Source organism: Streptomyces sp. GQ60, assembly GCF_059758875.1.
In genome coordinates this window covers 1-54,759 of sequence record NZ_JCAXEG010000009.1, presented here as the reverse complement: position 1 = coordinate 54,759, position 54,759 = coordinate 1, and the positions used below count along the sequence as shown (strand labels likewise).

Here is a 54,759-nt window from a genome sequence, read left to right as displayed (position 1 = left end):
CGGTCGGCTTACGCGCACCAGATCACCCAGGTGTTCGGCACCCGGCAGTGCCTGGCCGACGGGCGGGACGCCGGCTTCAGCCTGTACGAGCACTCCTTCGTCCTCCTGGACGGGAGCGAGGTCAGCCTGTGGGAGGTCGAGCACACGGTGACGCCGGACGGGCGGCACATGTGCGAGGTCTACGAGACCGAAACGGCCGCGCGCGGAGCCATGGAGCTCCGCGCGCGGGTGAGGTGACGGGTACGGGTACGAGGGCGGAGGTCAGGCGGCGGCGGTGACCTTCGCCGGGTCCGGCAGGGGCGCCGCTTCGGCGGCCCCGGCCTGCGGCCGCGGGGTCTCCTCCTGCTTGCGCATCCCCTTGAGGAGGATGACCAGGCCGGCGCTGGTGACCGTACCGGCGGCGATGGCGATCAGGTAGAGCAGCGGGTTGCCGATCAGCGGGATCACGAAAATGCCGCCGTGCGGGGCCCGCAGGGTGCACTCGAAGGCCATCGAGAGCGCTCCGGTGACCGCGCCGCCCACCATGGAGGCCGGGATCACGCGCAGCGGGTCGGCCGCGGCGAACGGGATGGCGCCCTCGCTGATGAAGGAGGCGCCGAGGAACCAGGCGGCCTTGCCGTTCTCCCGCTCGGTCTTGGAGAAGAGCCGGCCGCGGACCGTGGTGGCCAGCGCCATCGCCAGCGGCGGCACCATGCCGGCGGCCATCACGGCGGCCATGACCTTGAGGCTGCCCTCGTTGGGGGTGGCGAGGCCGCCGATGGCGAAGGCGTAGGCCACCTTGTTGAGCGGGCCGCCGAGGTCGAAGCACATCATCAGGCCGAGCACGACGCCGAGGATGACGGCGTTGGCGCCGGAGAGGCCCGACAGCCAGTCGGTGAGGGCCTGCTGGAGCGAGGCGACGGGCTTGCCGACGACCAGGAACATCAGGAACGCGGTGACGGCGGAGCCGATGAGCGGCAGGACGACCACCGGCATGATCCCGCGCAGGGCGGTGGGGATCTTCAGCTGCTGGACGGCGAGGACGGTGCCGCCCGCGATGAGGCCGGCGATCAGGCCGCCGAGGAAACCGGCGTTGATGGTGAGGGCCACGGCGCCGCCGACGAAGCCGGGTACGAGACCGGGCCGGTCGGCCATCCCGTAGGCGATGTAGCCGGCGAGGACGGGGACCAGGAAGCCGAAGGCGAGCCCGCCGGTCTGGAAGAGCAGCGCGGCCCAGCTCGCGGCCTCGGTCCAGACGAAGTGCTCGGCGACCGAGGGGGCGGTGTTGATCTCGTACCCGCCGATGGCGAAGGCGAGGGCGATGAGGAGGCCGCCGGCGGCGACGAACGGGACCATGTAGCTGACGCCGGACATCAGCCACGTGCGGAGCTTGGCGCCGTAGCCGTCCTGTTCTTCCCCGGCCCCTTCGACCGGCGTCGGGGCGCTGGTGGAGGTCTCGCCGCGTTCCGCCTTGGCGCGGGCCTCCCGGAGGAGTTCCGCCGGGCGGTTGATGCCCGCCTTGACGCCTACGTCGACGGTGGGCTTGCCGGTGAAGCGGGCCCTGTCCCTGACCGGGACGTCGTGGGCGAAGACGACCGCGTCGGCGGCGGCGATGGCTTCGGGGGTCAGCTTCGTGAAGCCGGCCGAGCCCTGGGTTTCCACCGTGAGCTCGATGCCCTCCGCTTGTGCGGCCTGGGTGAGTGCCTCGGCGGCCATGTAGGTGTGGGCGATGCCCGTGGGGCAGGAGGTGACGGCCACGATGCGGAAGGGCTGCCCTGCGGGGCTTTCTCCCACCCCGCCCCCTCCCGAAACCGGGGCTTCGCCCCGGACCCCTTCGGGGGCTCCGCCCCCGGACCCCCGCTCCTCAAACGCCGGAGGGGCCGGGTCAGCGGCCGGAGCGGACGGGTTGGCGGCCGGCGGGGTTGGGCCGACCAGGGCGGCGACCTCCTCCGGAGTCGTGGCCGCGCGGAGGGCGGCCACGAAGTCGGGGCGCATCAGGCTGCGGGCCAGGGTGGAGAGGATCGTCAGGTGGGCGTCGTCCGCGCCGGCGGGGGCCGCGATCAGGAAGATCAGGTCCGCCGGGCCGTCCGGGGCGCCGAAGTCCACGCCGGAGGCCGAGCGGCCGAAGGCCAGGGTGGGGGCCGTCACGTGGGCCGACCGGCAGTGGGGGATGCCTATGCCGCCCTCCAAGCCGGTGGGCATCTGGGCCTCGCGCGCCGCCACGTCGGCCAGGAAGCCGTCCAGGTCGGTGACCCGGCCCAGCGCGACCATCCGTTCGGCGAGGGCACGTGCCGCCCCCTCCTTGGACTCGGCGGACAGGTCGAGGTCGACCAGTTCGGCCCGCAGGGGGCACTGCGTCATCTCGCTCATCGCTCGTCGCTCATTTCGGACAGAGGGAGGTCCAGGGGCAGGTCCTGGGTGACACGGACCGCGTCGGGCCGCAGGTCCGAGGGGGCCGGCATGGCGCTGCCGGGAAGCTGGACCGCGGCCGCGCCGTGGGCCAGGGCGGAGGCCAGGGCCGCAGGCCCCGTACCCCCCGCGATCAGGAAGCCGGCGAGGGAGGCGTCGCCCGCGCCGACGTTGCTGCGGACCGAGGAGACGGCCGCCGTGCCGTAGTAGGAGCCCTCCTCGGAGACCAGGAGCTGGCCGTCCGCGCCGAGGGAGGCGAGGACCGCGCCCGCGCCCAGCGAGCGCAGCTCCTCCGCGGCCTTGAGCACGTCGCCGAGGGTGGCCAGGGGCCGCCCGACCGCCGCCGCGAGCTCCGAGGCGTTCGGCTTGATCACGTCGGGGCGGGCCGACAGCGCCGCGAGCAGCGCCGGGCCGGAGGTGTCCAGGGCGATGCGGGTGCCCGCCGCGTGGGCCCGGGTCACGATGTCGGCGTACCACTCGGGGCTCAGGCCGCGCGGGAGGCTGCCGCAGCAGGCGATCCAGGCGGCGCCGCCCGAGCACGTGCGGACCGTTTCCAGGAGGAGCGCCGATTCCGCCGCGGTCAGGGCCGGGCCGGTGGCGTTGATCTTGGTGAGGGTGCCGTCCGGTTCGGCGAGGGAGATGTTGGAGCGGGTCTGGCCGGCGATGGACACCGCCGTGACGTCCACGCCCTGGGCGCCGAGGAGTTCGGCGATCATCGCGCCCGGCGTGCCGCCGAGCGGCAGGACCGCCGTCGTACGGACGCCCGCGGCGGCCACCGCGCGGGAGACGTTCACGCCCTTGCCCCCGGGGTCGACCCGGTCGCCGCTCGCGCGGAGCACCTCGCCGCGGTCCAGCGAGGGGACCTCGTAGGTCCGGTCGAGGGAGGGATTGGGGGTGACGGTGAGGATCATACGAGCACAACTTCCGTACCGGCGGCCTCGATCGCCGCCTTCTGAGCGGGGTCCAGCCCCAGGTCCGTGATGAGGAGGTCGACGTCCGAGAAGGAGCCGAAGCGGGCGAAGTGCTCCTGGCCCGCCTTCGCGGAGTCCGCGAGAAGGACGACGCGGCGGGCGGCGGACAGCACGGCCCTCTTGACGGCCGCCTCGGCGAGGTCGGGGGTGGTCAGACCGCCGTCCGCCGTGAAGCCGTTGGTGGCGACGAAGGCGACGTCGGCGCGGATCTCGGAATACGCGCGCAGCGCCCACGCGTCCACTGCGGCCCGGGTGCGGTGGCGGACGCGGCCTCCGACGAGGTGGAGGTCGATGCCGGTGTGGTCGGCGAGCCGGGCCGCGACGGGCAGCGCGTGCGTGACCACGGTCAGCGCCGTGTCCACCGGGATGCCGGCCGCGAGGCGGGCCACCGTGCTGCCCGCGTCGAGGATGACGCTGCCGCCGTCGGGGAGTTCGGCGAGGGCGGCGGCCGCGATGCGGCCCTTCTCGTCTGCTGCGGTGGCCTCGCGCTCGGTGAGGTCCGGCTCGAAGTCGAGGCGGCCGGCCGGTATGGCACCGCCGTGCACCCGGCGTACGAGCCCGGCCCGGTCCAGGGCCTTGAGGTCACGGCGCACGGTCTCGGCCGTGACCTGGAACTGGTCGGCCAGGGACAGGACGTCGACCCGGCCCGCCTCGCGGGCGAGGCGGAGGATCTCCTGCTGGCGCTCCGGTGCGTACATGTGGTTTCAGATCCGTTCGATGCCCGACTCTGTGGGTTCTCTTGGATCGTACGCCCGCTTGCGTCCGAAAACAAAACAAACGGGCATGCCCGCCAACAGAAGCGGACATGCCCGTCGTCAATGAGGTGCGTCGCGGGTGCGCGGCACCGGCCGTTCTAGCCGGCGTACTCCGTGCCGCCCTCGCGCTCGGCCACGGGGACCGCCTTGCGCGGCAGCATGAACATCACGGAGAAGATCACGACCAGGACGGCCACGACCCACCACATGGCGTTGTGGAACGCGTCGACGTAGGGCGGCCCGAAGACCCGGTCGTCCTCGATGAAGCCGAAGTAGACGACGGAGGTCAGGCCGAGGCCCAGTGCGTTGCCCATCTGGCCGGTGGTGTTGATCAGCCCGGACGCCGAGCCGGCGTGCTCGCGCGGCACTTCGGAGAGCACGGTGTCGGTCAGCGGCGCGATGATCAGGCCCATGCCGGCGCCCATGACGATCAGCGGGGCGGCCATCTGCCAGGAGGTGATGGCCATGCCGTAGCGGTCCGACTCCCAGATGTAGAGCAGTACGCCCGCGGCCATGACCAGTGCGCCGGCCTGGAGCACCTTGCGGCCGAAGCGCGGTACGAGCTTCTGTACGGACACGCCCGCGGCGGCCGAGACGGCGATCGAGAACGGGATGCCGGTGGAGCCCGCCTTCAGGGCGCTCCAGCCGAGGCCCATCTGCATGTAGAGCGTCCAGACCAGGAAGAAGATGCCGGTCGCGAGGCCGAAGGTCAGCTGGACGGCGATGCCGCCCGCGAAGCTCTTGACCTTGAAGAGGGAGAGCTCCACGAGCGGGGAGCCGTCCTTGCGGATCTTGTGCTTCTCGTAGGCGATGAAGGCGCCGAAGACCAGCGGCGAGGCGATCATGCAGACGAAGCCCCACACGGGCCAGTCGTTCTCGCGGCCGTGGGTGAGCGGGAAGATCAGCATGACCAGGGCGAGGGTGGCGAGCACGACGCCCACCAGGTCCAGGCGCAGCGCCTTGGGGGCCTTGGACTCCGAGATGAACTTGCGGCCCAGGATCACGCCGGCGATGCCGACGGGCAGGTTGATCAGGAAGATCGGGCGCCATTCGAGACCGAGGATGTTCCACTCGGTGAGCAGTGCGCCGAGCATCGGGCCCGAGACGGCGCCGAGGCCGATGATCGCGCCGAACAGGCCGAAGACCTTGCCGCGCTCGTGCGGCGGGAAGGTGACGTGGATGATCGCGAGCACCTGCGGGACCATCATGGCCGCCATGCCGCCCTGGAGGATGCGGGCGGCGACGAGCACGTCGGGGTTGGGGGCCAGCCCGCAGAGCAGCGAGGCCGCGGTGAAGCCGGATATGCCGAGGAGGAAGAGGCGCTTGCGGCCGTAGATGTCACCGAGACGGCCGCCGGTGATCAGGCCGGCGGCGAACGCGAGGGCGTAGCCGGCGGTGATCCACTGGATGGCGCTGGTGGAGGCGCCGAGGTCCTCGCGCATCCGGGGTATCGCGATGTTGACGATCGTGACGTCGACCAGGTCCATGAAGGCGGCGGTCATCACGATGGCGAGAGCGATCCAGCGGCGGCGGTCGGCGGGGGCCTGGGGCTCGCTGTTCGCGTCTGCGTCGGCGCCTGCGCTTGCGCCTGCTCCTGCTCCTGCTCCTGCGCCGAGGGGATCGCCGATCGCTACGGCGCCGCCGGTCTTGCTGGTCGAGATGGTCTTTGCGGGAAGGTCGTTCCGCTCTTCTTGTACGGGCCCGTTCTTTCCTTCGGGCGATGACTGGGTCGTCTCGGTGCTCATGAAGAGAAACCTAGACGGCATGTAGGTCAGTTGGTGTCCTATTTGACTGGCACCTTTGAACCATGACCGACACCCCGGCCCGCCTCCTCTCCCTGCTCTCCCTGCTCCAGACCCCGCGCGAGTGGCCGGGGAGCGAGCTGGCCGAGCGGCTGCGGGTGAGCGCCCGCACGATCCGGCGCGACATCGACCGGTTGCGGGAGCTGGGGTATCCGGTGGAGGCCACGCTGGGTGCGGAGGGCGGCTACCGGCTCGTGGCGGGCGCCGCGATGCCGCCGCTCGTCCTGGACGACGAGGAGGCCGTCGCGATCGCGGTGGGGCTGCGGGCGGGAGCCGGGCATGCCATCGAGGGCGTGGAGGAGGCCTCCGTACGGGCCCTCGCGAAGCTGGAACAGGTCCTGCCGGGGCGGCTGCGGCGGCGGGTGGGGGCGCTGCAGTCGGCGACGGTCGCGGTGACCCGGGGCGACGGGGCGAGCGTGGATCCGCGGACGCTGACGGCGATCGCCTCGGCGGTGGCGGGTCCGGAACGGCTGCGGTTCGCGTACCGGGCGCGGGACGGGGTCGCCTCACGGCGGCTGGTGGAGCCGTACCGGCTGGTCAGCACCGGGAGCCGGTGGTACCTCGTGGCCTACGACATGGAGCGCGGGGACTGGCGGACCTTCAGGGTGGACCGGATGAGCGAGCCGTACGCGACGGGGTCGAGGTTCGTGGCGCGGGAGCTGCCGATGGACGCGGTGGACTTCGTGCGGCGGGGGTTGCGGGGCGGGGAGTCCGCGTCGTCCACGTACCGGGTCGACGTCACCTTCGCGGAGGCGGCGGGGCTGCCGGAGTGGGTGCGGGAGTTCGCGGTTCCCCTGGCCGGGGAGGGGGCCGGGGATTCCGGGGATGGCGCCGGGGATGGCGCTGGCGTGCGGGTGCGGTTCGAGTCGGCGGACTCGCCGGAGTGGCTGGTGGCGCGGCTGGCGCTGGCGGGGGTGCGGTTCACCGTGCACGGGCCGGAGGTTCTGGTGGAGGCCGCGCGGGCGCTGGGTGCGCGGCTCGCGGAGGCGGCGGGGGCGTAGCGGAGGCGCTGCCCTGCGGGGCTGGTCCCCTGCCCACCCTTCCGCCGTTCCCTGGGGCTCCGCCCCAGACCCCGCTCCTCAAACGCCGGAGGGGCTGGGATGGGGCGGGGCCGTCGGAGGGGCGGGGCGGGGGTGGATCGGGCGAAGGGGAGCCCCCGGCGCCTGGGGGGGATAGGCGCCGGGGGCTCGTATGCGGGGCTTCGTCTGGGGCCGGTCAGGCCACCGCGTCGAAGCCGGTGTCGCGGGCCATCTTCTTCAGTTCGAGCAGCGCGTGCTTCTCGATCTGGCGGATCCGCTCGCGGGTCAGGCCGTGCTGCTTGCCCACTTCGGTCAGCGTACGCTCTCGACCGTCGTCGATGCCGTAACGCATCTTGATGATCGACGCGGTTCGCTGGTCCAGCTTGCCCAGCAGGTCCTCCAGCTCCTCGCTGCGCAGCAGGGAGAGGACGGACTGCTCCGGGGAAATCGCCGAGGTGTCTTCCAGCAGGTCGCCGAACTGCGTGTCGCCGTCCTCGTCCACACCCATGTTGAGGCTGACCGGGTCGCGCGCCCAGTCCAGGACGTCGCCGACGCGCTTCTCCGTCGTGTCCAGCTCGGCGGCGATCTCCGCGTGCTCCGGGTCCCGGCCGTTCTCGCGGTTGAACTCGCGCTGGACCCGGCGGATCCGGCCGAGCTCCTCCACCAGGTGGACGGGCAGGCGGATGGTGCGGGACTGGTCGGCGATGGAGCGGGTGATCGCCTGGCGGATCCACCACGTGGCGTACGTGGAGAACTTGAAGCCCTTGGCGTAGTCGAACTTCTCCACCGCGCGGACCAGGCCGGCATTGCCCTCCTGGATGAGGTCGAGGAGCGGCAGCCCGCTGCGCGGGTAGCGGCGGGCCACGGCGACGACCAGGCGGAGGTTGGACCGGATGAAGACTTCCTTGGCACGCTCGCCCTCGGCGGCCAGGAATTCGAGCTCCTCCCGGGAGGGCTTCTTGCCCTTGCGCTCTATCGCGCCGTCGAGGATCTGCTGGGCGTACACGCCCGCCTCGATGATCTGCGAGAGCTCCACTTCCTTGGCGGCGTCGAGCAGCGGGGTACGCGCGATCTCATCCAAGTACATGCCGACCAGGTCGCGGTCTGCGATCTCCCCGCTCCCGGCACGAGCGCTGCTCGTGGACTGACGACGGGCGACGGCGCGGGTTGCCATGCGTGCTCCCTTGCGATGAGTTCGGTCGCTGTGGTGCGGTGGTTCGGCTGCGGTGGTTCGGCGGCCCGGACACTCTCCCGAGTGACCGCTTCCGAAGGAAACAACGACTGGAATCGGGACAGAATTCCCACGTCGCTCCCTGTTTTTCGAGATCTTGCAGTATCCTGCCCCGCCATCCCTCGGTTCGAGGGGAGGGGTGATGCCGCCGGACTCGAAGATCCGCAGGTCAGGGCGGGAATTACGGCCGCCCCCAGAGGGCCGGCGCACCCGTGCGGGCGGGGCGACGTGAGACCACCGTCACACTTGACAGGGCCGCATTCGCCCCGCCGCGGTACCGCCACCCACTGCGCTCCTACCCCAAGAGACGGCCGTCACCGGCTTCTGGTTGCCTCGGCCGGCGGTGGCCTACCCGTCCGAGTGAAGCTGCGGCATATTCCTCCGGCATGACCGGGGCGCTCCCCGAGCATCGGAGAGTCGCTTGTGCCGTCCGGCCTGCGACGCCCACACTCAGAGGAGGTGCTGCACATGACCGCTCTCGCCCACGAGACGCTGGAGGCCGTAATGCCGAAGGTCGCGACTCCCCCGTCGGACCTTGACGACGTCCTGTGGCACGCATGGAAGGCCATGGAACTCCCCGAGGGCTACCACGCCGAGATCGTCGAGGGGTTCATCGAGGTGTCACCCACGGATCGCTTGTCGCACAGCCAGATCGCCAACCGGCTTCGCCGCGCCTTGGACAAGTTCCTGGACCGGAGCGAGTTCGCGGCCTTCCAGGACACCAACGTCATTCAAGCGCGGAAGGCCTGGATCCCCGATGTCCTGGTGGCGCCCGAGGACGCCGAAGAGCACGGCAGCGAGGACGGGATCGGCATCAAGGCCTCCGCCGTCCAATTGATCGCAGAAGTCGTCTCCCCCGGCAGCGACGGCATTTCGCGCGACCGCACCCGCAAGCGGCGCGAATACGCGCGGGCGGGCATTCCCGTCTACGTCCTCATCGACGACCACGACGAGCACGGCATCGTGACCGTGCTGACCGCCCCCGATCCCGACCAAGCCATCTACGGCGACGAGGTCCGGGCGGGCTACGGCGCCACGGCCACCATCCCGAGCGGGCCCGCCAAGGGGTTCACCATCGGCGAGGACATCACCGGGCCACCCCGCGTCCCCTAACCAGGGCGGGTGGAGACCTGGGGGCAGGCGCGGCAGGCTCGAGGACCCGACTGGGTCCACCACGTGCAGCGCGGGCGGAGGTGACAGGCCGGGAGGGGGGATCCGGACTGCGAGGTGACCGTCAGGCGGGCGGCCAGGGTGCAGGTGTCGCCCGCGCGGTTGAGGCAGTGCGGGACGCAGTGCGAGGCCAGGCGCAGCAGGCGGCGCGGTTCCACGCCGGGTGGGAGTCCGGCCAGGGCCTCTGCCGCCGGGCGGGGTTCGGGGAGGTAGGCCGGGGGCCCGTCCGGGCCCGCGCGGACGGCGAGGACCACCGACTCCGGCGCGTACGCCGAGCCGCTGGGGCACCAGAGCTGCTCGTGGTCAGCCAAATTGCAGGGACCGCTTCGAGAGGCCCATCCAGAAGCCCGAGACCGGGGTGGTGGCGGTGGCGAGGTCGGATTCCGCGGCGCCCAGGGTGACGAAGAGGGGGGCGAAGTGTTCGGTGCGCGGGTGGGCCAGACGGCCGGCCGGGGACTTGGCTTCGAAGTCCAGCAGGGCGTCGACGTCGGAGGCGGCCAGCGCCTCGTGGCCCCAGGCGTCGAATTCGGCGGACCACGACGGGACGCCGGGGCCGGTGTGGCGCAGGGCGGCCAGGTTGTGGGTGAAGAAGCCGCTGCCGACGATGAGGACGCCCTCGTCGCGGAGCGGGGCCAGCTTGCGGCCGATCTCCATCAGGCGGCGCGGGTCCAGCGTCGGCATTGATATCTGGAGCACCGGTATGTCGGCCTCGGGGAACATCTCCACGAGCGGGACGTACGCGCCGTGATCCAGCCCGCGGTCGGGGATGTCCTGGACGGGGGTGCCCGGGGCCTTCAGGAGTTTGCGGACCGCCGCGGCCAGCTCGGGGGCGCCCGGGGCGTCGTAGCGGACCTGGTAGTAGTGCTCGGGGAAGCCCCAGAAGTCGTACACCAGCGGGACCGGCTCGGTGGCTCCGAGGGCGAGCGGGGCCTCCTCCCAGTGGGCGGAGACCATCAGGATCGCGCGGGGGCGGGGGAGGCCCGCGGACCAGGCGGCCAGTTCGCCGGGCCAGAGCGGGTCGTCCGCGAGGGGCGGGGCTCCGTGGCTCAGGTACAGCGCAGGCATCCGGGTCCGGGCGGGGGTGGGGGCCATGGTTTCGGGCGTCGGCATCGGAACTCCAGGAATCGTCGCGGCGGGGCCGCCACACAAAGACTAACCCCGCATCGTTCAAATTTGAACGATGCGGGGTCATCAGTCATTCCCGTACCCGGAAGCGGGGCCCGGCCCCTCGTGCGAAGAGGGGGTCAGTGGGCGATCACCGGGATCTTCATGTCGGCGTCCGCGCCCTCGGCGACCGGGTCGCCCGCCCCCGGCTTGCCGGTGGTGATGAGGGTCAGGGCGATGAGCGAGCTGGCGACCAGGATGCCGACCGCCCACCAGATCGCGGAGGAGTAGCCCTCCACCATGGCCTGGGCCTGGATCAGCTTCGCGGCCGGGCCGCCCGCCGCGGCCTCGGCGGCGTGGTCGGCCAGGTACGCGGTCGTCGCGGAGGCGGCGATCGTGTTCAGCAGGGCGGTGCCGATCGCGCCGCCCACCTGCTGCGAGGTGTTGACCATCGCGGAGGCCACACCGGCGTCGGCCGGGTTCACCCCGTACGTGGCCAGGGACATGGCGGGCATGAACGCCGTACCCATGCCGAGGCCCAGCAGCAGCTGCGCCGGCAGGATCAGCGCCGGGTAGGAGGAGCCGACCTCCAGCTGCGTCAGCAGCAGCATGCCGCTGGCGGCGACCATGAAGCCGGGGCCCATCAGCAGGCGCGGGGGGACCCGCGTCATGAGGCGGGCGCCGATCTGCGTGGAGCCGGCGATCATGCCCACGATCATCGGGAGGAAGGCGAAGCCGGTCGTGACGGGCGAGAAGCCCTTGACGACCTGGAGGTAGTAGGTGAGGAAGAGGAACAGGCCGAACATCGAGATGACGGCGAGGCCCAGCGAGAGGTAGACGCCGCCGCGGTTGCGCTCCAGCAGGACGCGCAGCGGGAGCAGCGGGTGGGCCGTACGGGACTCGACGAAGACGAACGCCCCGAGCAGCACGACGGAGGCGATGAACATGCCCACGGTGAGGCCGTCCGACCAGCCGGCCGACTCGGCGCGGGTGAAGCCGTAGACGAGGGCGACCAGACCGGTCGTGGACAGCAGGACGCCGGGGATGTCGAGCGGTGCGCGGTTGCGGCCGCCGGCCGGCTCGCGGATGATCATCCAGGCGCCGACGGCGGCGATGATCGCGAACGGGATGTTGACGAAGAACGTCCAGCGCCAGTTCAGGTACTCGGTGAGGACGCCGCCGAGGATCAGGCCCACGGCGCCACCGCCACCGGCGATCGCACCGTAGATGCCGAAGGCCTTGGCGCGCTCCTTGGCGTCGGTGAACATGACGGCCAGCAGCGAGAGCGCGGCGGGCGCGAGCAGTGCGCCGAAGGCTCCCTGGAGGGCACGGGCGCCCAGCATCATGGCCTCACCCTGTGCGGCGCCGCCCAGCGCGGAGGCCAGGGCGAAGCCGATGAGGCCGACTATGAAGGCGTTCTTGCGGCCCCACTTGTCGGCGATGCGGCCGCCGAAGAGGAGCAGTCCGCCGAAGGCCAGCGCGTACGCGGTGATGACCCACTGGCGGTTGCCGTCCGAGATGCCGAGGTCGGTCTGGGCGGACGGCAGCGCGATGTTCACGATGGTGGCGTCGAGGACGACCATCAGCTGCGCCAGGGCGATGAAGACCAGGGCCTTCCAGCGACTGGGATCGGCGGCGGCAACGGACAGCGGCGGATTCGCGGCTGTTTTTGACATGGGGGTACCCACTTCGTGGTGCGAGATGACTGAAAAGGGAGAATCAGGACTGTGGTGGTGCGGCGCTCACGGGCGCGACCCGGGGCATCACATGGTTTGCCGCCTCAGATCCGCCAGCGTGGTCGCCGAGCCCGGCAGTGCGGAGCGGGCGGGGGCGCTCAAACCGTCGAGGAAGAGCTGGAGATGACGGTGGACGAGGACGTCCGCGTCGAAGCAGGCGGTGCCCGGGAGGGGGCGGCTGAGCTGCGACAGCGCGATCAGCAGGTCGCCGAGGCCGATGTCCGTGCGCAGCAGCCCGGAGGCGCGGCCGGCGGCCAGCAGGGCCTCGACCGCCTCCTCCAAGGCCTCGCGGGAGGCGACCAGTTCGGGGTGGTCGTGGTCGAACTCGCTGGAGAGCACGGGGCACAGGGCGCCGATCCGCTCGTCGGCCGCCGCGTGCGTGAACCGGCACAGGGCGGCGAAGGCGTCCGGCTCTTCGGCGAGCGAGTCGACGGCCAGCCCGGTCACCCGGTTCAGGCCGAAGAGCACGACGTGGTGGATCAGGGCCGGGCGGTCGGGGAAGTGCCGGTAGAGCGTGGCGTTGCCCACCCCGGCCCGGCGGGCGATCTCGTCGAGGGGGGCGGCCGGGCCGAACTCCACGAGCACGTCGCGGGCGGCGGTCAGGATGCGCTCCCGGTTGCGGACGGCGTCGGCGCGCGGACGCGGGACGGAGTCCGCGCCGGTACGGGCCCGCTTGCCCGCCGCCTTGACCGCCGCCTTGACCTTGCCCGCAGCCGCTCCCACGGCCGCGCACGCACCCGCCGGAGCCGCGGCCGGAGCCGTGAGGCCGAGGTCGGCCTCCGGGCCCGGTACGGGCAGGGCCGCCGGATCGGTGGTGGCGGGGCTCTTCATGGACGGCTCTCCTGGCGGGGTGACGAGTAGGTCCGCTCACCCTTTCGAAACGGGGAGCAGTTCCCCGGTTCGCGGGGACTCTGGTTCAAACGGGGAGAGGGTCCCCGCTTATTTCACTCTCCCGTGTGACCTGGGTCACACGACTCCGGGCCTTTTGATCTCGTTTGGCCTCTTCCGGCGCGCGAGCCCGCCCCAGCCGTCGGAGGGTGAGCCCACAGAGCGCAGTCCGGACCCGGCCGGCTGCCGCGGACCCGAAGGCCGGTCTCCATGCCGCAGACGCGCCACCGGATACGCAAGACGAGCCGCACCAGCGCCTACATCGGCATCACCGCGCTGGCCCTCGGCGTCACGGCGACGGCGAGCGCGGGCATATCCGGCCGCAGCCATTCGGCGGCCGGGCCGGTGGCCGCGACCAGCGCCGAGTCGATGCTCGCGCCCTGCCGAATCTCCGGCGCGATGGGCGTGCAGATGTCCGAGGGGCTGCCGACGGCGCCGGGGTACTCGCGCTCGACCGGCGAGGTCCGGGCGCTGAACCTGATGATCGACTTCCCCGACGCCAAGGGCGAGGGCACGGCGGCCGACCGGCTGGCGGAGTTCTTCCCGCAGACGTCCGACTGGTTCCGCGTCAGCTCCTACGGGCGGCTGACCTACCGGGCCGAAGCGCCGATGAACAAGTGGCTGCGGATGCCGATGCCGTTCGCGGCGTACGGGATCGAGCGGGGTTCCGCGTACGAGCCCGGCTACCGCCAGCTCGTCGAGCACATCATCAAAACCTCCGACGACGAGGTCGATTTCTCCCGGTACGACCTGATAAATATCCTGGTCACCCCGAACGCCGGACCCTCCGCGCTCGACACCGTCCTCTCCGTCACCTTCTCCGGAAACGGCGAGGCCCCGATGGCCGACGGCGTCCCGCTCTCCAACACGTCCTTCGTCTACAGCCGGCAGGACGACGGCTCCGGCTCCTACCGGGAGACCGGCTACCGCGTGCTCCCCCACGAGAACGGGCACGTCTTCGGCCTGCCCGACCTCTACACCGCCGACGGCGGCGGCACGGTGGGGCACTGGGACATCATGAGCGAGGACTGGGGCGCCAACAACGACCTGCTGGGCTGGCACAAGTGGAAGCTGGGCTGGCTCGACAGCAGCCAGATCAGCTGCGCCGGGAAGTCCGGGGTCAGCGACCACGTGCTGTCCCCGCTGGCCGTGGAGGGCGGCACCAAGCTGGCCTTCATCCCCATCTCCGAGAGCGCCGGGTACGCGGTGGAGGTGCGCACCCGCGCCGGGAACGACGAGGCCGTCTGCAAGCCCGGAGTGCTCATCTACAAGGTGGACTCCGACGTGGACACCGGCCGCGGGCCCGTCACGGTCTCCGACAGTTCCGACGCGAGCGGCGGCTGCACCCGGCGGTCCAACGTGCACGCCGAGCTCTCGGACGCGCCGTTCCGGCCGGGCGAAACCTTCACCGACGAGAAGTCGGGCATCAGCGTCTCGGTGGTGGGCGAGCTGCGCACCGGCAGCTACCAGGTCCGGGTCACCCGTCCGTGAGGGCGGGCTCCGCGGACGGGACGGGACGAGCAGCGGCTCCACGTGCTGACGCTCGGCCCGCCCGATAGCGACCTACGGCCCCCCGCCGGACCGGATCCGTACCCGCATGGTGGGAAACCGAGCCGTGTAACGACGTAGTAGGGAGACGCATGAAGGCCTTCGCGCTGCGCCGTACCGGTGAGCCGCCCGCCGTACTGGAACGGCCCCTCCCCCACCCGCGGGCGGGCGAGGTCCTCGTACGCACCACGGCCGCGCTCCTCTGCGCCTGGGACGGGCACACCGCCGCCGGGGCGCCCGCCGGGCTCGGCCACGAGGCCGTCGGCGTGGTCGACGCCGTCGGCCCCGGGGTCTGCCCCTCCTACGTCGGCCGACGCGTGGGCGTCGAGGGCCACGGGCGGCTCGCCGAGTTCTTCCGCGCCCCGGCGGCCGGGGCCGGGCTGGTCCCGCTCCCCGACACGATCTCCGACCACCAGGCCCTCTACGCGGCGGGCGCGCTCCCCACCGGCTTCGCCGCCGCCGAGGAGTCCGGCCCGCCCCCGGGCGCGAGCGTCGTCGTCTTCGGCCAGGGCGCGGTCGGGCTCAGCGCGACCGTCGCCGCCGGCCGGCTGCGCGGGGCCCGCGTCATCGCCGTCGAGCCGGAGATGAAGCGCCAGCGCCTCGCCCTGCGGTTCGGGGCCGACGTGGTGATCGACCCGGCCTACGAGGACACCGCCGAGCGGATCCTGGAGCTGACCGGCGGCGCCGGCGCCGACCGCGCGATCATGGCGACGGCCGCGCCCGCCGCCGCGAGGGCCGCCCGCGAGGGGCTCTCGGGGAGCGGCAGGATCACGTACGCCCGCTGCCGGCCGCCGCGGAGCAGCGGGGCGCGGCTCGCGCGGGCGCTGCACCTGATCGGGGACGGGCTGGTGGACCCGACGGTGATCACCACGCACGAGTTCCCGTTCCACCGGGTCGGGGAGGCCTTCGGGCGGCTCGCCGCCAAGGAGCCGGGCATGATCAAGCCGGTCATCCTCTTCCCTCGGCCTGCCCCCTCCTCCTCCCCCCGTGACCAGAAGGAGATCCGAGCATGACCAGCACCCCCGAAGAGCGGCTCGCCGCGGCCGGACTGAAGCTCCCGCCGACCCCCTCGCCGGTCGCCGTCTACGTCCCCGCCGTACAGAGCGGGCACTACGTGTACACCTCCGGCCAGCTCCCGATGGTCGACGGCGCCCTCCCCCTCACCGGGAAGGTCGGCGCCGAGGTCACCCCGGAGCAGGCCAGGGAGCTGGCGCAGCAGTGCGCGCTGAACGCGCTGGCCGCCATCACCTCCGTCGCCGGGGACCTCTCCGCCGTGAAGCGCGTGGTCAAGGTGGTCGGCTTCGTGGCGAGCGAGCCGCACTTCACGGGGCAGCCCGGCGTGCTCAACGGCGCGAGCGAGCTGCTGGGCACCGCCTTCGGCGACGCGGGCATCCACGCCCGCAGCGCGGTCGGCGTGAGCGTGCTGCCGCTGGACTCGCCCGTCGAGGTGGAACTCCTCGTGGAACTGCACGCTCCGATGGGCCTCTAGGGCCTGTCGGCCCGACCCGTCGTCAGGGGCGGCCGGACTGCCCGCGGGTGCGGCGCTCGTGTCCGGTGGGTCCGCCCCGGATCCCGGAGTCCTCGAGGGCCGATCGGCACCAGCGGGCAGTGCCGAACGGCCCCCGGCCGTCACCGATCCCATGAACCGGGGTCATCGAACTCACCCCGATTTCCGTGGAATTACCTCAACGTAAAGGCCTGACCTGCGGTTCAGCGGGGAGAGGTCGCGAACGCGGCCGTACCGGCGCATGGCAGGCTGGAGCCATGAGGCTGCGTGATCTGCTGTCGTCCGAAGAGGCCCAGTCGCCTGCGGACCCGTGTCTGCTGCGCCTGCTGCGCCTGCCCGACGGCGAGCGGGACCTCGACCGGCCCGTGCTGGGCACGGTGACCATCGACCTGCCCGACCCGGGGCGGTTCGTGTCCCCGGGCGACCTGGTGCTGTCCGGACTGGCCTGGCACCGCCAGGACGCGGGGGCCGACCGGTCCGACGCGTTCGTCCGGGTCCTCGTGGAGGCGGGCGCCGTGGCGCTGGGCGCGGGCGAGGCGCGGTTCGGCCACGTCCCCGACGATCTGGTGGCGGCCTGTGCCCGGTACGGGCTGCCGCTCCTCGCGGTGGGCGTGGAGGTGCCGTTCACCTCGGTCACCGAGTACGTGGCGCGCGGCCGCACCGAAGAGCGGATCGGCGGCCTCGCCGCGCTCGTGGACCGCCACCGGCGCTTCAGCGCCGACCGGCAGGCCGGGGCGGGGGCCGACGCCCTGCTCGAACTGCTGCTGGCCGAGCTGGACCTGCGCGCGCACATCCTCTCCCCGACCGGCCGCCAGATCGCGGGCGCACGGCCGCCGCTGCCGGAGAAGACGGCCTCGGCGCTGGCCGGGCGGTTCCTGGCCGCCGAACGGGCCGGCGAGCGGGCCCCGCACCGCACGGTCGCGCGCGGGACGGCCTTCTCCCTGTTCCCGGTCCGCGCCGGTACCGGGGACGGGGACTCCGCTCCCGGCGCGGCGCTGACCGACTGGCTGATCGCCGTCGAGGCCGACAGCGCCGACTGGAACGACGAACGCGTCGACCTGCTGGACCAGCTCGCGCGGCTGGTCTCGGTGGAGCGCGGCGGCCGCGACACCGACCGCACGATGCGGCGGCGCGCCGCCGAACGGCTGCTGGCGCTGGTCGGCTCGGCCGCCGGAGGGGAGAGCGGGCAGTCGCTCTTCGACGAAGAGGAGGCGGCGGCCCGGCTCACGGCGGGGGCCGCCGGCCGGGAAGGACAGGAAGGCCCGGGAGGCCCGGGAGGCCCGGGAGGCCCGGGAGGCCCTCTTCGCTGGCAGGCCGTGTCGGCCCGGCTGGAGGCGAGGGGGGCGCACGGGTTCCCCGTAGCGGCGTCCGTACGCGACCTGCTGGAGGAGGTCCTGCTGCATCCGCGCTGCCTGGGGCCGGAGGCCGGACCGCGGATGGCCGTCACGGCGGCCGGGGACGGGGCCGAGGCCGTCGCCTTCGTGCTCGTCGGGGCGGACACGGCGCTGACCCCCGATGCCGTCGTACGGGTCGCGGGCGGCTCGCTGCCCCGCGGGCTGCGGGCCGGAGAGCGGCTGGCCTTCGGCGTCAGCGATCCGGTGGGCGGGGCAGCGGAGTTGCGGCACGCGCTCGCGCAGGCCCGTAACGCCCGGCAGGTCGCGGCCCCTTCGGAACCGGTCGCCGCCTGCGGGCCGGACGATCTCGCCGCACACGTCATGTCGCTGCTGCCGCTGATCCCGGCCGAGGTCCGGAGGGAGTTCAGCCGCCGGCTGCTGGCCCCGCTGACCGACTACGACCGGCGCTACCGCTCCGACCTGGTGCCCACCCTGCGGTCCTTCCTGGAGCACGACGGCTCCTGGGCGCGCTGCGGCGAGGCACTGCACCTGCACGTGAACTCGCTGCGCTACCGGATCAGCCGCATCGAGGCGCTGACCGGGCGCAACCTGAGCCGGCTGGAGGACAAGATGGACTTCGCGGCGGCCCTGCGGATGCGGTGAGCCGCGAGGAGTAGCCTCTCGGTCCGCAGGAAGATCATCGGCACGCCATCGAGGGGGATCCGCCGCATGACCCGCCACATCGAGTTCGAGCGACTGCACAACTTCCGTGATCTGGGCGGCTATCGCTCGGAGGACGGCTCCACCGTCGTGTGGGGCGCCCTCTACCGGGCGGACTCGCTCGGCAAGCTCGCGGGCGCCGACTGGGAGCGGTTCCTGGCCCTCGGCGTGCGGACGGTCATCGACCTGCGCTACCCCTGGGAGATCGAGGCCAAGGGGCGGATACCGGAGCCCGAGCGGTTCACGTACGCCAACCTCAGCATCGAGCACCGGCCGTACGACCAGGCCGAGATCGACCCGGACACCGACCCGTGGCGGTTCCTCGCGGACCGGTTCGCCGAGGTCGCCGAGGACGGGGTCGCCGAGATCCGCGCCGCGATCGAGCTGCTCGCCGAGGGCCCCGGGCCGGCGGTCTTCCACTGCACCTCGGGCAAGGACCGCACCGGCCTGATCGCCGCACTCGCCCTGACCCTGCTCGGCGTCGACGAGGAGCAGATCCTCGCGGACTTCGCCCTGACCGAGCTGGCGACCGCCCGGCTGGCGGCCGACTGGCACACCGCCCACCCTGGCCGAACCATGCGCTGGCCCTCCTACGGGCGCGCGCCCGCCGAGATCCTGCGTCTGACCCTGGCCGATCTCGCCATCCGTCACGGCTCGGTCCACGCCTACCTCGCCGACGAGGTCGGCATCACCCCGGCCACGACGGAGCGGCTGCGGGCCCGGTTCCTGACACGGTGACGCCGGGGCGCCTGGAGGGCGGGGAGCCCCGGGGCCGGGACGGCACGCGTCAGCGGCGCAGCGCCTCGGCCGGCTGGACCCGACCGGCCCGCCAGGCGGGGTAGATGCCGGCCAGCAGGCCCGTCACCAGGCCGAGCGCGGGAGCGGCCGCGACGATTCCGGGGTGCAGTACGGGCGTCCAGTCGCGGACCAGGGCCACCGCGACGACGGTGACCGTGCCGAGGGCGGTGCCGATCAGGCCCCCGAGACTGCCGAGGGCCGCGGATTCCGCGAGGAACTGTGCGGTGACGTGCCGGGTACGTGCGCCCAGGGCCCGGCGCAGCCCGATCTCGCCGGTGCGTTCCATGACGGCGACGAGGGTGGTGTTGGCGATGCCGATCGTGCCGATGAACAGGCAGAGGGAGGCGAGGAGGAGGAACAGCTCGTCGAGATCGGCGGTGACGTGCGCGCGCAGGGTCCTGGGGTCGGGCGGCGGGACGGCCTTGAAGTACTCGGGGTGCGAGGGCGAGAGGGCGGTCGGCGCCTCGGCGGCTACCTGCGCGGCCGCCCCCAGCCGGGTGGAGACGAGCATCCTGGCATCGCCCTTCGGGACGCCCCAGAGCTCCTGGGCCGTGGAGCGCGGGACCACCACGGACAGCAGCAGGTCGGCCTTGCGCTCGACGTCCTCGACGATCCCGATGACGGTGAACCCGTGGTCGCCGATGAAGACGGCCGGCCGGGTCTCCAGGGTGGTGATGCCGAGACGGGACGCCGTACCGCTGCCGATCACGGCCACGCGCTGCTCGGTGGCTTCGTGCCAGGCGTCGTGGACCCGGCCCTGGGCGAGGGTGGGGCCCGCCGCAGCGAGCGCTCCGGCAGACGCGGCGACGACCGGGAGGTCTCCGGCCCCCGCGCCGGCCGCCGGACCGCCGACCGGGGTGGACCGTACGGCCTGGCCCGCGCCGAGGCGGACGGTCCAGTAGACGCCCGCGTGCCGTACGCCGTTGAGGCGGGACACCCGCGCGTCGGCGTCGGGCGGGAAGGCCGTGTCCAGGAACTCGTTCGTCTGCGCCGAGACGTCCTCGACGGTCACCTCGGTCGCCGTCAGCGTGTTGAACCGCTCGTCGATCTGCGAGGAGGCCGTGGCCGTCAGCCCGAGGACGGCCACGAAGGTACCCACGCCGAGGACGGTGCCCACCGCGGTGAGTGCCGAGCGGCCCGGGCGTTGCAGGACGCCGGCCAGGCACTCCGAGAGCAGTTCCCGCCAGGCGAACCGGGAGCGCGGGACGGGGCGTACGGGGCGGGCGGGGAGGCGGAGCGGGAGCCGGGGGCGGTTCACCGGCGGACCAGTTCGCTCAGTACGCCGTCGCGGACGGCCACGGTGCGGTCGCCGCGGGCCGCCACCGCGGGGTCGTGGGTGATGACCACCACCGTCATGCCGTCCCGGTGCAGCTCGCCGACCAGCTCCAGGATCGAACCGGCCGTGGTGGTGTCGAGGTTGCCGGTCGGCTCGTCGCACAGCAGCAGCGAAGGGGCACCCACCAGCGCCCTGGCGATGGCCACGCGCTGGCGCTCGCCGCCGGAGAGGGTGGTCGGCAGCGCGTCCGCCCGGTGGCCGAGGCCGACCCGGTCGAGCGCTTCCCGGGCCCTGGCCCGCCGCTCCCCCCGGCCGCTCCCCCGGTAGACCAGGGCCAGGGCGACGTTCTCCCAGGCGGTGCGGTGCGGGAGCAGGTGGAACGCCTGGAAGACGAAGCCGATGCGCCGGGCGCGCAGGGCCGTACGGTCGGCGTCCCGCAGCGTTCCGGTGTCGACCCCGTCCAGCAGGTAGCTGCCGCTGGTGGGGGCGTCGAGCAGCCCGACGATGTTGAGGAACGTGGACTTGCCCGCTCCGGAGGGCCCCACGACGGTCAGGAACTCTCCCCGTTCCACGACGAGGTCGCAGGGGGCCAGGGCCGCCACTGGCGGGGGGCCGGGGTAGGTCAGACCCGCCTGCCGGAGTTCGACGACGGCGGCGGGGGCGGGGAGGGGGACCGACAGAGCCACGGGGGCCGAGGCTCGCGGCGTCATCGCCCCTTCTCCGGCCCGGAGGTCCGGGTGCCGGTCGCCCCGCCGCGCACGCCCACGACGGCGCGCTCGCCCTCGGTCAGGCGGTCGCCCTCGGTGGGCCTGACCTCGACGTGGCCGTCGCCGGTCGTTCCGGTGGCCACCCGCACCCGGCGGCGTACGCCGTCCGCCTCCAGCACGGTCACGTACGTCCTGCCGTCCACCGCGGCCGAAACCGCCGAAACCGGCACCACCAGGACCGCGCCGCCCGTCGATGCCGCCTTGATCGTCAGGCGCACGTCCTGGCCGGCCAGCCTGGGGTCCAGCGGCTCCTTGGGCTGGACGACCATCAAGTAGCCCTTGGGGCCGGCCTGTTGCTGACCCGGGGGCTGTCCCGGGCCGGTGGCCGGCTGCTCCTGGCCCAGAGTGTCGGCGACCGAGGTGACCGAGGCCGACGCGGTCACGCCGATGACCTCGGACACGATCTCCACCTGCCGCCCCGGCTGCACCAAACCCCTCTGGTACTCCTGGAGGTGGCCGTTGACCACGAGGGCTCCGGCCGACACGGTGAGCACCTTGCCGGACACCTGCGCCCCGACCTTGGCGGCGATCGAGTCCACCCGGGCGGGGAAGCTCGACAGGAAGACCACCTCCGCGACGGGCAGTACGGGGCCGGCCGCCGCGAGCACCTCCGCCAGTTGGTCCCGCGCGGTGCTCAGGTCCTCCTCGGCACGCTCGACCTGCTTGCGCAGTTCGCCCAGGTCGGCCTCGGGGGCGGGGGCGGGACCGGAGCCCTTGCCGTCCACCGCGCGCGGATCGGCTCCGCGAGCGCCCGGCGAAGCTCCCGGGGCGACGGACGGAGCTGCGGACGGGGCGGCGGACGGGGCTGCGGACGGGGCGGCGGACGGGGCGGCCGGCGGTGCAGTCGAGGCCGCCTTCCCGGCCCGGGCCGCGGCGTCCCGGGCGTCCTCCACGGCGCGCTGCGCCGAGGTCAGGGCCTTGCGCGCGTCGGCCACCGAGGCGTTCCCGTCGGTCAGCGCGGGCAGCGGGTCGTAGCCGGCGGAGGCGTAGAGCGCCGCCAGGGCCGCCTTCGTACCCTCCCCGAACCGGCCGGCCCGGTCGGCGCCCGTGCCGTGGCCCAGCCGGGCGAGCGCCTGCTGCAGTTGGGCGACGTCGCCGCCCTCGGAGCCGGGCTTGAGGTCCCGGTACGCCGGCAGGGTGCCCCGTAGCGCGATGACCGGGCGCCCGGAGACCTCCAGGAGCACCTGGCCCTCCTCGGCCCGGCCCCCCACGGCGACCGGCAGCTTCGTGACGACGGCGCCGGCCGCGCCGGGGGCTCCGCCGACCGGGGTGACGTCCACGGACTGCTGGGCGGTGACCGTCCCGCGCACGACCACCGAGGCCACGAGCACCCGTTGTTCCACGGGGGCCGTCAGCACGCTCGGCGGCGGGGCCGCGGAGTCCGCGGCGGCCTGGGCCGGCGACTTGATCACCTGCGCGACCGCCACCCCGATTCCGGAGAGCAGCACGGACCCGGCCGCCACCCCGACGACCCATCTGCGCCGGCGCGGGAGCCCCGTGGGCGGCGGCTGCTGCTGGTCATTCATCCGGAAGGCCCCCCGCGCGCTGCCAATTCCTGTTCCGCCGACGGGTTTTGGAGCCCGTCGGCGGCAAGGCGATCATTAGATCACCACGACTCACCGGCAAAAGAGACAGTCCGGGACATGCGAGCGATCACAGTTGGATAAAAGCGCAAGAGCCCGGCCGCCGGCGCGTGAGGCGCCCCTACCGCCCCCGCTCACGCGCGGCCGGCCGGATCCTGGGCCTGGTCCTTGAGCTCCTCCGGGGATCCCGGCAGCGTGGGCACCGCGGCCGGGGAGTCCGCGGGCGCCGGGGTGCGGCGGCTGCCGGCCCAGAGGGCCACGGGTTCGGTGTAGCGGGCGGTCAGGGGCCCGATCACGACGAGGATCAGCACGTACGCGGTGGCGAGCGGCCCCATGGCGGGCTCGATGCCGGCGGTGACGGCGAGGCCCGCGATGACGATGGAGAACTCGCCGCGGGCCACGAGGGTGCCGCCGGCCCGCCAGCGCCCCTTGACCCCGATCCCCGCGCGCTTCGCCGCCCAGTACCCGGTCGCGATCTTCGTGCCGGACGTGACCACGGCGAGTGCCAGCGCGGGCAGCAGCACGGGCGGGATGCTCGCGGGGTCGGTGTGCAGGCCGAAGAAGACGAAGAACACGGCTGCGAACAGGTCCCGCAGGGGGCTGAGCAGTGCGTGGGTGCCCTCGGCGACCTCGCCGGAGAGGGCGATGCCGACGAGGAACGCGCCGACCGCGGCGGACACCTGGAGCTGCTGGGCGATGCCCGCGACGAGCAGGGTCAGGCCGAGGACCACGAGGAGGAGCTTCTCGGGGTCGTCGCTGGAGACGAAGCGGGAGATGTGGCGTCCGTAGCGGACCGCGATGAACAGGACCGTGCCGGCGACGCCGAGGGCGATGGCCAGGGTGGCACTGCCAACCGCACCCGCAGCGGACACCGCGATACGCGCCGACGCGCCCCAGCCCGTACCCGGCGCCACGCCGCCCGCCACCCCGCTGGTGGCCCGCGCCGCCGCCGAACTCGTCGGAACGGCCGCACTGGTCGCGATCGTCGTCGGGTCCGGCATCCAGGCGACGAAGCTCACCCAGGACGTGGCCCTGCAACTGCTGGCCAACTCCACCGCCACGGTCTTCGGCCTCGGCGTCCTGATCGCCCTCCTCGGCCCGGTCTCCGGAGCCCATTTCAACCCGGTGGTCAGCCTCGCCGAGTGGTGGACCGGCCGCCGCCGCGGCGAGGGCGTCACAGCCCGCGAGCTGGCCGTCTACGTTCCCGTGCAGGTCGTCGGCGCCGTCGCGGGCGCGATCCTCGCCGACGCCATGTTCGGCGAGCCCCTGGTGAAGTGGTCCACGCACGACCGCTCCGACGGGAACCTGCTGCTCGGCGAGGTCGTGGCCACCGCCGGCCTGATCCTGCTGATCTTCGGCCTGGCGCGGACGGACCGCCTGCGCTTCGCACCGGTCGCGGTGGCCTCGTACATCGGTGCCGCGTACTGGTTCACCTCCTCCACCTCCTTCGCCAACCCCGCGGTGACCATCGGCCGCGCCTTCACCGACACCTTCGCGGGCATCGCCCCCGCCTCGGTCCCGGCGTTCGTCGGCGTGCAGCTCGTCGGTGCGGTCGTGGGCCTGGCCCTGGTCGCGGTCATCTTCATGCGCGGCAAGACGGACGGCGGGTCGCCCTCCGCATGACACGGCAGACGGACGTGCTGGTGATCGGCGGCGGCCAGGCCGGGCTCGCCGCCGGCTACCACCTGCGCGGCCTGGGCATCGAGCACGTCATCCTCGACGCCCAGACGACTCCCGGTGGGGCCTGGCAGCACACCTGGGACTCGCTGCGGCTGTTCTCGCCGGCCGCGTACTCCTCGCTGCCGGGCCGCTTCATGCCCGTCCAGGAGGGGGAGGTCCATCCCGACGCGGCGCACGTCGTCTCGTACCTCGCGGACTACGAGAAGCGGTACGAGCTTCCCCTCCAGCGGGGCGCGTGGGTCTCGGCCGTCCACCGCGACGGCGACCGCCTGCGCGTGGAGACCGACTCCGGCGACTGGCGCGCCCGCGCGGTCATCAGTGCCACCGGGACCTGGACCCGCCCCTTCCTGCCGGCCATCGCGGGCCGGCTCGAGTTCCGGGGCCGCCAGTTCCACACCGTGCAGTACCGCAGCCCGGCCGAGTTCGCCGGGCAGCGGGTCATCGTGGTGGGCGGAGGCAACTCCGGAGCCCAGATCGCCGCCGACCTCGCGCCCGGTACGCAGCTGACCTGGGTCACCCAGCGCCCGCCCCGCTACCTCGCCGACGACATCGACGGCCGGGCCCTCTTCTATGCCGCCACCGCCCGCCGCACGGCGCTGGACGCGGGCAGCACCGACACCGGCGGGGTCGCCACCCTCGGCGACATCGTGGCCGTGCCTCCCGTACGCGCTGCCCGCGATACCGGACTCCTGCACGCGAAGCCGATGTTCGCCCGGCTCACCGCCACCGGCGCCGAGTGGGCCGACGGCACCTTCGCCGAAGCGGACGCGGTCATCTGGTGCACCGGCTTCCGCCCCGCGCTCGCCCACTTCGCGGCGATGCGCCTGCGTGGCGCCGACGGTCACATCACCACCGTCGGCACCCGGGCCGTCGACGAGCCGCGGCTGCACCTGCTCGGCTACGGCGACTGGACCGGCCCGGCCTCCGCCACCCTCATCGGAGTGGGCCGCCCGGCCCGCGACGCGGCCCGCGAGATCGCCGATCTGTTGGGCCGCTGACGCGCGGCAGCGGAGCGGGGTCAGCCGATCGCGGGGCTGCGGCGCTCCAGCAGGACGACGTCGCGCCACACCCCGCGGTGCCGGCCGATGCGCTGCCGGGTGCCGATGACCCGGAAGCCGGCGCGCTGGTGCAGGGCCAGGCTGGCGCTGTTCTCGGGGAAGATGCCGGACTGGATCGTCCAGATGCCCGCCGCCTCGGTCGAGGCGATCAGCGCGTCCAGCAGGGCCCGGGCGACGCCGCGGCCGCGGGCGCCCGGGTGGACGTAGACGGAGTGCTCGACGACACCGGCGTACGCACACCGGTCGGATACCGCACTCGCGGCAACCCAGCCGAGCACCGTGCCACCCCCGTCCACGGCGACGAACCGGTGCTCCGGCAGCTTCGCCGCGTCGAACTCGGTCCAGGTGGGGGGCTCGGTCTCGAAGGTGGCGTTGCCCTCGTCGATCCCCGCCCGGTAGATCGCGAGGACCTCGGCCGCGTGCTCGGCGGTCATGGGGACGATGTTCACGACTGCCGTCCCAGGATCGCGTCCACCGCTGCGGGAAAGCACTCCAGGCACGCGGCGTTGACCTCGTAGCGCACCGAGGTGCCGTGCCGCTCGGGGAGCACGAACCGGACCTCGGCCAGCACCTTGAGGTGGTGGGAGACCGTGGACTGGCCGATCGGGAGCCGGTCGGTGATGTCCCCGACGGCCATGGGCCGGCGCTCGCGGGCGAGCAGGTTGAGCAGCTGGACCCGCATCGGGTCGGCCAGCGCCTTGAACCACCCGGCGTACGTCTGGGCGTCGGCGGGGTCCAGCCCTGGTCCGGAGTCCCGTTTCTCGTCCATCTTCCTGTCCGTCTTCTTGTCCGTCTTCTCATCCATCGACAATCGACGATAGTCGATGGACGGGCGCCGGACCAGGAACGAGTGCCGGGCAAGCGAGCGCCGGGCCAGGCATCCGCTCAGGCGGCGGAGCGGCTCAGGAGCTGCCCCATGGCGGCGAGCACGGAGGGCTCGACGCGATAGAACACCCACGTCCCCCTGCGCTCGGAGGACAGCAGCCCCGCCTCCTTCAGCTTCTTGAGGTGATGGGAGACCGTCGGCTGGGAGACGCCCACATCCGAGATGTCGCACACGCAGGCCTCGCCACCCTCGTGCGAGGCGACGAGCGAAAACAGCCGGAGCCGGACCGGATCGCCGAGCGCCTTGAACATCACGGCGCTGCGCTCGGCCTCCTCGGCCGTCAGCGGGCGTTCGGTCACGGGCGGGCAGCACGGCGCCACGGCGGCTACGGGCTCCAGCAGCGGCAGCACGGTCTTCACGGTGGACATGCCCTCATCATCCGAGAAAATTCGATGAATGTCTATGTTGACGAACGTCGATCCAGGGTCCACTCTGGGGGTAGAACGCATCGACAGTCATCGAATCAACGGGGAGCCTGCCATGACCGCACCCATCGAGACCCTGCCCATCGTCGTCATCGGAGCCGGACCGGCCGGACTCGCGGCTGCGGCCCACCTCCTCGACCGGGGCCTGGAACCACTGGTCCTGGAGTCCGGACCGGCCGCGGGTGCCGCCGTCCGCGAGTGGTCGCACGTACGGCTCTTCTCCACCTGGGGCGAGGTCGTCGACCCGGCGGCGGAGAAGCTCCTCGCCCCCACGGGCTGGGTCAAGCCCGACCCCGACACGTACCCCTCCGGCGGGGACTGGGCCGAGCGCTACCTCCAGCCCCTGGCCGACGCCCTGGGCGAGCGGGTCCGCTACCACGCGACCGTCACCGGCGTATCGCGCACCGGCCGGGACCGCATCGTCGACGCCGACCGCGAGGCCCAGCCCTTCGTCGTCCACCACACGGCCGCCGACGGCACCGAGGCCCGCGTCTTCGCCCGCGCCGTCATCGACGCCTCCGGTACGTGGTCCACCCCGAGCCCGGCCGGCGGCAGCGGACTGCCCGCCCTCGGCGAGCGCGCCGCGGCCGACCGCGTCACCTACCGCGTCCCCGACCTCAAGGACTCCGCCGTCCGAGCCCGCTACGCGGGCAAGCGCACTGCCGTCATCGGCTCCGGGGCCTCCGCCTTCACCGCGCTCGCCTACCTCTCCGACCTCACCAAGGAGGAGGCCGGAACCCACGCCGCGTGGATCCTGCGCCGCGGCATCTCCGGCTCCACCTTCGGCGGCGGCACCGCCGACCAGCTCCCCGCCCGCGGCGCCCTCGGCCTCGCCGCGAAGGCCGCCGTCGACAGCGGCCACGCCGACGCGGTCACCGGCTTCCGCACCGAAGCCGTCGAACGCGACACCGACGGCCGCCTGATCCTCGTCGGCGAGGACGGCCGCCGCCTGGACCCGGTCGACGAGGTCATCGTCCTCACCGGTCTCCGCCCCGACCTCGGCTTCCTCGACGAACTCCGCCTCGGCCTCGACGAACGCCTCCAGGCCCCCACCGCCCTCGCCCCGCTGATCGACCCCAACCAGCACTCCTGCGGCACCGTCTACCCGCACGGGGTCAACGAGCTCTCCCACCCCGAGAAGGACGTCTACCTCGTCGGAATGAAGTCCTACGGCCGCGCCCCGACCTTCCTCGCCATGACCGGCTACGAGCAGGTCCGCTCCATCGCCGCCCACCTCGCCGGCGACCAGGAAGCCGCCGAGCGCGTCGAGTTGACCCTCCCCGAAACCGGAGTATGCGGCGGAGCCGGCCTCTTCGAACAGCCCGTGTCGGCCTCCGCCGAGGAAACCGGCGGCGGCTGCTGCTCCACCCCCGCCACCCTCACCATCGGCGCCCCGGCCCGCACCGGCGGCTGCTGACCCCGGTGACGGACCTCCGAAGCAGCGGGGCCGCGACCGGCACAGGGGACCGGTCGCGGCCCCGCGCCGCGCTGCCCGCGCTCTGCGTCACGCAGATCACCAGCTGGGGCATCGTCTACTACGCCTTCCCCGTCCTCCTCCCCCGCCTGACCGCCGACACCGGCTGGTCCGTCACCGCCGCCACCGCCGCCTTCTCCCTCGCCCTCCTCGTCTCGGCCCTCGCGGGCATACCCATCGGCCGGATCCTCGACCATCGGGGTCCGCGCGCCGTGATGACCTTCGGCTCGGTGATCGGCACCCTGGCCCTCCTCCTCATCGCGGCGGCCCCCAACCTGCCGGTCTTCACCTGCGGCTGGATCCTCGCGGGCATCGCCATGGCCGCCACCTTCTACCCACCGGCCTTCGCCGCCCTCACCCGCTGGTGGGGCCCCGACCGCGTCCGAGCCCTCACGATCGTCACCCTCGCCGGCGGGCTGGCCTCCACCGTCTTCGCGCCGCTGACCGCCGCCCTCGCGGAACACCTCAGCTGGCGAGCGACCTACGCCGTTCTGGCCGTGGTCCTCGCCGCCGTCACCATCCCCGCCCACGCCCTCGCCCTGCGCGCCCCCTGGCCCCCGGCCCCGCCCTCCCCGCCGTCGACCGACCGCACCCCGATCGCCCGCAGCCGCCCCTTCCTCCTCCTGGCCGTCGCCTTCACCTTCTCCGGCTTCGCCATGTACGCCGTCGTCATGGGCCTCATCCCGCTCCTCACCGAACGCGGCGCGAGCGCGACAACGGCCGCCTGGGCCCTCGGACTCGGCGGGGCGGGGCAGACCCTCGGCCGCACCCTCTACGCCACCCTGGCAACCCGTACGTCCGTCACGACCCGGACCGTCACGCTCATCGCCTTCGGCGGCGCGACCACCGCATCACTGGCCTTCGTTCCCGGCCCCCTGCCGCTGCTGGTCGTTTTCGCGACGCTCGCGGGAGTCGTACGCGGCAACCTCACCCTCCTCCAGGCCACCGCCGTCACCGATCGCTGGGGCACCACCCACTACGGCCGCCTCTCCGCCCTCCTCGGCGCCCCGGCCCACATCGCGGGAGCACTGGCCCCATGGGCCGGCGCCGCCCTCGCGGGCCCGCTCGGCGGCTACCCCCACCTCTTCGCGGCCCTGGCCTCGCTCTCGGTCGTGTCCGCCTGCCTCGCACTGGGCACCTCCGGGAAGAACCGCGGCCGGCCGCAGACTCCGGCGCCGCTCACGAGGAGACCGGCCTCACCGTGAAGCCCGAGTCCCTCGAAGCCGCCCCCATCATTCACGGCGCCTGGGGTGCCGAGCCCCCAACGGCTTCCTCGCGGTCGTCTTCTCGGCCCGCGAATGGACTGGCGAACCGGTAAACCGCGAACCCCACAAGCACTCCCAGGTCCGCTGGGTGGACGCCACCGACCTGCCGGACGAATTCGTCCCGACGACCCGCAGCGCCCTGCTCGCCTTCCTCAACGACGGTCCGCAGGTTTCACTCCGAGGATGGCTTTAGCCCGGGATCAGGAGCGCCATGTCCGATTCACCGTGGGATTCGGCTCTGCCGCCGATCAAGTCGTTCCACCCCTTCAACGACGTTGGCGAACCGATCGGTCTGCACCAGGGAGAGATCGGTGGAGTACAGGATGCCGAAGTGCCTGGTGAGGTCCATCTGCAGTGTTCGCCAGCACTCAGCCTCGACTGGAGCGTCACACCCGGCCCGGTCTCGCATCCCTATACCCAGGACACGGCCATACTGCGGCTCCAACGGCCCCAAGGAGCGGCTGAAGTGGACGCCTGGGTGCGGTCTTTCGACGAGGGATGGATCAATGGAGCCACTCTCGGCGACAGCAGGGCACCCCTGGCCCGCATCGTGGCGCACTGGTTCAACCTCCCGCGGTTCGGCGGCCAGCATCACCTGAAGGAACGCGGCGAGGGCGGGGAACGGTACTGGAGCGGCGGCCGCTGGTCTCACGAGGTAGCCGGCTGGAAGATCCTGCTGGATGTGCGCCCTGATCACGGCCTGATCTGGGAAGAGCTCCTCAAGACCCGGCTCTATGCGATGACGCACGCGTTGGAGATCAGCCGTGCGGACGGAGGGCAGTTCACCGCCGCGGAGGCAACCCACCTCCTGACCGCCCTGCACTTCGGGATGTCCTTCTCTCTCGGCCGCTGGACCGCTCCCCTTCTCCCGGTTGGCCTCGGGGCTGACGAGAAGGTCCTCTGGGAGTCCTGGGGAGTCCTGCATTGTGATCCGGCGCGGAAGCAGTCTTCCGGTTGGTGGGACCTGTGGGACCTCGAAGCCCTCGGCAGGTTCCTGGACGGACTCGTCCCGGAGATCGCCGACCCCGTGAAGGGCGAGCCACTGAAACTGCAGCTCGGCTACGCGATCACCGCCATCCGCGACCAGGGCTTTGTGGAACAACGCGTGATGATCGGGGCTGCGGGACTCGAGCACGCCATGTGGCAGAGGCTCTATCTGCGCGGCATTCTCACCCGGGCGGAGTACGAGAACACCCGCAAGTGGCCGGCCCGGAAGAAGCTGCGGAAGGTCCTCCAGGACATCGGTGTTCCCGTCTCCATAGACCGCAATACGCTGCCGGCCATGGCAGCCTTCGCCGACGAAATGCATCGGCGGAACGGCGACGTCTGGGACGGCCCGGCCGTAGTGACGAAGGTCCGCAACTACCTGGTCCACCCCGAAGAGGACCAGAAGGAGCTCTACAGGATTCCAGGACTCGTCCCAGAAGTCTGGCTGCTCACCCGGCACTACCTGTCCCTGCTGGTCCTCGAGTCGCTGAGCTACCGAGGGCCACACCAGAACCTGTCGAGGACGCACGGTATGGCCGGCGAGGTCGAAGTCACTCCCTGGGCTTGAGTCCGGGCCTACGCGTCGCCCACGGCGAGTCCCTCCACGAAGTCCGCCAGGCGGGTAAGTGCTTCGTCCAGGCGGTCCGGGGGGACCGTGTAGGAGATGCGGACGTGGTGCGGGGCCGCGAAGTCGGCGCCGGGGATCACCGCGACGTTGGCCTCCGCCAGGAGGAGTTCCGCGAAGTCCGCTGCCGAGGTGATGGTGCGGCCCGCCAGGGTGTGGCCGTAGGTGGCCGAGACGTCGGCGAACAGGAAGAAGGCTCCGGTCGGGTTGCCGCCGACCTCGACGCCCGGGATGCCCGCGAGGGCCTTGATGGTGGTCAGGCGGCGGTCGTCGAGTTCACGGCGGCGCCGTTCCAGCTCCGGGCCGAGGTCTGCGGTGAGTGCGCCGAGGGCGGCCTTCTGGGAGATGGAGGACGGGGCCGAGGCGGTGTGGCTCTGGATCGCCGTGATGGCCTGGGCGACGGGCGTGGGGGCGGCGACCCAGCCGATGCGCCAGCCCGTCATGGCGAAGGTCTTGGACACTCCGCCGATCGTGAGCGTGCGCTCCGCGGCCTCGGGGCTGAGGGCGGCGACCGAGACGTGCTCGGCGTCGCCGGAGATCCAGTGGTCGCAGATCTCGTCGCTGATGATGGCCAGGTCGTGGTCGATCGCGACCTGCACGAGGGCGGCCAGTTCGGTCCGGTCGTAGACGACGCCGGAAGGGTTGGCCGGGTTGTTCAGCAGCAGGACCCTGGTCCGGTCGGTGACCGCGGCGCGCAGCTGGTCGGCGGTCACCTTCAGCCCCGAGCCCTGGGCGGGCTGGACGGGTACGAGGGTTCCTCCGGCCAGGGCGGCGAGGTGGGGGTAGCTGACCCAGTAGGGCGCCGGGATGAGGATCTCGTCGCCGGGCTCCACCAGGGTGGTGAAGGCGTAGTGCAGGGCCTGTTTGGCGCCTGCCGTGATGACCACCTGCCCGGCTTCGTACGCCGTCCCGTGCCGGTTGAGGAACTTCGCCGTGGCCGCACGGAGTTCCGGGATTCCGGCGGCCGGCGTGTAGCGGGAGAAGTCCGTGGCGATGGCGTCGAGGGCGGCCTGCGCTGCCGGTTCGACCGTCGGGAAGGCAGGTTCGCCGCTCGTGAGGTTGATGACGTCCACCCCCTGGGCGATCAGCGCCTTCGCCTTGGCGTCCAGGGCCGCGGTCGCGGACGGCGGGACGCGTGCCGCACGCCAGGTCAGGCGGATTCGGCTGATCGCCTCGGGGGTGGACTGTGCAGTGCTCACGGCGTTCCTCTGGGTCTGGTTCGGTGCGGTGGCGCTGGGCTTCAGCCGCGCGGGCCGTAGAGCGAGAGTGTGGTGGCCTGGGTGCGGCGGATCTCGGCATTTCGGCTTGCGGAGTGGCTGACTTCGGCGCAGCCGTCGCAGAAGCGGACTCCGGCGGTGAACGCGTCGTTGCGGGCGCGGCGGAAGTTCTGGATGGAGCGGCGGATGGACGACATGACATCCTCGATTCATAGGCGGGTGTCTATGGATTGAGCATGACAGAACACATAGATGACCGTCAATACATTGGAGGGTGCCGTCCCGCCTCACGGGCGCACCTGGACGGCAGGGGCCGGATCCGTCAGATTGGGCGCATGATCAAGCCTTCGCCCGCCGGGATACCCGCCGACTGCTGCCCTGCGCCCATGACTGCCGCAGAGGCAACCGATATAGCGGCCGTGTTCAAGGCGCTGGCCGACCCCGTGCGGCTGCGGATCGCGAGCATCGTCGCTTGCTGCCCGACCGGCGAGGTGTGCGTGGGAGAGATCGCCGCCGAGTTCTCGGTTTCGGGTCCGACCATCAGCCACCACCTGAAGAAGTTGCGCGAGGCGGGGGTACTGTCCGCCGAGCGGCGGGCGAACGAGGTGTATTACCAAGTGCGTTCGGACCGGCTGGACGGCCTGATCGGCCAGTTGGCGGCAATGAAGCCGGCGGTCGGCCAAGGGGCGCTCTGAGCGAGGCCGTCCCGCATTCGCCCGTAGAAACGGCTGCAGCCCGCCCCGGAGCAGGGGGCGGGCCGTTGCCGTCTGTGCGCTGGCGCTCAGGCCAGGAATATCAGAGCCACATGGGGGCCGTGTAGCCGAGGACGATCGCACCGGTGAAGAGGATGCCGACGACCAGGCCGACCACGCGCCAGCGGGCGATGAGGAGCATGCCGCTGATGGCGCCGACGCTGGTACCCGCGCCGGTCACCAGGAAGGCGAGCGCCGGGCCGGGGCCCATGCCGCCCTGCATCAGGGTGGCCACCAGGGGGAGCGAGCCGTCGGTGTTGAGGTAGACCGGGATGCCGATCAGGGCGGCCAGCGGGACGGCGAAGAGGCTGCCCCCGCCGAGGTAGTCCGTGAGGAAGGCGGTCGGGATCGAGTTGATGAGCAGGTAGCCCAGCGTCGCGAAGGCCAGGAAGTAGATCGCGAGGCGCTTGCTGGTGATCCGCAGTTCCTTGCCGAACTCGTCGAGCTTCCAGCGCTTGACCAGGCTCGTCTCGACCGGCGCGGGGGCCGGGGCGATGGGCCGGGTGAGCAGGGCGGTGCGGGCCAGACCGCCACCACTGCCGCCGCCGGCCGGGGCGCTCACGCCGCCACCCGAAAGGTCATCCTCGGCGGCGTCGCTGGTGCAGCAGCTCTCCTCGGCCTTCCGCTCGGCCTCCGTGGAGGTCAGGCGGGCCTGGCCCTCGAGCCAGCCCGTCTTCTCGATCAGCCAGGTCACCAGGCCGGCGAAGAGGCCGATGACGATCGCCGCCACGAAGAAGGTCAGGGCGAAGTCGGCGCCGAACAGGCCGATGGAGAGGACGAGTTCCTCCGGGCTCGTCAGAGGCGAGGCGACCATGAAGGTGACGACCGGCGCCCAGGGAACCGATGAGGCCAGAGCGCCCAGGACCACTGCCGTCGTTCCGCAGGAGCAGAAGGGAGTGAGCGTAGCCAGGACGACCGCCCCGAGGACCGCGTAGAGCGTCTTGCGGCGCAGCCAGGAGGAGAGTCGCTCCGCTCCGATGTACACCGGGATGGCCGACGCCACGATGACGCTGATCAGCAGGAACGGCCAGTTCGTGCCCAGGGTGCGCAGGACGTCTTGGGCCGTCTGGCCCAGGATGCCGAGGACGGTGTCAAGCATGGGGGAGCTCCAACTCATAGACGGCTGTCGATGGGTTGAACTCTGCCGGACTCATAGATGACTGTCAATGCGTTTGGGGAACAATCCATAGATGGCCATCGTTGAATCGGGTATGCCCACTCCCATCTCGGAGCTCTGCTGCTCCCCCGTGCTCGCCGGCCCCCTCACCCCCGAGGCGGCCGATGACCTCGCGTCCGCGTTGAAGGTCGTCGCGGACTCCACCCGACTGCGCCTGCTCGGGCTGATCCGCACCCAGCCGGGAGGCGAGGCGTGCACGTGCGATCTCACCGAGCCGCTGGGGCTGACCCAGCCGACGGTCTCGCATCACTTGAAGGTCCTCTTCGAGGCGGGCTTTCTCGAGCGGGAGCGGCGTGGGCGCCAGACGTACTACCGGATCGCGGTCGGCAGTCTGACCGTGCTGTGCCAGGCGCTGGACCCCTCACCGGAGTCACTCCCCGGTTGAGGCGCGCCATCCCCGCACGCTCCAGCTGCGGTTCAACCCCTTTCAGCCAAGGGCTGGTTGTCTTCGCGCCACGCGCGGATATACCGGCCCTCCGGCTTGTTTTGGCATGAGGGTGCCGGGCGCGCTTCCTGCCAGTAGTGATCTCTTCCACACCCTGGGTGAGCTCGGACAGACTCATGAACACCGGGAGGGCAACCACCCCGGGGGACACCGGAAACGGCCGTAAGGCCGCCGGTCACCAAAAAGCCGAAGTCACTTCCTGGGGAGAGCCATGTCTGTTTCGCGTACCTCGATGAGCCTTGCCGCCGCCGTCCTGGTCACCGTCATCGGACTCGGCTCTGCCTCCGCCCTCGAGGCTCCCGCCCGCAACACCGTGGCCGGAGCCGGCTGGGACGTCACCCCGACGGGCACCGACGGTGCCGGCTGGGACGTCGCCCCGACCGACTCTTCGACGGACGGCGCCGGCTGGGACGTCGCTCCCGCCACCGCGACCGCCACGGGCACCGACGGTGCGGGCTGGGACGCCGCCCCGACCGACCCTTCCACCGACGGCGCCGGCTGGGACTGATCCACAACCCTCCGCCTCACCCTCACCCCCTCATCCGATACGCACCGCAACTGCGATCCAAGGAGTACCCGAGAGATGAGCACCACCTGCTGCAGCGCCACCACTGAGGAGCCGGCCCCGGCGCTCGTGGTGCTTGAAGACTCCTGCTGCGGAACGCCCGAAAAGGTGGAGGCCGAAGTGTCCTCCTCCTGCGGGACCACCAAGGCCGAGGCCGAACCGGAGCCCGCTCAGGAATCGGGGTGCTGCGGCCCCGCGCAGCCCGAGCCGGTCTCCTGCTGCGCCAGCACCGCGCAGGAAGACCCGGCCGACGTACGGACCGGTCTCTCGCTCGAGGACGCGGTCGCAGCGCTCGGCGGCAGTGTCCCGCAGGCCACCGATCCCGCGCCCTACGTACTGCCCGACTGGCTCCGGGCGACCGAGGCGAGCCTGACCGGGGCCAAGCCCTGGCACACGGTCGCCGACCGCGGCGAAGGCGAACTCGCCTTCCTGCCCGGCTTCCTCTTCGACGCCGACCCCATCGTGGAAGCCGACCCGCGCACCTACCTCGGCTGGCTGCCCAAGTCCGGCGCGGTGGCCTGCTGCTCCGCCACCGCTACCTCCTGCTGCGACGCCACCGGCACGGTCGAGGCCATGGGTGAGGCGACGTTCTTCCCGACCCTGCTCCTCGGCTCCCCGCTCGGCTATCGATCCGAGGCTTCCGCCTCCGTCGAGGACCCGCTGCTGGTGGCGGACCTGATCGACCGCATCGTGCCCGCCGCGATCGAGGCAGGGGTCCGCTCGATCACCGCGCCGTGGCTGCATGACAGTCCGCACAGCGAGGTCCTCGCGCTCGCCCTCCAGGCGTACGGCGGCGACATCGCCTTCCACGGCGAGAACAACCTGCTCAGCCTCCAGCACGACGGCTACGACGCCTACCTCGCCTCCCTCCCGGCCCGTAAGCGGCGCCGCGTCAAGGAGGACAGCGACCGAGCCGCCACGTCCGGCACCCGTATCGAGCGCAAGGACCGTCAGGAACTGCGTCCGCTGGTCGGCCGGATCTCCGAGCTGATCACCGAGAACCGGCAGAAGTACAGCGGCGGGGAGGACGTGACGCACATCCACGCCCTGATCAGCGCTCTCGTCGAGGGCGGCGCCGACGTCCGCGCCTACCTCGCCTACAAGAACGACCAGGTCGCCGCCGTCTCGGTGACCGTCCGCCAGGGCAAGCGGCTGTTCGTGAAGTGGGCCGGCTTCGACTACGAGGCGCTCGGTGAGCGCAGCGGCATCTACTTCGAGCTCGTCATGGACCGCCCGCTGCGCGACGCGTACGCCGAGGGCATCACCGCCATCGAGGCCGGTCCTGGTGCGGACGAGGCCAAGCGGCTGCGCGGCTTCAAGCCGCATCAGCTCCGCTCGGCGGTCCTCGTCACGGACACCGCTCTTCGTCCCAAGGTCGCCGAACTCCACGCCGCGTACGGCGCGGCCCGCCGTGAGGCGCTGGGACTCAGCACGGAAGAGGAGCCGACCACAGCGATCGGCCGCCTGAAGGCCAAGCTCCTCGGCGGCTCCGCCTACGAGCCCATCAAACCCCTCCAGCCGGAGGGCGGCTGCTGCGGCTGACCCCTGATCCACCTCTCCCCCAGAAGCGGGCCCGGTGCGCAATGCGCACCGGGCCCGCTGGCGTTGCAGCCGTGGGAGAGAAAGAGAAGGGCAAGGGGGGTCAGTCGGTCCAGCCCGCCTTGCTCGCCAGTACGCCGGCCTCGAAGCGGCTGCGGGCACCCAGGCGGGCCATCATCTCCGACATCATGCGACGCGCGGTGCGCAGGCCGATGCCGAGCTTCTTCGCCGCGATCTCGTCCGTGGCTCCCTGCGTCAGCTGACGCAGCAATTCCCGTTCCTGCCCGGTCAGGCCCGCCTCGTCGCGGTCGCGGATGGCTCCGATGGATGCCGCGCACTCCCACACCTGCTCGAACAGGGACGCGAGGGCGGTGAGCACGCCGGGACCGGTGAGCTGGACCGCGCCCTTCTTGCTGTTGTTCGGGTCCACCGGCAGCAGGGCCACCTCGCGGTCGAACAGGACCATCCGCAACGGCAGCGCCGGCACGGTCCGGACCTCACCACCGTTGCCGTGCAGCCACTGGGCGTATTCGACGGTCGGGGTGTCGTTGCGGACGCTGTCCAGGTAGACGGTCAGCACCTTCACCCCCCGGCGCATCAGTGCCTCGTCCAGTGGCCGGCTGGCGTCCAGGCTTGCCGCGGACTGCGCGCCGCCGGGCATGAAGGACAGGCACTCACTGGTGGAGCGGTGCGCAAGTTCTTCGAGGCGGGCCTGGATGGCGTCCATGCCCTGGAGGTACTCCACACCGTGGCGCTCACCGGTCCGCAGCTCCGAGTATTCGTCCAGGAGCTTGCTGATCGCGGCCTGGCTCTCGGCGTACTCCTGCTGCTGCGCGAGCAGATGGGCCTGCTGGCGCTGGAGCAGCAGCTGGAATCCGAGGTCCGGGCTGACGGGTCTGAGTCCGCCGGGTGCTTGTACGGATCTTCGCAGCAGGTTCAGCTCGGCCAGCCGGTCCAGGGCGCTGCGTACGGAGTCTTCGTGGCAGGCCATGTGGACGGCGATCTCTGCCACGCCCCAGTCCTGCTGAGTGAGCATCAGCCGGTAAACCGACTCCGCTTCAGTGTCCAGTCCCAAACTCGCCAGCACAGCGACCCCCCGCATGGCGTCTCAACCCTTGAGACAGCCCGTCAATACATCAGCGGGCGCCGATGTTTGCAGGTCAGAGCGCTCGCCGACAAGGGGTCATCCGGAGACTGATCACCACCACCCTGCGGCGCGGCGCGATGCGGCAGGGCTGGTTCGAGCCGTTGTCAGGCAGGTGCCTGCCGGTCGCGCTTCATGCCAGCCGAGAGCTCTTCCACCCCCACGAAATGATCAGCAAACTAGTGATCACAGGGCAGCGGAACTCCTCGGAAACGAAATCCGCAGCGCGTCGAGAACGCCCCCTGACCTGAGCGAGATCAATTCCCCCACCACACGAAGGACAGCCATGTCTGCTGCGCGGAAAGCCCTGCGCCTGATGAACAGAGCCGCTGCGGTCGCGCTGGGCTTTTCTCCGGCAGGCGGGCACGGCTGCGGCCCCAAGTGCCGCCACACGGAGCTCTACAGCGCCGTCACCCAAGCCGAAGCCGACCAGCACGTGTGGTCCGTACCAGGACTTACCGCCCGGCCGGGAGGACCCATGTTCATGGCCACCGCCACGCTCGTCGCGGCTAACGAAGCCGCAGCCGCGAAGCTGGAATCGGCCGTGGTCACCGACATCGTCTGGGCTTCGGCAATGCCCGATGACGACCTCGAACACGTCCACGCGAAGACGACTTCCGGACGCATCGAGCTGACGTTCTTCCACCGCACCGGCAGCCTCGCCGACGCATTGTCCGCAGCGGGCGAGATTTGCCGCCGCGCACTGAATTCCAGCCCGACCCTCACCCAATGGCGAATTGCGGTCACCCCTCAGCTTCCCGACGCCCTTCCCGGATCGGGCCCCGTACTCGCGTGACGCAGATCACACACCTCCCTGCAAGGAGTCTCACCCCATGAGCGCCATCAACGACCCGCGCCTGAAGGCCGAACAGCTCACCGTCGAGACGATCGCCTCGATCGACCACGAGGTGAAGGTCCTCGGCTCGAAGTCCTACACGAACCGGCAGATCGCCATCGCGGCCCTGGCCGCCCTCGACGGCAAGACCGGCGTGATCGACGGCGCCCTGGTCTCCGACGACACGATCTTCTTCGCGGACGCCGTCGCCTCCTTCGGGCACGTCAGCGTCGAGATCGACCACGAGAACTACCGCTTCACCCTCACCCCGACCGGCAAGCCGATGGTCGCCCCCGAGGACGACATCTTCGTCGGCGGCGCCGGCACCCCCCTGCGCTTCCTGATCTCGATGGCGGGCCTCGCCGAGGGCGTCACCACCATCACGGGCACCAAGCGCATGCAGGAGCGCCCCTTCGGTGACCTGCTCGGGGCTCTGTCCCCCCTCGGCGTCGAAGCGGTCGCGGTCCGTGGCAACGGCTCCCCGCCGATCCAGGTCACCGGCGGCAACTTCGTCGGCGGCAAGACGAAGATCTCCGGCGCCATCTCCTCCCAGTACACGTCCTCGATCCTGATCAGCTCGGTCCTCGCGCAGCAGGACACCGAGGTCGAGATCGTCGACGAGCTGGTCTCCAAGCCGTACGTCGAGATGACGCTGGCCACCCTCGCCGAGCACGGCATCACCGTCGAGCGTGACGGCTACCGCCGCTTCAAGGTCGCGGCCGGCCAGTCCTTCAAGGGCGGCCACGCCATCGTCGAGCCGGACGCCTCCGGCCTGTCGTACTTCATCGCCGCAGCCGCCATCCTCGGCGGCCGGGTCACCATCCCGGGCATCGGCTCCACCTCCCACCAGGGCGACGTCGGCCTCGCCGAGGTCCTGGGCCGGATGGGCGCCCACGTCGAGATCACCGAGAACTCGATCACCGTCAAGGGCGGCGACATGCACGGCATCGAGGTCGACATGGACGCCATGCCCGACGTCGTCCCCTCCCTCGCCGCGGTCGCCGCCTTCGCCACGGGCAAGACCCACATCACCAACATCGCCAGCCTGCGCGTCAAGGAGTGCGACCGCATCGCGGCCGTCACCACCGAACTGCGCAAGATGGGCATCACCGTCGACGAGTACGACGACGCCATGACCATCCACGGCGGCACCCCGCACGGGGCGGTCATCGACACCTACGACGACCACCGCATCGCCATGACCTTCGCGATCATCGGCCTGCGCACCCCCGGCGTCGTCATCAACGACCCCGGCTGCGTCGCCAAGTCCTTCCCGGCCTTCTGGAACACCCTGGACACCCTGCGATGACCAGTGACGGAACCAACGGGATCCTGCTCGTCCTCGACGGCTGGGGCCACGCCGCCCCCGGGCCCGGCAACGCACTCACCAACGCCCACACCCCCGTCCTCGACTCCATCGCCGCCAAGCACCCCGCCACCTTCGTGGAGGCCTCGGGCGAGCACGTCGGGCTGCTGCCCGGAACCGTCGGGAACTCCGAGATCGGCCACATGGTCATCGGGGCCGGTCGGCCGCTCGACTACGACAGCGTCCTGGTCCAGCGCCAGATCGACAGCGGAGAACTCCGCGAGAATCCGCGCCTGACCAAGGCCCTCGACGAGCTCGCGGCCAGGGGCGGCGCGCTGCACCTGATCGGGCTCGTCTCCGACGGGATGATCCACGCCCACGTCGACCACCTGCACGAGCTCCTGTCCATCGCGGCGTCCCGCGGTGTGAAGCACGTGTGGGTACATGCCATCACCGACGGCCGGGATGTCGCCGACCGCACGGCCGGCCACTACCTGGGCCGTGTCGAGGAGTTCTTCGCCGCCACCGGGGTGGGGGCGCTGGCCACCGTCTCCGGCCGCGGCTACGGCCTCGACAAGAGCGGAGACCTGGAGCTGACCGCCAAGGTCAGCGAGGCCATCACCGACGGCAAGGGCGCCACCGCCCGCGACTACGGCCAGATCCTGGCCGGAGCCGGGAACGGGGACGTGTGGATCACCCCGACCGTCCTCACCGACGCCGACGGCGAGCCGCTCGCCGCCGTCCGTGACGGCGACACGATCCTGTTCGCCAACTTCCGCAGCGACCGCATCCAGCAGCTGGCCGACGACCTCGTCCAGATCCTCACGAACGCGGATGTAGAGGTCCTGTCCCTGACCCAGTACGACACCCGGGCGGACATCCCCGCCCTCGTCGGCCGGGCGGACGCCTCCGGCGGCCTGGCCGACGCGTTGGAAGCCCATGGGCTGCGCTCCGTACGCATCGCGGAACAGGAAAAGTTCGAGCACGTCACCTACTACATCAACGGGCGCGACGACCGCCGACGGGAAGTCGAGGAGCACATCCGCATCACTGCGGACACGGCCCCCGACTACGTCGCCCGGCCCGAGATGAACCTCGCGCAGGTCACCGAAGCCATCACCGCCGCCGCCCGGCGTGACGGCGTGGCACTGGTCATCGCCAACCTCGCCAACATCGACGTGGTCGGCCACACCGGCGACCACGACGCCACCGTCAGGGCCGCCGAGCACACCGACCGCGAGGTCGAGAAGATCCTGGCCGCAGCGGAGGCGACAGGCCGCTGGGTCCTGTTCGTCGGCGACCACGGCAACGCCGAGCGCATGTCCAAGCCCGGACCCGACGGCACCCCGCTCCCGTACGGCGGTCACACGACCAACCCCGTACCCGCCGTGCTGGTCCCCGCCCCGGGACAGCTCTTGGGCGAGCACCTCGCCGATGGCGGCAGTCTCGCCGACATCGCACCCACCGTCCTTCACCTGCTGGGCCGCCCGAACGGCCCCGCCATGACCGGCCGGAGTCTGCTGTGACCGCAACTGCAACCGCCCCCCTCACCCAGCCGGCCCCGGGCGGCGCCGCCTTCGCCCCGGCCTTCGCCGACGACGCGCACGTACGCGCCATCGACGCCGGCAGCCCCGCCCTGGAGGCGTACGTCGCGAGCGACGCCCTCGGCCGGGTCCACGTCCTGACCGTTCGCAACGCCCTCGGCACGGAGCAGGACCTGTACCCCGAGGCGCTGCTGCCGGACGGCGACGGCCCGCTGCTCTTCCTCGGCGGAGCCTCCACCACGAGCGAGCAGGGCGGGCGGCTCGTCGCACGCCTCGCCCCTTACGGCCACGTCCGTCTCGGACGGATCACCCGCGACGACACCCGCCCCGACACCACGCAGGAGCAGCCCGCATGACCACCGCCACCGGCCCCCGGCCGCGCATCGCGCTGATCGGCGACCACGGCAAGTCCCCGGCCCACGCCCGGCTCGACGCCTTCCGCGGCGAGCTCGACGTCGAGACCGAATGGGTGCCCACCGAGACCATCACCGGACCGGAGTCCGTGGCCGGCTTCCACGGCATCTGGGTCGTCCCGGGCTCCCCGTACGAGAGCAAGGACGGTGTGCTCGCCGTCATCCGCCTCGCCCGCGAGACCGGTATCCCGTACCTGGGCACCTGCGGCGGCTTCCAGCACGCACTGATCGAGTACGCCCGCACCGTGGTCGGACTCACGGACGCCGATGACGTGCAGTACGACCCGGATGCGCCGACGCCGCTGATCGTGCCGCTCAGCTGCTGCCTGGCCGGCGAGCAGGCACCGCTCCTTCTGACCGCGGGCAGCCGGCTGGCGGCCGTCTACGACAACGCCGAGCAGACCACGGAGACGTACCACTGCAAGTACGGCTTGAACGGGGAGTTCGTCGAGCGTCTCACCGATGCGGGCGTCGTCTTCAGCGGCTGGGACACCGAAGGTGCCCCGCGCGCCGCCGAGGTTCCCGGCCACCCCTTCTTCATCGGCACGCTCTTCCAACCGGAGCTGGTCTCCACTCCCGGCAACATCCACCCGCTGATCTGGGCGTTCACCGCCGAAGTTGCCGCTCAGGCCTCCGTCGCCGCCTGACGCCCTACCGCCGGCCCGGGCGGGTCATGACTCCACCATGATCCGCCCGGGCTCCTGCGTGCCCCAGGCCGTCTCCTCGTCGCCCCAGATCAGAGCGTCGAGCACGGCACGCCGCTCGGCCCTGACCGCGTACCAGGCCCACGTGCCGCGCTTCCTGCGGCTCACCAGCCCGGCGTCCACAAGGATCTTCATGTGGTAGCTGACGGTGGGCTGGGCCAGTTCCAGGAGCGGCGTCAGCTCGCAAACGCAGGCCTCGCCCTCCGGGGCGGCCAGCAGGACGCTGAGGATCTGAAGCCGTGTCGGATCGGCTGTGCCCTTCAGATGCCGCGCGAGACCTTCCGCCCGCTTCCTGGGCAGTGGATCCACATCCAGGTGCGGCTCACAGGTCGGATCGTCATCGATGAAGGGCAGCAGTTCCGAGGGGTGGCCGGTCACCTGTTCTGCGGACATACGGATCACCCTACGTCCGGCCTCAGAGCAGCCGGGGTCGGTTGATCATCCTTTTCACCCATTGTTTGCCTGGCATTAAGCCGCGCCGGACCACGTCCCGGCCGCCCGCAGGCAGGTGGGTGCCGGACGCAGTTGATGCCAGCCGGAACCTCTTCTCCTGCGCCCTCCCACTGAGCAGACTCGTGATCGTCAGGGTGGTTCACCTGCCCTCAGCCTTCAGTCAACCCACTGTCCACCAGCAAAGGCACACCCATGTCCGCGATGACCACCGAGCCCCACCAGACACCGTCGCTCCTCGCCGGAAAGCGGAAGCGGAGTGCTTACGCCGCTTCCGCCGCGCTGCTCCTGACGACCCTGCTGACGGGCTGCGCAGGTACCGCCAGCGCCGACTCGGCCGCACTTCAGGCCAGCGGATCGACCACGGTCGCCCCGATCGCATCGGACGCCGCCGAGGCTCTCAAGTCCCGGGGTCTGAAGATCACGGTCGCCACCCAGGGCGGTTCGGCCGGCGGCATCTCCCAGCTCGGCTCGAAGCAGATCAAGGTGGCGCTGAGCTCGAAGCCCCTGTCCGACGAGGACCGCAAGACCTACCCGGGCACCGACTTCGTTCCGACGCAGATCGGTGCGGACGCGGTCGGCATCATCATCACCAAGGAGGTCGCCGACGCCGGGGTGAAGAGCCTGACCAAGGAGCAGGTGAAGGGCCTCTTCGAAGGGAAGATCACCAACTGGTCGGCGGTGGGCGGCCCGGACCTGAAGGTCTTCGTCTACGACAAGGAGCCCGGTCGCGGCACCCGCGAGGTGCTCGACAAGTTCGTCTACGGCAAGGGCACGCCCCCGGCGCCCCCGCAGTCCGACAACTACGCCGTCGTCGGTGGCAACCTGGAGACCCGCAACAAGCTGAAGTCCACCCGCGGTTCCATCGCCCCGCTGTCGACCGGCTTCATCGAAGGCCATGACGACCTGGTGGCCGTGGCCCTGGACGGCATCACTCCCACCGTCGAGAACGTGGCGGCCGCCAAGTACCCGATGAGCCGGCCGCTTTACATGATCACCGATGGCCAGCCGAAGGGCACCACCAAGGAGTACATCGACTACGTCCTCTCGCCCGAAGGCCAGAAGCTGCTGCCTCCGCACGGCTACCTGACCCGCGAGCAGATGGGGATGTGACCGTGACTCTCACTCTGGAGCGCCCGCCCCAGGCGCCCGGACGCGCCGCGCCGCGGCCGCCCGCTCAGGGCGGCCGACCCGGGCGGGCGAGATGGGTCTGGGGATGGGTGTACACCGGGATGTTCTCGGTGGTCCTCGCCCTGACGGTATTGATCGGATACCTCGCCACCGGCATCGCGAGCGGCGACGTCGACTGGTCCGACCTGATCGGCGACCCGACCTGGAGCCCCGTGAACGGCGCCTACGGCGCCCTGGCCATGATCTACGGCTCGGCCGTCGTCTGTGTCCTCGCACTGGTGCTGGCCGTCCCGGTCGGCTGGTCGGCGGCCATCGCGCTGTCGGAGTACCTGCCGCCCCGCCTGGCCCGGCCCCTGCGGCTGAGCGTCGAACTTCTGGCGGCCGTCCCCTCCATCGTCTACGGACTCATCGGCATCATCGTGGTCCGGCCGTTCGTCGGGATGCTGGGCGACGTGCCGGGAGGCGACAGTCTGCTCGCCGCGGGCATCGTCCTCGCCGTGATGATCATGCCGACGATCGTGGCGGTGAGCGTGGACGCCCTGGCCGCCGTCCCCGACCGCTACCGGGAAGCCGCTTACTCCCTCGGCCTGACCCGCCGTGAGGTCGTACGGTCGGCCGTGCTGCCCCAGGCCCGATCGGCCATGCGCGCCGGCGTCCTGCTCGGCCTCGCCCGGGCCCTCGGCGAGGCGATCGCGGTTTTCCTCGTGGTGGGACGGGCCGACGGAAGGCTCCCGGAGTCGTTCGCGGGTTTCGTCTCCTCCCTGACCCACCCCGGTCAGACCCTGACGACCAAGCTGGCGGGCCCGGAGCCGATGCTCGCGGGAACCTCCGGCCCCTACTTCGCCGCGCTGTGCGGTCTGGGGATCGTCCTGCTCGTCCTGGTGGCAGCGGCCACGGTGTGGGGCACTCGCCGGGCACCGAGCCGTGGGACGAAGCGGGGGCTGCGCGCCCACCAGGCCACCACCTGGCTGCGCGTTCCGCGCGACCGGCTCGCGACGCTGCTGCGCATGGGAGCACTCCTGCTGCCGGGAACCCTTCTCGTCGGGATGCTCTTCATCCTGGTGACGCGGGGCAGCTCGGCTCTCAACCCGGCCTTCTGGTTCACGTCCTCCAGCGGCGCGGCCGGCGGCGGTGTCCGCGACCAGATCGTCGGCACGCTCCTGCTCATGGCCACCACAGCCCTGATCGCACTGCCCCTCGGCTACGGGGCGGGGGTCCTGATCGGCTCACACGCCTCGGCGAAGACGGCGCGCCTGCTGGAGACCATCACCGTGGTCGTCGGCGGAACACCCACCATCCTGCTGGGCCTGGCCGGATACATCCTCCTGTCCACGACCATGGGTTGGGGCCGGTCCTGGCTCGCCGGGGCCCTCGTACTGGTGCCCGTGGTCGTGCCCGTCATCGCGCTGACCACCGCGGGCCGCATCCGGAGCATGCCGGGCGAACTCACCGAGAGCGCCCTGGCGCTCGGCCTGTCCCGTTCGCAGTACATCCGCTCCGTGGTCATCCCGTACACCTGGCCGGCCACACTCACCGGTCTGCTGCTCGGCCTGGCCCGGGCGGCGGGAGAGACGGCTCCCCTGATCTTCACCGCCACGGTCTTCTTCGGGGCGCCCGCCCTGCCGACCGGGATCGTGGACTCCCCGGTGCAGGCGCTGCCGACGCACATCTTCACCCTGTCCCAGGACTCCGGTGCCCCGGAGGCGATCACCCAGGCATGGGGCAGCGCACTGGTCCTGGTCCTGATCACCGCAGTACTTCTCAGCCTGGCGGTTGCTCTGCGAAACCGCTTCGAAGGAGCACGATGGACAACGTGATAACCGTCCGCGACCTGCGGGTTCTCGACGGCAAGAAGACTCTGGTGGGCCCGGTCACCTTCGACCTGCCGGGTGGATCGACCACGGGCCTGTGCGGCCCTTCCGGAGCCGGCAAGTCCACAGTGCTGCGCGCCCTGGTCGACCTGTTGCCCCACGGCCTCACACGTGACGGCCACGTGGAGGTCCTGGGGCGGACCATCCGCCGTGGCAAAGGCGACTCCGGCCTGAGGAGCACCGTCGTCCTGGTGCCCCAGACGCCCGTCGTCTTCGGCGGGACCATCCTGGACAACGCCCTCTTCGGACTCCGGCACCTGATGCGTGCGTCCCGCGCGGACATGCGCGACCGCGTCGAACAGGCTCTGCGGGAGGCGGGTCTGTGGAGCGAGGTCTGCAACCGGCTGGACACCCCGGCTCAGACGCTCTCCGCCGGACAGCGCCAACGGCTGTGCCTGGCCCGTGCCCTGGCCCTGGAACCGGCCGCCCTCCTGCTGGACGAACCCACCAGCGCCCTGGACGAGCGGAGCCGTGACACGGTCGAGGAATCGGTGGCCGCCCTTCGCGGCAACCGCACGGTCCTGCTCGTCTCACACGATCCGGCGCAGGTGGAGCGGCTCTGTGACCGCACAGTACGTCTGGAGCTGCCGGAAACCGTGACGCTCTGCTCTGCGCTGGGCTGAGCGCGGGGCGCCGAGCCCTTCAGCAGGGAACGGAACCGGGCCCGGTCCGTCGTGTCGCAATCACGATGGACCGGGCCCGGGGTCTTCCACCTGGGCGTACCCTCCGTACCGGCCGGGCTCGTCACTCTGTCGGTCCTGAGCTCAACCCCCGTCGCGGCTACCGCGACGGGGGTTGAGCTGTTCTCCGGGCAGGGAGCCGGCGGAGCGGACCTCAGCTCTTCAGCCGGCTGCTACGAGCTCGGATTCGTCGGCCGGGGCGGCGTCACCGAGGGCGGCGAGGTAGCGCTCGGCGTCCAGCGCGGCGGCGCAGCCGGAGCCGGCGGCGGTGATGGCCTGGCGGTAGAGGTGGTCCACCACGTCGCCCGCGCCGAAGACGCCGGGGATGCTCGTACGGGTCGTGGGCGCCTGAGTCTTGAGGTAGCCCTCGGAGTCCAGTTCGAGCTGGTCGGCGAAGAGTTCCGTACGCGGGTCGTGGCCGATGGCGACGAACAGGCCCGTCACGTCCAGGTCGCGCATCTCGCCGGTCACGACGTCGCGCAGGACGACGCCGGAGAGCATGCCGCCGGTCTCCTTGATCTCGGCGACCTCGCTGTCGAACGCGAAGGAGATCTTCTCGTCGCCCATCGCACGGTCCTGCATGGCCTTAGAGGCGCGCAGGGCGGAGCGGCGGTGGACGATGGTGACCGAGCGGGCGAAGCGCGTGAGGAACGTGGCCTCTTCCATCGCGGTGTCGCCGCCCCCGACCACGACGATGTCGCGGTCGCGGAAGAAGAACCCGTCGCAGGTGGCGCACCAGGACACTCCGCGCCCGGAGAGCGCGTCCTCGTTCGCGAGCCCGAGCTTGCGGTAGCCGGAGCCGGTCGCGATGATCACGGTCTTCGCGCGGTGGACCGTGCCCTCGGAGTCGGTCAGCAGCTTTATGTCACCGCTGAGGTCGACGGAGACGATGTCGTCGTCGATCATCTCGGCGCCGAACTTCTCCGCCTGGGCCCGCATGTTGTCCATCAGGTCCGGGCCGTCGATGCCGGTGGGGAAGCCCGGGAAGTTCTCAACCTCGGTGGTCGTGGTGAGCGAGCCGCCGACGAATATGGAGCTGCCGAAGAGCAGCGGCTTCAGCTGTGCGCGGGCCGTGTACAGCGCGGCGGTGTATCCGGCCGGGCCGGAACCGATGATGATGACCTCGCGTACGTCTTCATTCGTCATGATGCGGTCAGCTCTCCTGCTTCTTCGCGCTCTTGGTGTCGATCTCGGCGATGAGGTCCTCGATGAGGCCCTTGATCTCGTCGCGGATGGGGCGGACGGCGTCCACGCCCTGGCCGGCCGGGTCCTCCAGCTGCCAGTCGAGGTAGGTCTTGCCCGGGAAGTACGGGCAGGCGTCGCCGCAGCCCATCGTGATGATGTAGTCCGAGGCCTGGGCGGCCTCGGGGGTGAGGACCTTCGGCTTCTGGTCGGAGATGTCGATGCCGAGCTCGGCCATCGCGGCCACCGCGGAGGGGTTGATCTGCTCCCCGGGGACGGAACCGGCGGAGCGGACCTCGACCCGGTCGCCCGCGAAGTGACGCAGGAATCCGGCGGCCATCTGCGAGCGGCCCGCGTTGTGGATGCAGACGAACAACACGGACGCGAGCGGGGTGGCGGACATCGTCTCTTCCTTCAAGTCAGTGACTCATCCTGGACTGGTATCAGCCCTGAGTGATGTGAGAGTATCAGTCCATGATGACGTCAGTCGACACTGATCTGCTCCGGGTTCTGGCCGACCCGCTCAGGCTCCAGATCGTGACCCTCCTGGCCAAGGAGACGCTCTGCACCAGCCACCTCGTGGAGGAGACGGGTGCCAGACAGACGAACCTCTCCAACCACCTGAAGGTGCTGCGCGAGGCCGGTGTCGTCGAGTCGGAACCTTGCGGGAGATTCACGTACTACCGCCTGCGCCCCGAGGTCATCGAAGCCATCGCCGGTCAATTCGCCGACCTCGCCCGTTCCGCGCGCGCCACATCCGAGTCGGACACCAAGCGGTCCTGCCCGTAGTTCCCCCCGCTCTGCCGTAACCGCACGTTGCACCTGCCCGAGGAGAAGTCCTTGTCCGTCACCCAGCCCGCAGCGCAGGCCGTCATAGCCGCCGACGCGTCCGCGCCCCAGCCCGCACCCGGTGCGACCCCGCCGCGCACGCCGCTGATCGCCCGGGCCGCCGCCGAGCTCGTCGGCACCGCCGCGCTCGTGGCGGTCGTGGTCGGCTCCGGCATCCAGGCCACCGATCTGACGCAGGACGTGGGCCTGCAGCTGCTGGCGAACTCCCTGGCCACGGTCTTCGGCCTCGGCGTACTGATCGCCCTGCTGGGCCCGGTGTCCGGCGCGCACTTCAACCCGGCGGTCACCCTGGCCGAGTGGTGGACGGCCCGCCGGGGCGGTGGAGGCGTGAACGCCCGCGAGCTGGCCGTGTACGTGCCCGCGCAGATCGTCGGCGCGATCGCGGGCGCGATCCTGGCGGACGCCATGTTCGGCGAGCCGCTGGTGAAGTGGTCCACGCACGACCGCTCGGCCGGGAACCTGCTGCTGAGCGAGGTCGTCGCCACCGCGGGCCTGATCCTGCTGATCTTCGGTCTGGCCCGCACCGACCGGCTGCGCTTCGCGCCCGTTGCGGTCGCCTCGTACATCGGTGCCGCGTACTGGTTCACCTCCTCCACCTCCTTCGCGAACCCGGCGGTGACCATCGGCCGCGCCTTCACCGACACCTTCGCGGGCATCGCCCCCGCCTCGGTCCCGGCGTTCGTCGGCGTGCAGCTCGTCGGTGCGGTCGTGGGCCTGGCCCTGGTCGCGGTCATCTTCATGCGCGGCAAGACGGAACAGGAAGCACCCACCGCATGACGCGGCAGACGGACGTGCTGGTGATCGGCGGCGGCCAGGCCGGGCTCGCCGCCGGCTACTACCTGCGCAGGGCGGGCATCGACTTCACCGTCCTCGACGCGCAGACCACGCCCGGTGGAGCCTGGCAGCACGCCTGGGACTCCCTCCACCTCTTCTCCCCGGCCGCCTACTCTTCCCTGCCCGGCCGCCTCATGCCGCAGCAGGAGGGCAAGCCCTTCCCGGACGTCGCGCACGTGCTGGAGTACCTCGCCGACTACGAGAAGCGGTACGAACTTCCCATCCATCGCGGCGTCCGCGTCACCGGCGTCCACGACGCGTCCCCGCTCCTGCGCGTCGAAACGGACACCGGGGCCTGGACGGCCCGCGCCGTCATCAGCGCCACCGGCAACTGGTGGCGCCCCTTCCTGCCAGCCGTCCCCGGTCGGGCGGACTTCCGTGGCCGCCAGCACCACACGGTGGAATACCGAAGCCCCTGGGACTACGCCGGCCAGCGCGTGATCGTCGTAGGCGGCGGCAACTCCGGCGCCCAGATCGCCGCCGACCTCGCCCCGCACGCCACCGTCCGCTGGGTCACCCAGCGACCCGCCCGCTACCTCCCGGACGAGATCGACGGCCGCGCCCTCTTCGAACTGGCCACCCAGCGCGTCCAATCCGGCGGGCCCCGCATCTCGGACCTGGGCGACATCGTCGCCGTCCCGCCCGTCCGCGCGGCCCGCGACGCCGGCCTCATCCCCGACCACCGCATGTTCGACGCCCTCACCCCCGAGGGCGCCCGCTGGGCCGACGGCACCGTCTGGCCCGCCGACGCGGTCATCTGGTGCACGGGCTTCCGCCCGACCCTCTCCCACCTCTCCCCGCTGGGCCTGCGCACCGAGGCAGGCCGCATCCCGACCGAAGGCACGCGCGCCCTCGTGGACCCGCGGATCCACCTCCTCGGCTACGGCGACTGGACCGGCCCCGCCTCCGCCACCCTCATCGGCGTCGGCCGCACCGCCCGCGAAGCCACCCGCGACATCACGAACCTGCTGCGTCCGACGAGCTGAGGCCGGAAGGCCGAGATACCCCTGAGGAAAAGTGGTCATCACCGTAGCTCCGGAAGGCAGGTCCCGGAGTGTCGACCGAGAGCCGGCAGGTCATGGCGAACGACAACTCGATGGACCGGCAGACCCTGTACGAGGCCCCCTGCGCCACCGGCTGGCAGCGGAATCCGACATCGGCCCTGCCCGCGGCATGCACTACCCCCGTCTCCGGTGGGGGTAGCGCATGCCGCTCCTGACGACACTTCTCGCCATGGCTTCGGCGGCGAATCCCCACCCGGTCAGAGCCGTCCCGCCGGGGTGAGCGTGATCCAGCCGTCCGGGATCCAACCTTCGAGGTAGCCCTCCAGGAACGGCTCCAGCTCCGGAATGCCGAGGTGCGTCACCTCCCCGAGCGCCTGGCGCCACGGAAGCCACAACTGCGACCCCTCACCGCACCCTCCCGTGGGCAGTACCAGGACGCCCTGAACAACCTCCTCGTACCGGCCGCCGACGCGCCCGAGGAGGCATTTCGCAGGTACGCCGCCCAGCAAGCCCTGAGCCAAAGGCTGTTCCCCTCGGACGCGCCCGAGGTATGGAGCCGCCCCGAACGCCGAGAGCTCCTCGTCGGCGACGCCACCGTCCCCAAAGCACCCTCCAAAGCACGCACCGTGGAGATCGCGGACGAGGACACCGGCCTGATCCGAAACCACCGCGTCGACCCGGCCGCCCGCATCTACTACGAGAACGGAGAGAAGGCGAAGCGGCGGGTACGCGGCACCAAGTGGTTCTTCGCCTCCGGACGCGACACCGGCTACTGGACCCGTGTCATCCTCAGCTTCGCCCACGTCGCCGGCGGCGAGTACGAAGATGATGCGGCCATCGCCGTACGCCAGTTCCGCATGCTGAAGGACGCGCTGCCCCACTGCATGGGCGTCGTCTACGACGGAGCCTTCCGCGGTGTCCACCGCGACGCCCTCGCCCGTACCGGCCTACTGGCCATCAACAAGCAGCACGGATCCGTCGCCGCCGTCTTCTACGAGCGCATCACCCCCTGCCGAAGCGGCCACGAGCTTTGGTGCGACCAAGGCCGTATCGCCGAAAGCATCCGCATCGACGACGGCACCCGCATCCTCGAACCTCTGCCCATCACCAAGCTCGAGCACCGCGCCGGAGCCGCCAAGAGCCGCTGGTACCACGTACTCAAGATCCCCTGCCGGCATGGCGCCCACGACTACCGCGTCCCCGTCGGCATCACCACCACCCCCGCCGACCGGACCCTGCGCTCCCTCGACACCGGCAAGCGGATCAAGAGCGACAGCGAACGCGGCTTCCACCGAGCCGAATACCTCCAGCAGATCCCCGAAGCCAGCCTCACCCACCAACTCCCCTACCCCTACCGCGCCGACTCCGAGTCCGTGCACAGCCAGTTCGACCAGAGCCTCTGGAACCGCCGCATGATCGCCTACGGCGTGGATCGCCAGAAGATCTTCGTCCTCGGCTTCGCGCTTTCCCAAAACGCCACCAGCCACCAAATCCACCTCGCGGCGGCCCGCAGCAACGCCCAACAGGGCCTTCACATCGCCTGAGACCCCTCGATCCCACGACGGCCGCGCCCACCCCAGGGCGCGGCCGTCGCTCCGTTAACCCCCTCCGGGGCAAGCGGAACAGAACGGACGCTCCACCAGCCTGCCCATGCCTGTTCCGCACCCCCGGCCACCCCACCCACCACCCGAGACACTCAGAAACCCCAGGTCACGACCACGCCTTCGCCTCAGGCCCACTCCCACGGCAATCCATGCGACCACTCCCAGCACGATCCGCTAGGCTGTCAGCGGTCAGACGACTACCAGGCGTGTGCCCGGGGAAGTGTCCGCGAGGGCATCTCCACTTGGGTGTGTGCACGTCATCTGACCAGCATGTTTGTCGAGGCAGCTCGCGCGATCCCTCTGGGGTTTCCGGCAAGGTTTCCGACAAGCCCCCGCCTTCGTAGCTCAGGGGATAGAGCACCGCTCTCCTAAAGCGGGTGTCGCAGGTTCGAATCCTGCCGAGGGCACAGTTTGCAAGTTGCTGACCCGGGATTCTTCCCGGTGAGACGCTCTCTTCGGCCCCGGACCCCTGGTCCGGGGCCGTTTGCGTGAGCGGAGCTGCCGATGATCTCCGGGATCGAGGAGTGGCCGAGCTCCCCGTTCTCGCGGGTGAAGACCCGGCCCGTCTCCCACCCGGGCGCTCTCCCACTTGGTGCGAGCCTCGTCCTGCTGGGCCCGGTGGCGCCGCAGCGCGATGGTGCGAGCGCCGGCGTCGGTCTTCGGGTCGTCCTCGTACGCCTCCCAGCCGTGGAGCGCGGTGTCCAGGTGCGTGTCCGTCCCTCGCGCCCCGGCCCGCCGCCTGATCCGGTGCTCCGCTACGGCGGTGAGGGCCCGACCCGATGCACCGGTCGGGCCCTCAGTCCTGCGGCGGGTTCTCGGCGTAGTCGCGGGTCAGTTGTCGGAGTAGCTGAAGTCGCCCACGGTCCAGGCGCTGACGTCATTGATCGAGATGCGGTACATCCCGCCCGTCTCCGGGATGCCCACGGTTCCCTGCAGGATCCGCGCCACATGGAAGTGCAGATGTGTGGGCGGTCCCTCCTTGGGTGTCGTGGCAGTGAAGATGGCAGAGAACGCGCCCAGGCGGGCGGAATCCGTCAGCACCTCCGACACGCGTTCTCTCCACACGGCTTCGGGGGCGAGCCGGCCGGTGATGACAGCACCGCCGGTGACCACGGTCAGGGACATCTGGTTGCTCTGCCCGGACTCCACCAGGGCGGCGACGTTCACGAGCAGCTCGTCAGGCTTCGACATGGAAGTCAATTCTATTCTCCACCGCGCCCCTGCGGGCAACGCCTGCGGTCTACGCGGATCCGACGAGACCGCGCTGGGGCCGCCACTGTCGGGCGCCCGAACCGCCCGTGGCGCCGGGTTGGCCGAGCCTCTCCCGAGGGGTGTTCGCCGCCGTCCAGGACCTCTTCACCGCGAGGACCGCTCCGGCGGCCCGCGCGTCGGAACCTGTCCCCAGCGCGTCTCCAGCCGACCGACGTCGCTGCCGCCTCCTGCAGCCGGTGGCGGACAACCAAAAAACGCTGTGGTCGGGGTGAATCAATATCTGTCACCGCGACCTAAGGATTTAACGGATCCAGCGGGGAGAGTTTCTACCGCAACACGGCGGCCGGAAATATTCAACGCACACAGGCCGCTGCAGCGTGCTACTGTCGATCTCGGTTGCAGTTTTGGTACCCAAGAACTTCAAGCGCCTTCAGGCCGGAATTCATTCCGCTGGAAGCGCTTTGTATTTCCCGGTCTTTACCGGGCGGGGCATCATCGCGGCGACACGGCGTCCGCACAGTGCAGTCGCCGATGTATTGCCCCAAAGGAGATATGACATGGCTGCTGGTACCGTGAAGTGGTTCAACGCGGAAAAGGGCTTCGGCTTCATCGAGCAGGACGGTGGCGGCGCTGACGTGTTCGCCCACTACTCGAACATCGCCGCCCAGGGCTTCCGCGAGCTGAACGAGGGCCAGAAGGTCACCTTCGACATCGCGCAGGGCCAGAAGGGCCCGACGGCCGAGAACATCGTTCCCGCCTGACGCTGACACGCGTTCTGTAGCTGGGGCCCGCATCCCTCGGGGTGCGGGCCCCAGCTACACGCATTTCCCGCGGTGGGTTCACCCGCGGTAGTGAGCATTGAGACACTCGGCCGAGCACTCTCTCGGAGATGCACCCGAGTCCATTCTTTTGGTTGCCGCGCCTCCATGGCGCCATCTTATTCCAGCGACTGAGCACGTACAGACGTCCTCGTCCTGTCCGCCAGATCCGCTTTCGCATTCCATTCGGCCCGTTCTCGCAATTCCCTGCGCCGCTCCTACGCTGCGGGAATTCCTTGATACGCGCCGTATCAAGGAAGGTTCCGCATGAACCCCACACGTACGAACGAGCGCTCCTCCTACACCCGCAGCCGCACCGGCGGCCCCGCTTTCGGCGCGGGTGCCGGCGCCGGTGCCGGTTCCGGCCGGGGCAGCCGCTTCGGCTCTTCGACCCAGAGCCGCTCCGGAGCCCCGAGCCGTTCCGGCGGATACGGCCGCCGGCCCGCTGCGGTCCAGGGCGAGTTCGCCCCGCCGAAGACGATCACC

General features: G+C 71.3%; 53 protein-coding genes, 1 tRNA gene and 3 pseudogenes (1 of these 57 only partly in view). 33 read left to right on the top strand and 24 right to left on the bottom strand.

The features are described 5' to 3' along the window. Positions 1-237 carry the end of a DUF6227 family protein gene (locus tag AC6CKD_RS22775; protein WP_498329439.1) on the top strand. The gene continues 534 nt to the left of window position 1, outside the view, so 237 of the gene's 771 nt are visible here — the last part of the coding sequence; the start codon falls outside the window, past its left edge; the stop codon is at positions 235-237. Between the two features lie 24 nt (positions 238-261). On the opposite strand, the gene AC6CKD_RS22770 is transcribed toward AC6CKD_RS22775, so the two are convergent. From AC6CKD_RS22770 to AC6CKD_RS22755, 4 genes are all read right to left on the bottom strand, one after another. After that, the gene (locus AC6CKD_RS22770) at positions 262-2,349 is read right to left on the bottom strand and encodes a PTS fructose transporter subunit IIABC (RefSeq protein ID WP_498329438.1); all 2,088 of its coding nucleotides are present in this window, start codon (positions 2,347-2,349) and stop codon (positions 262-264) included. Further along, complete coding sequence (pfkB, locus tag AC6CKD_RS22765; RefSeq protein WP_498329437.1) at positions 2,346-3,299, bottom strand: 1-phosphofructokinase; 954 nt, start codon at positions 3,297-3,299, stop codon at positions 2,346-2,348. Before pfkB ends, AC6CKD_RS22770 begins: the two co-directional genes overlap by 4 nt. Next, positions 3,296-4,057 (bottom strand): DeoR/GlpR family DNA-binding transcription regulator, encoded by a 762-nt coding sequence (locus AC6CKD_RS22760; protein WP_498329435.1) that lies wholly within the window; start codon positions 4,055-4,057, stop codon positions 3,296-3,298. Before AC6CKD_RS22760 ends, pfkB begins: the two co-directional genes overlap by 4 nt. A 155-nt stretch (positions 4,058-4,212) precedes the next feature. Further along, on the bottom strand, positions 4,213-5,859 hold the full coding sequence (locus AC6CKD_RS22755; protein ID WP_498329434.1) for an MFS transporter: 1,647 nt from the start codon (positions 5,857-5,859) through the stop codon (positions 4,213-4,215). Positions 5,860-5,921: 62 nt separating this feature from the next. On the opposite strand from AC6CKD_RS22755, the gene AC6CKD_RS22750 reads away from it, so the two are divergent. Then, a complete protein-coding gene (locus AC6CKD_RS22750) occupies positions 5,922-6,917 on the top strand; it encodes a helix-turn-helix transcriptional regulator (protein ID WP_498329433.1) in 996 nt (331 codons plus the stop codon). Between the two features lie 214 nt (positions 6,918-7,131). On the opposite strand, the gene AC6CKD_RS22745 is transcribed toward AC6CKD_RS22750, so the two are convergent. Next, a complete protein-coding gene (locus AC6CKD_RS22745; protein ID WP_498329432.1) occupies positions 7,132-8,109 on the bottom strand; it encodes a sigma-70 family RNA polymerase sigma factor in 978 nt (325 codons plus the stop codon). 525 nt (positions 8,110-8,634) lie between these two features. Here AC6CKD_RS22745 and AC6CKD_RS22740 point away from each other — a divergent pair. After that, a complete protein-coding gene (locus tag AC6CKD_RS22740; protein ID WP_498329430.1) occupies positions 8,635-9,279 on the top strand; it encodes a Uma2 family endonuclease in 645 nt (214 codons plus the stop codon). Here AC6CKD_RS22740 and AC6CKD_RS22735 read toward each other — a convergent pair. The 4 genes from AC6CKD_RS22735 to AC6CKD_RS22720 all read right to left on the bottom strand — a co-directional run bounded on the left by AC6CKD_RS22735 (position 9,276) and on the right by AC6CKD_RS22720 (position 13,007). Beyond that, entirely contained in the window at positions 9,276-9,647 is a 372-nt protein-coding gene (locus tag AC6CKD_RS22735) for a hypothetical protein (RefSeq protein WP_498329428.1), read from the bottom strand. The genes AC6CKD_RS22740 and AC6CKD_RS22735 overlap by 4 nt on opposite strands. Next, complete coding sequence (locus tag AC6CKD_RS22730; RefSeq protein ID WP_498329426.1) at positions 9,640-10,446, bottom strand: dioxygenase family protein; 807 nt, start codon at positions 10,444-10,446, stop codon at positions 9,640-9,642. The genes AC6CKD_RS22735 and AC6CKD_RS22730 overlap by 8 nt, the downstream gene beginning before the upstream one ends. 134 nt (positions 10,447-10,580) lie before the next feature. Next, positions 10,581-12,116: an MFS transporter gene (locus tag AC6CKD_RS22725; protein WP_498329425.1), complete on the bottom strand. Its 1,536-nt coding sequence runs from the start codon at positions 12,114-12,116 to the stop codon at positions 10,581-10,583. A gap of 87 nt (positions 12,117-12,203) precedes the next feature. Next, entirely contained in the window at positions 12,204-13,007 is an 804-nt protein-coding gene (locus AC6CKD_RS22720; RefSeq protein WP_498329423.1) for a TetR/AcrR family transcriptional regulator, read from the bottom strand. A 267-nt stretch (positions 13,008-13,274) separates the two neighbouring features. On the opposite strand from AC6CKD_RS22720, the gene AC6CKD_RS22715 reads away from it, so the two are divergent. The 5 genes from AC6CKD_RS22715 (at position 13,275) to AC6CKD_RS22695 (ending at position 18,911) form a co-directional block, all read left to right on the top strand. Continuing rightward, positions 13,275-14,555, top strand: a complete 1,281-nt coding sequence (locus AC6CKD_RS22715) for a M6 family metalloprotease domain-containing protein (RefSeq protein ID WP_498329421.1) — start codon at positions 13,275-13,277, stop codon at positions 14,553-14,555. A gap of 149 nt (positions 14,556-14,704) precedes the next feature. Further along, positions 14,705-15,625 carry a zinc-binding dehydrogenase gene (locus tag AC6CKD_RS22710; protein ID WP_498329419.1) on the top strand — a complete coding sequence of 307 codons (921 nt, stop codon included), beginning with the start codon at positions 14,705-14,707 and terminating at the stop codon, positions 15,623-15,625. Next, the gene (locus AC6CKD_RS22705) at positions 15,622-16,101 is read left to right on the top strand and encodes a RidA family protein (RefSeq protein ID WP_498329417.1); all 480 of its coding nucleotides are present in this window, start codon (positions 15,622-15,624) and stop codon (positions 16,099-16,101) included. The genes AC6CKD_RS22710 and AC6CKD_RS22705 overlap by 4 nt, the downstream gene beginning before the upstream one ends. A gap of 275 nt (positions 16,102-16,376) precedes the next feature. Then, positions 16,377-18,116 carry a PucR family transcriptional regulator gene (locus AC6CKD_RS22700; RefSeq protein WP_498329416.1) on the top strand — a complete coding sequence of 580 codons (1,740 nt, stop codon included), beginning with the start codon at positions 16,377-16,379 and terminating at the stop codon, positions 18,114-18,116. A gap of 66 nt (positions 18,117-18,182) precedes the next feature. Next, positions 18,183-18,911, top strand: a complete 729-nt coding sequence (locus tag AC6CKD_RS22695) for a tyrosine-protein phosphatase (RefSeq protein WP_498329414.1) — start codon at positions 18,183-18,185, stop codon at positions 18,909-18,911. Positions 18,912-18,960: 49 nt separating this feature from the next. Here the strand turns inward: AC6CKD_RS22695 and AC6CKD_RS22690 are convergent, their stop codons facing one another. From AC6CKD_RS22690 to AC6CKD_RS22675, 4 genes and pseudogenes are all read right to left on the bottom strand, one after another. Then, a complete protein-coding gene (locus AC6CKD_RS22690) occupies positions 18,961-20,229 on the bottom strand; it encodes an ABC transporter permease (protein WP_498329412.1) in 1,269 nt (422 codons plus the stop codon). Continuing rightward, positions 20,226-20,957 (bottom strand): ABC transporter ATP-binding protein, encoded by a 732-nt coding sequence (locus tag AC6CKD_RS22685; RefSeq protein WP_498329410.1) that lies wholly within the window; start codon positions 20,955-20,957, stop codon positions 20,226-20,228. Before AC6CKD_RS22685 ends, AC6CKD_RS22690 begins: the two co-directional genes overlap by 4 nt. Then, on the bottom strand, positions 20,954-22,540 hold the full coding sequence (locus tag AC6CKD_RS22680) for an efflux RND transporter periplasmic adaptor subunit (protein WP_498329408.1): 1,587 nt from the start codon (positions 22,538-22,540) through the stop codon (positions 20,954-20,956). Before AC6CKD_RS22680 ends, AC6CKD_RS22685 begins: the two co-directional genes overlap by 4 nt. A 191-nt stretch (positions 22,541-22,731) precedes the next feature. Beyond that, positions 22,732-23,454, bottom strand: a pseudogene (locus AC6CKD_RS22675) (cation:proton antiporter); the annotation flags it as partial. Between AC6CKD_RS22675 and AC6CKD_RS22670 the strand changes: the two are divergent. Both AC6CKD_RS22670 and AC6CKD_RS22665 read left to right on the top strand, forming a co-directional pair. Beyond that, positions 23,429-24,220, top strand: coding sequence for an aquaporin (locus AC6CKD_RS22670; protein ID WP_498329407.1), 792 nt, complete (start codon positions 23,429-23,431; stop codon positions 24,218-24,220). The pseudogene AC6CKD_RS22675 and the gene AC6CKD_RS22670 sit on opposite strands and share 26 nt — an antisense overlap. After that, positions 24,217-25,275 carry an ArsO family NAD(P)H-dependent flavin-containing monooxygenase gene (locus AC6CKD_RS22665; protein ID WP_498329405.1) on the top strand — a complete coding sequence of 353 codons (1,059 nt, stop codon included), beginning with the start codon at positions 24,217-24,219 and terminating at the stop codon, positions 25,273-25,275. Before AC6CKD_RS22670 ends, AC6CKD_RS22665 begins: the two co-directional genes overlap by 4 nt. A gap of 20 nt (positions 25,276-25,295) precedes the next feature. Here the strand turns inward: AC6CKD_RS22665 and AC6CKD_RS22660 are convergent, their stop codons facing one another. From AC6CKD_RS22660 to AC6CKD_RS22650, 3 genes are all read right to left on the bottom strand, one after another. Continuing rightward, complete coding sequence (locus AC6CKD_RS22660; protein ID WP_498329403.1) at positions 25,296-25,769, bottom strand: GNAT family N-acetyltransferase; 474 nt, start codon at positions 25,767-25,769, stop codon at positions 25,296-25,298. An 11-nt stretch (positions 25,770-25,780) separates the two neighbouring features. Then, complete coding sequence (locus AC6CKD_RS22655; protein WP_498329401.1) at positions 25,781-26,140, bottom strand: ArsR/SmtB family transcription factor; 360 nt, start codon at positions 26,138-26,140, stop codon at positions 25,781-25,783. An 80-nt stretch (positions 26,141-26,220) separates the two neighbouring features. Then, a complete protein-coding gene (locus AC6CKD_RS22650; RefSeq protein WP_498329399.1) occupies positions 26,221-26,589 on the bottom strand; it encodes an ArsR/SmtB family transcription factor in 369 nt (122 codons plus the stop codon). 112 nt (positions 26,590-26,701) lie between these two features. Between AC6CKD_RS22650 and AC6CKD_RS22645 the strand changes: the two genes are divergently transcribed. The 4 genes and pseudogenes from AC6CKD_RS22645 (at position 26,702) to AC6CKD_RS22630 (ending at position 30,940) form a co-directional block, all read left to right on the top strand. Then, positions 26,702-28,063 (top strand): NAD(P)-binding domain-containing protein, encoded by a 1,362-nt coding sequence (locus AC6CKD_RS22645; protein WP_498329397.1) that lies wholly within the window; start codon positions 26,702-26,704, stop codon positions 28,061-28,063. Positions 28,064-28,068: 5 nt separating this feature from the next. Then, the gene (locus tag AC6CKD_RS22640) at positions 28,069-29,325 is read left to right on the top strand and encodes an MFS transporter (RefSeq protein WP_498329395.1); all 1,257 of its coding nucleotides are present in this window, start codon (positions 28,069-28,071) and stop codon (positions 29,323-29,325) included. Beyond that, a pseudogene (locus AC6CKD_RS22635) lies at positions 29,301-29,578 on the top strand (NUDIX hydrolase); the annotation flags it as partial. The gene AC6CKD_RS22640 and the pseudogene AC6CKD_RS22635, both read left to right, overlap by 25 nt. Positions 29,579-29,596: 18 nt before the next feature. Next, positions 29,597-30,940, top strand: a complete 1,344-nt coding sequence (locus tag AC6CKD_RS22630) for a YopA family protein (RefSeq protein WP_498329393.1) — start codon at positions 29,597-29,599, stop codon at positions 30,938-30,940. 8 nt (positions 30,941-30,948) lie between these two features. On the opposite strand, the gene AC6CKD_RS22625 is transcribed toward AC6CKD_RS22630, so the two are convergent. Both AC6CKD_RS22625 and AC6CKD_RS22620 read right to left on the bottom strand, forming a co-directional pair. Beyond that, on the bottom strand, positions 30,949-32,196 hold the full coding sequence (locus AC6CKD_RS22625; RefSeq protein ID WP_498329391.1) for a pyridoxal phosphate-dependent aminotransferase: 1,248 nt from the start codon (positions 32,194-32,196) through the stop codon (positions 30,949-30,951). Between the two features lie 41 nt (positions 32,197-32,237). Then, entirely contained in the window at positions 32,238-32,411 is a 174-nt protein-coding gene (locus tag AC6CKD_RS22620; RefSeq protein ID WP_498329390.1) for a hypothetical protein, read from the bottom strand. Positions 32,412-32,600: 189 nt separating this feature from the next. Between AC6CKD_RS22620 and AC6CKD_RS22615 the strand changes: the two genes are divergently transcribed. Next, positions 32,601-32,909: an ArsR/SmtB family transcription factor gene (locus AC6CKD_RS22615; protein WP_498329388.1), complete on the top strand. Its 309-nt coding sequence runs from the start codon at positions 32,601-32,603 to the stop codon at positions 32,907-32,909. 100 nt (positions 32,910-33,009) lie between these two features. Here AC6CKD_RS22615 and AC6CKD_RS22610 read toward each other — a convergent pair whose 3' ends face one another. Next, positions 33,010-34,065, bottom strand: a complete 1,056-nt coding sequence (locus AC6CKD_RS22610; RefSeq protein ID WP_498329386.1) for a permease — start codon at positions 34,063-34,065, stop codon at positions 33,010-33,012. Between the two features lie 91 nt (positions 34,066-34,156). Between AC6CKD_RS22610 and AC6CKD_RS22605 the strand changes: the two genes are divergently transcribed. From AC6CKD_RS22605 to AC6CKD_RS22595, 3 genes are all read left to right on the top strand, one after another. Continuing rightward, complete coding sequence (locus AC6CKD_RS22605; RefSeq protein WP_498329384.1) at positions 34,157-34,528, top strand: ArsR/SmtB family transcription factor; 372 nt, start codon at positions 34,157-34,159, stop codon at positions 34,526-34,528. A 271-nt stretch (positions 34,529-34,799) separates the two neighbouring features. Then, positions 34,800-35,096 (top strand): hypothetical protein, encoded by a 297-nt coding sequence (locus AC6CKD_RS22600; protein ID WP_498329383.1) that lies wholly within the window; start codon positions 34,800-34,802, stop codon positions 35,094-35,096. A 75-nt stretch (positions 35,097-35,171) separates the two neighbouring features. Further along, positions 35,172-36,695 (top strand): GNAT family N-acetyltransferase, encoded by a 1,524-nt coding sequence (locus AC6CKD_RS22595; RefSeq protein WP_498329381.1) that lies wholly within the window; start codon positions 35,172-35,174, stop codon positions 36,693-36,695. A gap of 100 nt (positions 36,696-36,795) precedes the next feature. Here AC6CKD_RS22595 and AC6CKD_RS22590 read toward each other — a convergent pair whose 3' ends face one another. Continuing rightward, positions 36,796-37,704: a LuxR C-terminal-related transcriptional regulator gene (locus AC6CKD_RS22590; protein WP_498329380.1), complete on the bottom strand. Its 909-nt coding sequence runs from the start codon at positions 37,702-37,704 to the stop codon at positions 36,796-36,798. Between the two features lie 610 nt (positions 37,705-38,314). Between AC6CKD_RS22590 and AC6CKD_RS22585 the strand changes: the two genes are divergently transcribed. The 5 genes from AC6CKD_RS22585 to AC6CKD_RS22565 are packed head-to-tail and all read left to right on the top strand — an operon-like array spanning position 38,315 to position 42,581. Beyond that, entirely contained in the window at positions 38,315-38,632 is a 318-nt protein-coding gene (locus AC6CKD_RS22585; RefSeq protein WP_498329378.1) for a hypothetical protein, read from the top strand. Between the two features lie 37 nt (positions 38,633-38,669). Continuing rightward, positions 38,670-39,980, top strand: a complete 1,311-nt coding sequence (aroA, locus tag AC6CKD_RS22580) for a 3-phosphoshikimate 1-carboxyvinyltransferase (RefSeq protein WP_446590712.1) — start codon at positions 38,670-38,672, stop codon at positions 39,978-39,980. Beyond that, positions 39,977-41,503 (top strand): 2,3-bisphosphoglycerate-independent phosphoglycerate mutase, encoded by a 1,527-nt coding sequence (gene gpmI, locus AC6CKD_RS22575; protein ID WP_498329376.1) that lies wholly within the window; start codon positions 39,977-39,979, stop codon positions 41,501-41,503. The genes aroA and gpmI overlap by 4 nt, the downstream gene beginning before the upstream one ends. After that, positions 41,500-41,877 (top strand): hypothetical protein, encoded by a 378-nt coding sequence (locus tag AC6CKD_RS22570; protein WP_498329374.1) that lies wholly within the window; start codon positions 41,500-41,502, stop codon positions 41,875-41,877. The genes gpmI and AC6CKD_RS22570 overlap by 4 nt, the downstream gene beginning before the upstream one ends. Next, complete coding sequence (locus tag AC6CKD_RS22565) at positions 41,874-42,581, top strand: glutamine amidotransferase-related protein (RefSeq protein WP_498329373.1); 708 nt, start codon at positions 41,874-41,876, stop codon at positions 42,579-42,581. Before AC6CKD_RS22570 ends, AC6CKD_RS22565 begins: the two co-directional genes overlap by 4 nt. Before the next feature lie 24 nt (positions 42,582-42,605). Here AC6CKD_RS22565 and AC6CKD_RS22560 read toward each other — a convergent pair whose 3' ends face one another. Beyond that, positions 42,606-43,031 (bottom strand): ArsR/SmtB family transcription factor, encoded by a 426-nt coding sequence (locus AC6CKD_RS22560; protein ID WP_498329370.1) that lies wholly within the window; start codon positions 43,029-43,031, stop codon positions 42,606-42,608. 252 nt (positions 43,032-43,283) lie between these two features. Here AC6CKD_RS22560 and AC6CKD_RS22555 point away from each other — a divergent pair, with 252 nt between their 5' ends. Genes AC6CKD_RS22555 through AC6CKD_RS22545 form a run of 3 tightly spaced genes read left to right on the top strand, consistent with a single transcriptional unit; the run spans position 43,284 to position 46,713 of the window. Then, the gene (locus AC6CKD_RS22555; RefSeq protein ID WP_498329368.1) at positions 43,284-44,201 is read left to right on the top strand and encodes a phosphate ABC transporter substrate-binding protein; all 918 of its coding nucleotides are present in this window, start codon (positions 43,284-43,286) and stop codon (positions 44,199-44,201) included. A 2-nt stretch (positions 44,202-44,203) separates the two neighbouring features. Continuing rightward, positions 44,204-46,036, top strand: a complete 1,833-nt coding sequence (gene pstC, locus AC6CKD_RS22550) for a phosphate ABC transporter permease subunit PstC (protein ID WP_498329367.1) — start codon at positions 44,204-44,206, stop codon at positions 46,034-46,036. Continuing rightward, on the top strand, positions 46,024-46,713 hold the full coding sequence (locus AC6CKD_RS22545; protein ID WP_498329365.1) for an ATP-binding cassette domain-containing protein: 690 nt from the start codon (positions 46,024-46,026) through the stop codon (positions 46,711-46,713). Before pstC ends, AC6CKD_RS22545 begins: the two co-directional genes overlap by 13 nt. A 219-nt stretch (positions 46,714-46,932) precedes the next feature. Here the strand turns inward: AC6CKD_RS22545 and trxB are convergent, their stop codons facing one another. Both trxB and AC6CKD_RS22535 read right to left on the bottom strand, forming a co-directional pair. After that, complete coding sequence (trxB, locus tag AC6CKD_RS22540) at positions 46,933-47,916, bottom strand: thioredoxin-disulfide reductase (RefSeq protein WP_498329364.1); 984 nt, start codon at positions 47,914-47,916, stop codon at positions 46,933-46,935. Positions 47,917-47,923: 7 nt separating this feature from the next. Continuing rightward, complete coding sequence (locus tag AC6CKD_RS22535; protein ID WP_498329363.1) at positions 47,924-48,355, bottom strand: arsenate reductase ArsC; 432 nt, start codon at positions 48,353-48,355, stop codon at positions 47,924-47,926. A 71-nt stretch (positions 48,356-48,426) separates the two neighbouring features. Here AC6CKD_RS22535 and AC6CKD_RS22530 point away from each other — a divergent pair, with 71 nt between their 5' ends. From AC6CKD_RS22530 to AC6CKD_RS22510, 5 genes are all read left to right on the top strand, one after another. Beyond that, positions 48,427-48,741, top strand: a complete 315-nt coding sequence (locus AC6CKD_RS22530) for an ArsR/SmtB family transcription factor (protein WP_498329362.1) — start codon at positions 48,427-48,429, stop codon at positions 48,739-48,741. A 51-nt stretch (positions 48,742-48,792) separates the two neighbouring features. Next, positions 48,793-49,578, top strand: a complete 786-nt coding sequence (locus AC6CKD_RS22525; protein ID WP_498329360.1) for an aquaporin — start codon at positions 48,793-48,795, stop codon at positions 49,576-49,578. Continuing rightward, positions 49,575-50,621: an ArsO family NAD(P)H-dependent flavin-containing monooxygenase gene (locus tag AC6CKD_RS22520; RefSeq protein WP_498329359.1), complete on the top strand. Its 1,047-nt coding sequence runs from the start codon at positions 49,575-49,577 to the stop codon at positions 50,619-50,621. Before AC6CKD_RS22525 ends, AC6CKD_RS22520 begins: the two co-directional genes overlap by 4 nt. Positions 50,622-50,992: 371 nt before the next feature. Then, entirely contained in the window at positions 50,993-52,183 is a 1,191-nt protein-coding gene (locus tag AC6CKD_RS22515) for a hypothetical protein (protein ID WP_498329357.1), read from the top strand. A 394-nt stretch (positions 52,184-52,577) separates the two neighbouring features. Continuing rightward, positions 52,578-52,650 (top strand) — tRNA-Arg (locus AC6CKD_RS22510). Positions 52,651-53,074: 424 nt separating this feature from the next. Here the strand turns inward: AC6CKD_RS22510 and AC6CKD_RS22505 are convergent. Then, positions 53,075-53,434 carry a hypothetical protein gene (locus AC6CKD_RS22505; protein ID WP_498329355.1) on the bottom strand — a complete coding sequence of 120 codons (360 nt, stop codon included), beginning with the start codon at positions 53,432-53,434 and terminating at the stop codon, positions 53,075-53,077. A gap of 578 nt (positions 53,435-54,012) precedes the next feature. On the opposite strand from AC6CKD_RS22505, the gene AC6CKD_RS22500 reads away from it, so the two are divergent. Together AC6CKD_RS22500 and AC6CKD_RS22495 are read left to right on the top strand one after the other, a co-directional pair. Next, positions 54,013-54,216 carry a cold-shock protein gene (locus AC6CKD_RS22500; protein ID WP_008734853.1) on the top strand — a complete coding sequence of 68 codons (204 nt, stop codon included), beginning with the start codon at positions 54,013-54,015 and terminating at the stop codon, positions 54,214-54,216. 324 nt (positions 54,217-54,540) lie between these two features. Next, positions 54,541-54,759, top strand: a pseudogene (locus tag AC6CKD_RS22495) (DEAD/DEAH box helicase); the annotation flags it as partial.

Coding starts and splice junctions, on each gene's coding strand:
- AC6CKD_RS22770 (WP_498329438.1), bottom strand. CDS start 2,349: ATGAGCGAGATGACGCAGTGCCCCCTGCGGGCCGAACTGGTCGACCTC.
- pfkB (WP_498329437.1), bottom strand. CDS start 3,299: ATGATCCTCACCGTCACCCCCAATCCCTCCCTCGACCGGACCTACGAG.
- AC6CKD_RS22760 (WP_498329435.1), bottom strand. CDS start 4,057: ATGTACGCACCGGAGCGCCAGCAGGAGATCCTCCGCCTCGCCCGCGAG.
- AC6CKD_RS22755 (WP_498329434.1), bottom strand. CDS start 5,859: ATGAGCACCGAGACGACCCAGTCATCGCCCGAAGGAAAGAACGGGCCC.
- AC6CKD_RS22750 (WP_498329433.1), top strand. CDS start 5,922: ATGACCGACACCCCGGCCCGCCTCCTCTCCCTGCTCTCCCTGCTCCAG.
- AC6CKD_RS22745 (WP_498329432.1), bottom strand. CDS start 8,109: ATGGCAACCCGCGCCGTCGCCCGTCGTCAGTCCACGAGCAGCGCTCGT.
- AC6CKD_RS22740 (WP_498329430.1), top strand. CDS start 8,635: ATGACCGCTCTCGCCCACGAGACGCTGGAGGCCGTAATGCCGAAGGTC.
- AC6CKD_RS22730 (WP_498329426.1), bottom strand. CDS start 10,446: ATGCCGACGCCCGAAACCATGGCCCCCACCCCCGCCCGGACCCGGATG.
- AC6CKD_RS22725 (WP_498329425.1), bottom strand. CDS start 12,116: ATGTCAAAAACAGCCGCGAATCCGCCGCTGTCCGTTGCCGCCGCCGAT.
- AC6CKD_RS22720 (WP_498329423.1), bottom strand. CDS start 13,007: ATGAAGAGCCCCGCCACCACCGATCCGGCGGCCCTGCCCGTACCGGGC.
- AC6CKD_RS22715 (WP_498329421.1), top strand. CDS start 13,275: ATGCCGCAGACGCGCCACCGGATACGCAAGACGAGCCGCACCAGCGCC.
- AC6CKD_RS22710 (WP_498329419.1), top strand. CDS start 14,705: ATGAAGGCCTTCGCGCTGCGCCGTACCGGTGAGCCGCCCGCCGTACTG.
- AC6CKD_RS22705 (WP_498329417.1), top strand. CDS start 15,622: ATGACCAGCACCCCCGAAGAGCGGCTCGCCGCGGCCGGACTGAAGCTC.
- AC6CKD_RS22700 (WP_498329416.1), top strand. CDS start 16,377: ATGAGGCTGCGTGATCTGCTGTCGTCCGAAGAGGCCCAGTCGCCTGCG.
- AC6CKD_RS22695 (WP_498329414.1), top strand. CDS start 18,183: ATGACCCGCCACATCGAGTTCGAGCGACTGCACAACTTCCGTGATCTG.
- AC6CKD_RS22685 (WP_498329410.1), bottom strand. CDS start 20,957: ATGACGCCGCGAGCCTCGGCCCCCGTGGCTCTGTCGGTCCCCCTCCCC.
- AC6CKD_RS22680 (WP_498329408.1), bottom strand. CDS start 22,540: ATGAATGACCAGCAGCAGCCGCCGCCCACGGGGCTCCCGCGCCGGCGC.
- AC6CKD_RS22670 (WP_498329407.1), top strand. CDS start 23,429: ATGGCCAGGGTGGCACTGCCAACCGCACCCGCAGCGGACACCGCGATA.
- AC6CKD_RS22665 (WP_498329405.1), top strand. CDS start 24,217: ATGACACGGCAGACGGACGTGCTGGTGATCGGCGGCGGCCAGGCCGGG.
- AC6CKD_RS22660 (WP_498329403.1), bottom strand. CDS start 25,769: ATGACCGCCGAGCACGCGGCCGAGGTCCTCGCGATCTACCGGGCGGGG.
- AC6CKD_RS22655 (WP_498329401.1), bottom strand. CDS start 26,140: ATGGATGAGAAGACGGACAAGAAGACGGACAGGAAGATGGACGAGAAA.
- AC6CKD_RS22650 (WP_498329399.1), bottom strand. CDS start 26,589: ATGTCCACCGTGAAGACCGTGCTGCCGCTGCTGGAGCCCGTAGCCGCC.
- AC6CKD_RS22645 (WP_498329397.1), top strand. CDS start 26,702: ATGACCGCACCCATCGAGACCCTGCCCATCGTCGTCATCGGAGCCGGA.
- AC6CKD_RS22630 (WP_498329393.1), top strand. CDS start 29,597: ATGTCCGATTCACCGTGGGATTCGGCTCTGCCGCCGATCAAGTCGTTC.
- AC6CKD_RS22620 (WP_498329390.1), bottom strand. CDS start 32,411: ATGTCGTCCATCCGCCGCTCCATCCAGAACTTCCGCCGCGCCCGCAAC.
- AC6CKD_RS22615 (WP_498329388.1), top strand. CDS start 32,601: ATGACTGCCGCAGAGGCAACCGATATAGCGGCCGTGTTCAAGGCGCTG.
- AC6CKD_RS22610 (WP_498329386.1), bottom strand. CDS start 34,065: ATGCTTGACACCGTCCTCGGCATCCTGGGCCAGACGGCCCAAGACGTC.
- AC6CKD_RS22605 (WP_498329384.1), top strand. CDS start 34,157: ATGGCCATCGTTGAATCGGGTATGCCCACTCCCATCTCGGAGCTCTGC.
- AC6CKD_RS22600 (WP_498329383.1), top strand. CDS start 34,800: ATGTCTGTTTCGCGTACCTCGATGAGCCTTGCCGCCGCCGTCCTGGTC.
- AC6CKD_RS22595 (WP_498329381.1), top strand. CDS start 35,172: ATGAGCACCACCTGCTGCAGCGCCACCACTGAGGAGCCGGCCCCGGCG.
- AC6CKD_RS22585 (WP_498329378.1), top strand. CDS start 38,315: ATGTTCATGGCCACCGCCACGCTCGTCGCGGCTAACGAAGCCGCAGCC.
- aroA (WP_446590712.1), top strand. CDS start 38,670: ATGAGCGCCATCAACGACCCGCGCCTGAAGGCCGAACAGCTCACCGTC.
- gpmI (WP_498329376.1), top strand. CDS start 39,977: ATGACCAGTGACGGAACCAACGGGATCCTGCTCGTCCTCGACGGCTGG.
- AC6CKD_RS22565 (WP_498329373.1), top strand. CDS start 41,874: ATGACCACCGCCACCGGCCCCCGGCCGCGCATCGCGCTGATCGGCGAC.
- AC6CKD_RS22560 (WP_498329370.1), bottom strand. CDS start 43,031: ATGTCCGCAGAACAGGTGACCGGCCACCCCTCGGAACTGCTGCCCTTC.
- AC6CKD_RS22555 (WP_498329368.1), top strand. CDS start 43,284: ATGTCCGCGATGACCACCGAGCCCCACCAGACACCGTCGCTCCTCGCC.
- AC6CKD_RS22545 (WP_498329365.1), top strand. CDS start 46,024: ATGGACAACGTGATAACCGTCCGCGACCTGCGGGTTCTCGACGGCAAG.
- trxB (WP_498329364.1), bottom strand. CDS start 47,916: ATGACGAATGAAGACGTACGCGAGGTCATCATCATCGGTTCCGGCCCG.
- AC6CKD_RS22535 (WP_498329363.1), bottom strand. CDS start 48,355: ATGTCCGCCACCCCGCTCGCGTCCGTGTTGTTCGTCTGCATCCACAAC.
- AC6CKD_RS22530 (WP_498329362.1), top strand. CDS start 48,427: ATGATGACGTCAGTCGACACTGATCTGCTCCGGGTTCTGGCCGACCCG.
- AC6CKD_RS22520 (WP_498329359.1), top strand. CDS start 49,575: ATGACGCGGCAGACGGACGTGCTGGTGATCGGCGGCGGCCAGGCCGGG.
- AC6CKD_RS22505 (WP_498329355.1), bottom strand. CDS start 53,434: ATGTCGAAGCCTGACGAGCTGCTCGTGAACGTCGCCGCCCTGGTGGAG.
- AC6CKD_RS22500 (WP_008734853.1), top strand. CDS start 54,013: ATGGCTGCTGGTACCGTGAAGTGGTTCAACGCGGAAAAGGGCTTCGGC.